General features: G+C 59.7%; 47 protein-coding genes, 1 tRNA gene and 1 pseudogene (1 of these 49 only partly in view). 22 read left to right on the top strand and 27 right to left on the bottom strand.

Annotated features, from left to right (window positions below):
- Nucleotides 1-728 precede the first annotated feature (728 nt).
- Entirely contained in the window at nt 729-1,304 is a 576-nt protein-coding gene (locus B8991_RS10125) for a sugar transferase (protein WP_412780704.1), read from the top strand.
- Nucleotides 1,305-1,362: 58 nt separating this feature from the next.
- Here the strand turns inward: B8991_RS10125 and B8991_RS10120 are convergent, their stop codons facing one another.
- Nucleotides 1,363-1,914 carry an NADPH-dependent FMN reductase gene (locus B8991_RS10120; RefSeq protein ID WP_084352871.1) on the bottom strand — a complete coding sequence of 184 codons (552 nt, stop codon included), beginning with the start codon at nt 1,912-1,914 and terminating at the stop codon, nt 1,363-1,365.
- Nucleotides 1,915-2,043: 129 nt separating this feature from the next.
- Between B8991_RS10120 and B8991_RS10115 the strand changes: the two genes are divergently transcribed.
- The gene (locus B8991_RS10115; RefSeq protein WP_084352870.1) at nt 2,044-3,702 is read left to right on the top strand and encodes a thiamine pyrophosphate-binding protein; all 1,659 of its coding nucleotides are present in this window, start codon (nt 2,044-2,046) and stop codon (nt 3,700-3,702) included.
- A gap of 29 nt (nt 3,703-3,731) precedes the next feature.
- On the opposite strand, the gene B8991_RS10110 is transcribed toward B8991_RS10115, so the two are convergent.
- The 4 genes from B8991_RS10110 to B8991_RS10095 form a co-directional block, all read right to left on the bottom strand.
- On the bottom strand, nt 3,732-4,163 hold the full coding sequence (locus tag B8991_RS10110) for a universal stress protein (protein ID WP_084352869.1): 432 nt from the start codon (nt 4,161-4,163) through the stop codon (nt 3,732-3,734).
- Nucleotides 4,160-6,772 carry a TRAP transporter permease gene (locus B8991_RS10105; protein WP_084352868.1) on the bottom strand — a complete coding sequence of 871 codons (2,613 nt, stop codon included), beginning with the start codon at nt 6,770-6,772 and terminating at the stop codon, nt 4,160-4,162. Before B8991_RS10105 ends, B8991_RS10110 begins: the two co-directional genes overlap by 4 nt.
- Before the next feature lie 78 nt (nt 6,773-6,850).
- Nucleotides 6,851-7,816, bottom strand: coding sequence for a TAXI family TRAP transporter solute-binding subunit (locus B8991_RS10100; protein WP_084352867.1), 966 nt, complete (start codon nt 7,814-7,816; stop codon nt 6,851-6,853).
- Nucleotides 7,809-8,471: a hypothetical protein gene (locus B8991_RS10095; RefSeq protein ID WP_143514548.1), complete on the bottom strand. Its 663-nt coding sequence runs from the start codon at nt 8,469-8,471 to the stop codon at nt 7,809-7,811. The genes B8991_RS10100 and B8991_RS10095 overlap by 8 nt, the downstream gene beginning before the upstream one ends.
- A 420-nt stretch (nt 8,472-8,891) precedes the next feature.
- Here B8991_RS10095 and ade point away from each other — a divergent pair, with 420 nt between their 5' ends.
- Entirely contained in the window at nt 8,892-10,589 is a 1,698-nt protein-coding gene (ade, locus tag B8991_RS10090) for an adenine deaminase (protein ID WP_084352865.1), read from the top strand.
- Nucleotides 10,590-10,713: 124 nt separating this feature from the next.
- Entirely contained in the window at nt 10,714-12,384 is a 1,671-nt protein-coding gene (locus tag B8991_RS10085; protein WP_084352864.1) for a calcium-binding protein, read from the top strand.
- Between the two features lie 65 nt (nt 12,385-12,449).
- On the opposite strand, the gene rlmN is transcribed toward B8991_RS10085, so the two are convergent.
- Together rlmN and B8991_RS10075 are read right to left on the bottom strand one after the other, a co-directional pair.
- The gene (gene rlmN, locus B8991_RS10080; protein WP_084352863.1) at nt 12,450-13,631 is read right to left on the bottom strand and encodes a dual-specificity RNA methyltransferase RlmN; all 1,182 of its coding nucleotides are present in this window, start codon (nt 13,629-13,631) and stop codon (nt 12,450-12,452) included.
- A gap of 130 nt (nt 13,632-13,761) precedes the next feature.
- Nucleotides 13,762-14,292 (bottom strand): invasion associated locus B family protein, encoded by a 531-nt coding sequence (locus B8991_RS10075; protein ID WP_412780699.1) that lies wholly within the window; start codon nt 14,290-14,292, stop codon nt 13,762-13,764.
- A gap of 190 nt (nt 14,293-14,482) precedes the next feature.
- Here B8991_RS10075 and B8991_RS10070 point away from each other — a divergent pair, with 190 nt between their 5' ends.
- Nucleotides 14,483-15,484, top strand: coding sequence for an asparaginase (locus B8991_RS10070; protein ID WP_084352862.1), 1,002 nt, complete (start codon nt 14,483-14,485; stop codon nt 15,482-15,484).
- A gap of 3 nt (nt 15,485-15,487) precedes the next feature.
- Here the strand turns inward: B8991_RS10070 and serB are convergent, their stop codons facing one another.
- Both serB and B8991_RS10060 read right to left on the bottom strand, forming a co-directional pair.
- Nucleotides 15,488-16,357, bottom strand: a complete 870-nt coding sequence (serB, locus tag B8991_RS10065; RefSeq protein WP_084352861.1) for a phosphoserine phosphatase SerB — start codon at nt 16,355-16,357, stop codon at nt 15,488-15,490.
- A gap of 303 nt (nt 16,358-16,660) precedes the next feature.
- A tRNA-Lys gene (locus B8991_RS10060) sits at nt 16,661-16,736 on the bottom strand.
- 381 nt (nt 16,737-17,117) lie between these two features.
- Here B8991_RS10060 and B8991_RS10055 point away from each other — a divergent pair.
- From B8991_RS10055 to B8991_RS10020, 8 genes are all read left to right on the top strand, one after another.
- A complete protein-coding gene (locus B8991_RS10055; protein ID WP_084352860.1) occupies nt 17,118-17,816 on the top strand; it encodes a fumarylacetoacetate hydrolase family protein in 699 nt (232 codons plus the stop codon).
- Between the two features lie 158 nt (nt 17,817-17,974).
- Nucleotides 17,975-18,730: a crotonase/enoyl-CoA hydratase family protein gene (locus tag B8991_RS10050; protein WP_084352910.1), complete on the top strand. Its 756-nt coding sequence runs from the start codon at nt 17,975-17,977 to the stop codon at nt 18,728-18,730.
- A gap of 104 nt (nt 18,731-18,834) precedes the next feature.
- Entirely contained in the window at nt 18,835-19,842 is a 1,008-nt protein-coding gene (locus B8991_RS10045) for an LLM class flavin-dependent oxidoreductase (RefSeq protein WP_084352859.1), read from the top strand.
- A 67-nt stretch (nt 19,843-19,909) separates the two neighbouring features.
- Nucleotides 19,910-21,151, top strand: a complete 1,242-nt coding sequence (locus B8991_RS10040) for an aminopeptidase (RefSeq protein ID WP_084352858.1) — start codon at nt 19,910-19,912, stop codon at nt 21,149-21,151.
- Nucleotides 21,152-21,366: 215 nt separating this feature from the next.
- A complete protein-coding gene (locus B8991_RS10035; protein WP_084352857.1) occupies nt 21,367-22,275 on the top strand; it encodes a 2-dehydro-3-deoxygalactonokinase in 909 nt (302 codons plus the stop codon).
- Nucleotides 22,272-22,883: a 2-dehydro-3-deoxy-6-phosphogalactonate aldolase gene (locus tag B8991_RS10030; protein ID WP_084352856.1), complete on the top strand. Its 612-nt coding sequence runs from the start codon at nt 22,272-22,274 to the stop codon at nt 22,881-22,883. Before B8991_RS10035 ends, B8991_RS10030 begins: the two co-directional genes overlap by 4 nt.
- Nucleotides 22,884-23,071: 188 nt before the next feature.
- On the top strand, nt 23,072-23,806 hold the full coding sequence (locus B8991_RS10025) for a sirohydrochlorin chelatase (protein ID WP_084352855.1): 735 nt from the start codon (nt 23,072-23,074) through the stop codon (nt 23,804-23,806).
- A gap of 308 nt (nt 23,807-24,114) precedes the next feature.
- Nucleotides 24,115-24,585, top strand: coding sequence for an Hsp20 family protein (locus B8991_RS10020; protein WP_084352909.1), 471 nt, complete (start codon nt 24,115-24,117; stop codon nt 24,583-24,585).
- Between the two features lie 99 nt (nt 24,586-24,684).
- Here B8991_RS10020 and B8991_RS10015 read toward each other — a convergent pair whose 3' ends face one another.
- Nucleotides 24,685-25,596 (bottom strand): NAD(P)-dependent alcohol dehydrogenase, encoded by a 912-nt coding sequence (locus B8991_RS10015; RefSeq protein ID WP_179141465.1) that lies wholly within the window; start codon nt 25,594-25,596, stop codon nt 24,685-24,687.
- A gap of 189 nt (nt 25,597-25,785) precedes the next feature.
- Between B8991_RS10015 and B8991_RS10010 the strand changes: the two genes are divergently transcribed.
- Nucleotides 25,786-26,685: a LysR family transcriptional regulator gene (locus tag B8991_RS10010; protein WP_179141464.1), complete on the top strand. Its 900-nt coding sequence runs from the start codon at nt 25,786-25,788 to the stop codon at nt 26,683-26,685.
- A 157-nt stretch (nt 26,686-26,842) separates the two neighbouring features.
- On the opposite strand, the gene B8991_RS10005 is transcribed toward B8991_RS10010, so the two are convergent.
- A complete protein-coding gene (locus B8991_RS10005; RefSeq protein ID WP_084352852.1) occupies nt 26,843-28,318 on the bottom strand; it encodes an NAD-dependent succinate-semialdehyde dehydrogenase in 1,476 nt (491 codons plus the stop codon).
- Between the two features lie 81 nt (nt 28,319-28,399).
- Here B8991_RS10005 and B8991_RS10000 point away from each other — a divergent pair, with 81 nt between their 5' ends.
- The 5 genes from B8991_RS10000 (at nt 28,400) to B8991_RS09980 (ending at nt 32,721) form a co-directional block, all read left to right on the top strand.
- On the top strand, nt 28,400-29,191 hold the full coding sequence (locus B8991_RS10000; protein WP_084352851.1) for an alpha/beta hydrolase: 792 nt from the start codon (nt 28,400-28,402) through the stop codon (nt 29,189-29,191).
- A gap of 192 nt (nt 29,192-29,383) precedes the next feature.
- Nucleotides 29,384-30,589, top strand: coding sequence for an aminopeptidase P family protein (locus B8991_RS09995; RefSeq protein WP_084352850.1), 1,206 nt, complete (start codon nt 29,384-29,386; stop codon nt 30,587-30,589).
- A 338-nt stretch (nt 30,590-30,927) separates the two neighbouring features.
- On the top strand, nt 30,928-31,722 hold the full coding sequence (locus tag B8991_RS09990; RefSeq protein ID WP_143514546.1) for a hypothetical protein: 795 nt from the start codon (nt 30,928-30,930) through the stop codon (nt 31,720-31,722).
- A 76-nt stretch (nt 31,723-31,798) separates the two neighbouring features.
- A complete protein-coding gene (locus tag B8991_RS09985; RefSeq protein WP_084352848.1) occupies nt 31,799-32,062 on the top strand; it encodes a hypothetical protein in 264 nt (87 codons plus the stop codon).
- Nucleotides 32,063-32,076: 14 nt separating this feature from the next.
- Nucleotides 32,077-32,721, top strand: coding sequence for a DUF1523 family protein (locus B8991_RS09980; protein ID WP_084352847.1), 645 nt, complete (start codon nt 32,077-32,079; stop codon nt 32,719-32,721).
- A gap of 151 nt (nt 32,722-32,872) precedes the next feature.
- Here B8991_RS09980 and B8991_RS09975 read toward each other — a convergent pair whose 3' ends face one another.
- The 16 genes and pseudogenes from B8991_RS09975 to B8991_RS09905 form a co-directional block, all read right to left on the bottom strand.
- Nucleotides 32,873-34,504, bottom strand: a complete 1,632-nt coding sequence (locus B8991_RS09975; RefSeq protein WP_084352908.1) for an alpha-D-glucose phosphate-specific phosphoglucomutase — start codon at nt 34,502-34,504, stop codon at nt 32,873-32,875.
- A gap of 66 nt (nt 34,505-34,570) precedes the next feature.
- Nucleotides 34,571-36,631: pseudogene (glgX, locus tag B8991_RS09970) on the bottom strand (glycogen debranching protein GlgX); the annotation flags it as partial.
- Nucleotides 36,632-36,663: 32 nt separating this feature from the next.
- Nucleotides 36,664-38,091 (bottom strand): glycogen synthase GlgA, encoded by a 1,428-nt coding sequence (glgA, locus tag B8991_RS09965; protein WP_084352907.1) that lies wholly within the window; start codon nt 38,089-38,091, stop codon nt 36,664-36,666.
- Between the two features lie 28 nt (nt 38,092-38,119).
- On the bottom strand, nt 38,120-39,391 hold the full coding sequence (glgC, locus tag B8991_RS09960) for a glucose-1-phosphate adenylyltransferase (protein ID WP_084352846.1): 1,272 nt from the start codon (nt 39,389-39,391) through the stop codon (nt 38,120-38,122).
- A 30-nt stretch (nt 39,392-39,421) separates the two neighbouring features.
- A complete protein-coding gene (gene glgB, locus B8991_RS09955) occupies nt 39,422-41,608 on the bottom strand; it encodes a 1,4-alpha-glucan branching protein GlgB (protein ID WP_084352845.1) in 2,187 nt (728 codons plus the stop codon).
- Entirely contained in the window at nt 41,605-44,016 is a 2,412-nt protein-coding gene (locus B8991_RS09950) for a glycogen/starch/alpha-glucan phosphorylase (RefSeq protein WP_084352844.1), read from the bottom strand. Before B8991_RS09950 ends, glgB begins: the two co-directional genes overlap by 4 nt.
- 240 nt (nt 44,017-44,256) lie before the next feature.
- Complete coding sequence (locus B8991_RS09945) at nt 44,257-45,156, bottom strand: dihydrodipicolinate synthase family protein (RefSeq protein ID WP_084352843.1); 900 nt, start codon at nt 45,154-45,156, stop codon at nt 44,257-44,259.
- A gap of 118 nt (nt 45,157-45,274) precedes the next feature.
- On the bottom strand, nt 45,275-45,421 hold the full coding sequence (locus tag B8991_RS21445; RefSeq protein WP_179141463.1) for a hypothetical protein: 147 nt from the start codon (nt 45,419-45,421) through the stop codon (nt 45,275-45,277).
- A 2-nt stretch (nt 45,422-45,423) separates the two neighbouring features.
- Complete coding sequence (locus B8991_RS09940; RefSeq protein WP_218673209.1) at nt 45,424-46,326, bottom strand: 5-dehydro-4-deoxyglucarate dehydratase; 903 nt, start codon at nt 46,324-46,326, stop codon at nt 45,424-45,426.
- A gap of 144 nt (nt 46,327-46,470) precedes the next feature.
- The gene (locus B8991_RS09935) at nt 46,471-47,505 is read right to left on the bottom strand and encodes a DUF475 domain-containing protein (protein ID WP_084352841.1); all 1,035 of its coding nucleotides are present in this window, start codon (nt 47,503-47,505) and stop codon (nt 46,471-46,473) included.
- 18 nt (nt 47,506-47,523) lie between these two features.
- A complete protein-coding gene (locus tag B8991_RS09930) occupies nt 47,524-48,465 on the bottom strand; it encodes a 2-hydroxyacid dehydrogenase (protein WP_084352840.1) in 942 nt (313 codons plus the stop codon).
- Nucleotides 48,462-50,081: an ABC transporter ATP-binding protein gene (locus tag B8991_RS09925; RefSeq protein ID WP_084352839.1), complete on the bottom strand. Its 1,620-nt coding sequence runs from the start codon at nt 50,079-50,081 to the stop codon at nt 48,462-48,464. The genes B8991_RS09930 and B8991_RS09925 overlap by 4 nt, the downstream gene beginning before the upstream one ends.
- On the bottom strand, nt 50,074-50,997 hold the full coding sequence (locus tag B8991_RS09920) for an ABC transporter permease (RefSeq protein WP_084352838.1): 924 nt from the start codon (nt 50,995-50,997) through the stop codon (nt 50,074-50,076). Before B8991_RS09920 ends, B8991_RS09925 begins: the two co-directional genes overlap by 8 nt.
- Nucleotides 50,998-51,004: 7 nt before the next feature.
- Nucleotides 51,005-51,919 carry an ABC transporter permease gene (locus B8991_RS09915; RefSeq protein WP_084352837.1) on the bottom strand — a complete coding sequence of 305 codons (915 nt, stop codon included), beginning with the start codon at nt 51,917-51,919 and terminating at the stop codon, nt 51,005-51,007.
- Between the two features lie 66 nt (nt 51,920-51,985).
- Nucleotides 51,986-53,488 carry an ABC transporter substrate-binding protein gene (locus B8991_RS09910; RefSeq protein WP_084352836.1) on the bottom strand — a complete coding sequence of 501 codons (1,503 nt, stop codon included), beginning with the start codon at nt 53,486-53,488 and terminating at the stop codon, nt 51,986-51,988.
- A 191-nt stretch (nt 53,489-53,679) separates the two neighbouring features.
- Nucleotides 53,680-54,549 carry a DMT family transporter gene (locus tag B8991_RS09905; RefSeq protein WP_084352835.1) on the bottom strand — a complete coding sequence of 290 codons (870 nt, stop codon included), beginning with the start codon at nt 54,547-54,549 and terminating at the stop codon, nt 53,680-53,682.
- 252 nt (nt 54,550-54,801) lie between these two features.
- Between B8991_RS09905 and B8991_RS09900 the strand changes: the two genes are divergently transcribed.
- The 3 genes in view from B8991_RS09900 to B8991_RS09890 are tightly spaced (each overlapping or abutting the next) and all read left to right on the top strand, a layout consistent with a single transcriptional unit that may run on beyond the window.
- Nucleotides 54,802-55,935: a sialidase family protein gene (locus B8991_RS09900; protein WP_084352834.1), complete on the top strand. Its 1,134-nt coding sequence runs from the start codon at nt 54,802-54,804 to the stop codon at nt 55,933-55,935.
- Nucleotides 55,932-56,879: a 4-hydroxythreonine-4-phosphate dehydrogenase PdxA gene (gene pdxA, locus B8991_RS09895; RefSeq protein ID WP_084352833.1), complete on the top strand. Its 948-nt coding sequence runs from the start codon at nt 55,932-55,934 to the stop codon at nt 56,877-56,879. Before B8991_RS09900 ends, pdxA begins: the two co-directional genes overlap by 4 nt.
- On the top strand, nt 56,876-57,671 hold the 5' portion of the coding sequence (locus B8991_RS09890; RefSeq protein WP_084352832.1) for a dihydrodipicolinate synthase family protein. 110 nt of this gene lie beyond the right edge of the window; 796 of the gene's 906 nt are visible here — the first part of the coding sequence; its start codon is at nt 56,876-56,878; its stop codon lies beyond the right edge, outside the window. The genes pdxA and B8991_RS09890 overlap by 4 nt, the downstream gene beginning before the upstream one ends.

Genomic DNA, 57,671 nt, shown 5'->3' with positions numbered 1-57,671 from the left:
TCAGCATGACGTGATCGTTACCACATGCGTCGTACCTACTCTCGGGACCTCCATGGCTCTGTTTTCGTCAGAGCTTTGGTAGCTAAGCGTCCACTTTACCCAAAAAATCAAAGGAAAGCGTTAGAAAACTAGACTGTTTATCCTCCTTTGGAAAAAACGGCGATTTCGCACTTGATCGGGCATTCGGAAATCCGGCTTGAAAACGAACGAAATCGTGACGCAAACCTACCGGATTTCCCCTTCAAGAAAGTGCGCCGTGCACCTAACTAATCCGTCCGGCAGTGGACGCTTCGGCAGTGAGTTTCAACCAAGAGATGTGTGATCGCTCGCCTGTTGACGGAAACAATCGTGGTCGCCATAAGTCCATCAGATGAACGAATTTAATGAGAAATTTTCTTAGTTCGTCTGAATGCACTTGGGGGCTGGTGTGTGTCGTTTGGAGTGAGGGTAAGTTTTGTAAGACCCATTGATGCCAAGATCGTCCAACATGTCGTTATACGGCGTCTTGTTGGTTCATTGTATCGCATGTTGCGATGCAATGATGTCGCTCTTGGTGGGTTCTACGGATGATTTGTTACCCATAGTTGTGTGCCTTCTGAGAGGACTTTTTTGTGACCGTGCATATGAGAAATATGTTGCCGAACGCTGAACCTGAAGTGTTCATTGATCGGCCAATCGTGATCCGTTCTGCGCGCCGACCGTTTTATGAAACTTCCGGCAAACGCTTTTTGGACATCGTTCTGGCAATTATTGCCATCCTGCCACTGCTGGCGATCATGGTGATCCTTGTGCCCTTGATCCTGCTGGATGGCGGAAGCCCGATCTATTTTCAAAAACGCATCGGCCGGAACGGCAAGACCTTCCGGATGTGGAAGCTGCGGAGCATGGTGCCGAACGCGGATCGCGCATTGTCCGCCTTTTTGGCCGAGAACCCCTCAGCCCGCGCCGAATGGGATCATAGTCAAAAGCTGGTCCATGATCCGCGCATCACTTTTGTTGGGCGCTTTATCCGCAAGACCTCCTTGGACGAGCTACCCCAGCTTTGGAACGTCCTGAAGGGCGACATGTCTTTGGTTGGTCCGCGGCCTATGATGCTGTGCCAGCGTCGCCTTTATCCTGGAACGGCCTATTACGCACTGCGTCCGGGTATCACCGGGTTCTGGCAAATTTCTGCTCGGAACAAATCGAGCTTTGCTGACCGCGCCTCCTTTGACGCGGACTACCTGAACGACCTTTCGCTGCGCACCGACCTGAAGGTCATGCTGCGCACAGTAGGTGTGGTCCTGCGCGGTACTGGCTGCTGAGCTCTACCATCCGAGCCAACAAAGAGGGTCGCTATTTCGCGGCCCTTTTTGTTTCCGGTTAAGGTTTGCGGCGCAACGCTTCGGACCGCAACTCTTTCATCAATTCCTTTAATACCTTTTGATACAGCTCGTTTGGCAATTCACCATCTTCGGTGAATTCCCTTGTCGGGCCGGCAAGGTGCATCTCCGGACCAGGCAACACATGCGGCCGGAATGGGTTCAGGCACAGACGCAGCACCCATTGAGACCTTTCGCCCCCTGCCCGACCGGCCGCAGAGGACATCACAGCAACCGGCTTGTCCCTCCAGGGGTTGCCTTCCGTGCGGCTGACCCAATCAAGAGCATTCTTCAAAACGCCTGATATCGCCTTGTTATACTCTGGAGTAGAGATCACCACAGCGTCCGCAAAGGCGATCTGATCCGCCAAAAGTTGCACCTCGGGTGGAATACCCGGTCCATCCTGAATGTCCTGATCAAAAAGCGGCAGATGTAGATCGGCCAGCATGAATTGCGCTGTCCCGAAATGGCGCGCAGCCTGATGGACAAGTTTTGTATTGGTCGATGCGGCACGCAAAGAGCCGGATATTCCCAGCAGGGCAAGTTCGGTCATATAAGTCCTCTGAACAGGTTGTCATCCGAACGTAGCTGGGGCGCGGCCCAGTGCAAGACCCTTGTCGGCTTGCACTCGCCGGATCAGTGTCCCAAGGTTTGCCAAACCTTATCAAACTCGGAGCGGCAGATGAAACGGCACGGCGGTCAAATCCTCACGGATCAGCTTGTAAAACTCGGTGTCGAGCGGGTGTTCTCTGTGCCAGGCGAAAGTTTTCTTGCCGCGCTCGACGGGCTTCATGACAGTGGTATCCAGAACGTCGTGTGCCGACACGAGGGCGGCGCCTCAATGATGGCTGAGGCGCATGGCAAGCTGACTGGTCGACCCGGTGTCGCTTTCGTGACGCGCGGGCCGGGGGCTACGAACGCCAGCGCCGGCATACATGTCGCGCGACAGGACAGCACACCGATGGTGTTGTTTGTCGGCCAGATCGCCCGCGGACACCGTGACCGAGAGGCGTTCCAGGAAGTCGATTATCGCGCCATGTTCGGATCACTGGCGAAATGGGTCGCGGAAATCGACGAGACCGCCCGCATCCCTGAGTATGTCGCGCGAGCGTTCCGTGTTGCGAACTCCGGAAGGCCCGGTCCCGTTGTGCTGGCGCTGCCAGAGGATATGCTGTCAGCCAGCGCAGAGGTGCCGGATTTCTCCGGCACGGGTGCCGCCATCGGCCGACCGGCGCACGAAGACGTACAGGCGCTGCTGGACAAGCTGCATCGCGCCGAGCGGCCTTTGGTCGTCGCAGGCGGTCCCGGCTGGAGCGCGTCCGCGGCATTGAATCTCGCGCGGTTTGCTGAAACGCAGAATATCCCGGTCGCTGTCAGTTTCCGCAGGCAGGGGCATCTTGACAATCGTCATGCCTTTTATGTCGGCGATCTGGGCGTCGGTGCAAACCCCAAGCTGTCACAGCGGGTGCGCGACTCGGACTGTTTATTGCTACTTGGTACGCGGTTCGGTGATATTGAAACGGCCGGCTATACCCTGCCCGACCCCGCCGACACGAACAAATCGCTTTTGCATGTGCTGCCTGATCCGGATGAGATCGGTGCCGTTTATGGCGTGGAAGCGTCGTTGGCCTGCGCCGCCCCTGCTGCCCTTGAGGTGCTGGCAGAACTGCCCGGCAATCAGGGCTGGCCCGAATGGACCGCCTCTGCCCGCGCCGATTATGAGGCATGGCGCGAACCTCAGGAAACCCCCGGCGCAGTGAAACTGGAACAAGTGCTGCGCTGGATGTCCGACACGCTGCCCGATGATGCGATCATCACCAACGGAGCCGGTAACTATGCGGCATTCATCCACCGCTATTACCAGTTCCGCCAATATGACGCGCAGCTGGCGCCAACATCCGGCTCTATGGGATATGGCTTTCCGGCGGCGATCGCGGCCAAATTGCAGCACCCGGACCGGGTGGTGGTATGTCTGGCGGGCGACGGCTGCTTCCAGATGACATTGAACGAGATGTCGACAGCACGGCAGCACGGCGCTGCGGTGATCACGATTGTGGTCAATAACGGGCGGTACGGGACAATCCGGATGCATCAGGAAAAGACCTATCCCGGTCGTGTTTCCGGGACAGAGATGGCCAATCCAGACTTCGCGGCGCTGGCGCGCGCCTATGGCGGGCATGGCGAGCGCGTGGAGACCACTGAAGCCTTTGGAGAAGCATTTGCGCGCGCGCGCGCATCGGGCCTGCCATCTGTGATCGAGGTGGTCACTGATCCGGAGATGCTGTCAACGACGATGACAGTCAGCCAATTCCGGGCATTGGGCGAGAAGGCAAAAGGCTGACGCCCCCGCCTTCTCATGAAATTTGCGCTTTACCGGACCACATAGACCGAGGATTTTGCAAATCGAACGACGCGCGCCGCATTTGGTCCCAAAAGGTAATCCTTGAGGTCCGGTTTATGCGCGCCCAGCACGATCAGTTCGGGCGTTGTCTCTCGGGCGACTTTGAGGATTTCCTCGTAGGCTTTGCCGGTCGACACGATGTGGCGCACGTTTTTTGCATTTTCCGCGCCCAGAATATTTTCAACGAACTTGTGCAGCTCCTGACTGACGTGCTTCACCGCTTTTTCGTGATGATGCGCCTCGAAGAAGCCAGCAACCATGCTGCTGCCGAAATCAGGCACCACGGTCACCACATCCAATGACGCGCCATCCAGAACCGCCAGCTGCGCCGCGCGCTCTAGAACCTGCACCTCCTGTCCGGTTTCGTTGATGTCCACCGCGCACAAAACAGATTTACTCATGCGATAGCTCCTTCGGTTTCGCGACCACTACGCGCATGTTGCAAATAGGCAATCAAACCCAGCAAGAGAAGTGTCGGAATGAAGATAAGCTCTTTCGGCCATTGGTCGGCGGGCACCCGAACGCGGGTGATTTCCACAGGATTATCACCGTAGAAATCGAAACTGCCAAGCACATCAAAGAAAGGCGACGTCGGGAACGGCTCTTCCATCACGGTGCGCCCCTCCTCATCCTGGACCAGGACAATGCCCTTGCCGTCCAGACGTTCGGCACCTGTGCCCTCGCTTTCGATATTAAGAACCAAGGTTGTCTCCGACGCTTCTCCGGACAGGAAGTCCGGTCCGAAGACCCGGATCCGGGCGACATCGCCGACTTCGGCCTCGTCCAGAACCTGTTCAAGCTGCGCCGCGTCGAAATCCGCGTAGGGCGGCTGGAACCTGTCCAGCACAATTCCCGGCCGGAACAGAACGAAGGCAATCAGCACCAGTGCGACGCTTTCCCAGATCCGCGACTTGGTGAGGAACCAGCCCATCGTACCCGCCGTGAAAACAAGTATGGCGATGGTCGCGACAATGAAGATGATGATGCCCTGCACCCATCCTACGTCGATCAGCAGAAGATCGGTGTTGAAGATGAACATGAAGGGCAGCGCCACGGTCCGCAGGCTGTAGAAGAAGGCGATGAACCCTGTGCGGATCGCATCCCCGCCAGACACCGCAGCAGCGGCAAAGCTGGCAAGCCCCACGGGCGGCGTCACATCCGCCATGATGCCGAAGTAGAACACGAAGAGGTGCACCGCGATAAGCGGAACGATCAGCCCCGACTGTGCCCCCAACTCCACCACAACTCCCGCCATCAGCGAACTGACGACGATGTAGTTGGCGGTCGTCGGCAGGCCCATCCCAAGGATGAGGCTGAGGATACCCACCATAACCAGCATCAGGATCAGGTTCCCGCCCGACAGGAATTCGACCAGATCGGCCATGACCTGACCCACACCGGTCAACGTCACCGTGCCGACGATCACGCCCGCGGTGGCGGTTGCCAGACCGATGCCGATCATGTTGCGCGCGCCGTCGATCATTCCGCTGATAAGATCCAGAACACCCAGCTTGAAGGCGTTGAATACTTCGCTTTCGCCGCGGAACATCGCTTTCAGCGGTCGCTGCGTCAGCAAGATGCCAAACAACAGGAAGGATGCCCAGAATGCGGACAGACCCGGCGATTTCTGCTCGATCATCAGGAAATAGACCAGCACGATGATCGGCAGCAGGTAATAGAGGCCGGATTTGTAGATTTCGCCCACCACCGGCAGGGTCACGTCTTCGGAATTGGGGTCGTCAGGTTCCAGATCCGGAACCTGTGCGGCAAGGTACAACAACACCAGATAGGCTGCAAAGGTCAGTGCTGCCAGAACCCATGCCGCGCCCTCGGGCATCATGGATGTCACAAGGGCAACCGGATATTTCGTGCCGTAGCACAGCGCCGCGAAACCCACGAAGAACGCCGCCATGCCGCCGACGGTCTTGCCCATGCTGACAACGCGATCGCCCAGCGTCGGCATGTTCAGCTTTACCGCTTCAAGATGCACGATATAGACCAGCGCGATGTAGGAAATCACCGCAGGCAGAAAGGCATGCGTGATGACCTCGACATAGGAAATGCCGACATATTCAACCATCAGGAAGGCCGCGGCCCCCATAACAGGCGGCATGATCTGACCGTTGACCGAAGAGGCAACCTCGACCGCGCCAGCCTTTTCAGACGAAAAGCCCACGCGCTTCATCAGCGGAATGGTGAATGTCCCCGTGGTGACCACGTTGGCAATGGAAGAACCCGAAATGAGGCCTGTCGCGGCAGAGCCGACAACGGCAGCTTTTGCAGGGCCCCCGCGCAGATGGCCCAGCGCGCCGAAAGCCATCTTGATGAAGTAGTTGCCCGCACCCGCCTTGTCCAACAGCGCGCCGAACAACACGAAGAGAAAGACGAATTTCGTCGAAACCCCCAGCGCGATCCCGAACACGCCTTCCGAGGTGATCCACATATGGCTCATCGCCTTTTGAAGCGAGGCACCTTTCCAGCGGATGACTTCCGGGACGGCGGCGGAAGCGCCGAAGAAAACGTAGAGCAGAAAGATCGTGGCGATGATCGCCATGGCCGGGCCAAGCGCGCGACGCGCACCCTCGAACAGGATAATCAGACCGGCCAGCGCGAACCACTTGTCGGTGTCGTCAGCCAGGCCACCGGACGAGACGATCTTTTCATAGAAGAAATAACCATAAAGCGCGAGGAACGCGCCGAAGAGGCCCATGGCCCAGTCCTGAATCGGAATATAGTGTCTTGGGCTGGATTTCAGTGCCGGATAGGCCATGAACGCCAGGAAGACTGCGAATGCCAGATGGATTTGACGCGAATTGTTGATGATATCGCCCGGAAGCAGAAGGTTTGACACTGGTGATGCCAGGAGAACCTGGAAAAGAGACCAGACCAACGCCACAACAGCCATGAACAGTGCAACGCTGCCTTGCGGACTGCGCGCGCCGGAATCTGACGATGTAACGAGATCCTGTAGCTCTTCTTCGGACAAAGCCCGGTTCTTGGTATCGGCCATCCGTCAGCCTCCTATTGGCGAAAAATATACTCTAAACGAATTCGGGGGGCGCAATCGCCCCCCGATATGGTCAGCCAATCATTCGATCAGGCCAGCCTCAGTGTAGTATTTCTCGGCACCCGGATGCAGCGGCGCGGAAAGACCGTCATTTGCCATCTCTTCCTTGGTGAGATTGGCGAAAGCCGGGTGCAGCTGCTTGAAGTCGTCAAAGTTCTCGAAGACCGCAGATGTCAGAGCATAGACCGCATCCTCGGACACATCAGCCGAAGACACCAAGGTGGCACCAACACCGAAGGTTGTGACGTCCTCATCCGATCCACGGTACATACCACCCGGGATCGTCGCGACGCGGTAGAACGGATAATCCGCGACCAGTTTATCAACGGTTTCGCCAGTTACGTTAACCAGGACGGAATCGCACGCTGTGGTGGCTTCCTGAATGGACCCGGAAGGGTGACCGACCGTGTAGACCATCGCGTCAATCTGGTTGTCGCAAAGTGCTGCGGACTGTTCTGCCGCTTTCAACTCTGTCGCCAAAGCGAAGTCTCCAGCGCTCCAACCCATTGCTTCCAACAGAACTTCCATCGTGGCGCGCTGGCCGGAACCGGGGTTACCGATATTCACGCGCTTGCCCTTGAGGTCCTCGAAAGAGGAGATGCCTGCATCGGCGCGCGCCACAACTGTGAACGGCTCTGGGTGAATCGAGAATACCGAGCGCAGACCTTCAAACGGTTCGCCGTCGAACTGCTCGACACCTTCATAGGCATTATACTGGATGTCCGACTGTGCGACGCCGAATTCAAGCTCGCCCGCGCGGATTGTGTTGACGTTGTAAACCGAACCACCCGTCGACTCTACAGAGCAACGGATGCCATGATCCTTGCGGCCCTTGTTGACCAGACGGCAGATTGCACCTCCGGTCGGGTAATAGACACCGGTCACGCCGCCGGTCCCGATGGTGATGAAATCCTGCGCCATCGCAGCAGGTGCCATCGCGACCCCCGCGACCATGACAGCAGCGCCCAGTCCCAATTTGTTAAACATAGATATACTCCTTTACGTTGGTTCCAGTTTCTTGATCAGATCGACCGAACTCTTGCAGGGTCCGGTTTTGCACTTCGATGTTTCGCGCACTCGCCAAGACATCACGGTTCATGTTGTCGTTCGACATAGTGAACATCGTCCCCTCGAACGCCAGGTTCGCGACGCATATGTGGAGGTCGTTTGGCATAACTATCCGAACGATGACCGCATGGATTGCAAAGGTCAACGCCAGAGATGCACTGTGATCCGTCGAGATGACGGCTACGGCCTCCCGGCGGTGATCCGGTATTTCAGCAAAAGCCACGCATTCGGCGAAAGAGGTTTTTGTCGCTTGCACCAGAACATTTTGCTTCTGAAAACGCCGCGCAAGCGGGCGACCAACCGCGCGCGGCCGTTCGGAAATTCGTGATGCGTGCTGGGCCGATCTGCGGCGCGGCGCGTTCTGTCGCGTCTCGCGACCCCGGCAAACCTGCTTCTTGGGCACCCGGAAAGAAGGCGACGCCATTAGAGTGCCGAACGTCGACAGCGGGCGCACGGAATTGTTGCCCACCCCGAACCGGCGGCGGTCGATACCCTCTGCATGCCTATGTCCAATGACAAAGCTCGCAGTGCATTTTAAAGTTCTTCTGCGAGTCCAACCTGTGCTTTCAGGCATGTCTTTTTTTCTCCCCCCAGACGAAATCTACGCACCCGGCTCGTCACCTGTCAACAATTAGGCCCATGCTATTTCTGCGTAAGTATGCGGGCATCCGACCCTTGATTCGTCCCCATGCCTCCGCAAGATCACCACCCGTCTTTGTCGAAAACGCTCTGGGCAGACGGGTGCCTCGGCCAGCTTTCGACTTGTTTCGACACCGTTTTCCGAAAGTTGTCGAAGACGCAGGCAACATTGACCCCGAATTGCCAGCGCGCCCATGCACCGCGCGATGAACGACGCACCCAATGTGCGATGTGTTATGCATCGGGCCCGTGCAACTGAATTTTCGTCGCACAACGGCGTAATTTGGTTGCAGGCGGCCACTGGACCTTTATGCGACTTTCCGCTCTGCTGGGGGCGACGCAACAGGAGGCCCACATGCCAGAACTGGAAACCCGCATTGCCGCAGGACGTGGCGATCAGCCCGCAGATACCGTGTTGCGTGGCGGCAGGATTCTGGACCTCATCACAGGCGAATTGCTGGACGGCGACGTGGCCATTCTTGGCGACACCATCGTCGGCACCTGTGACAATTACGAGGGCCGCGAGGTGATTGACGTCAGTGGGCTGATACTGGTGCCAGGCTTCATTGACACGCATCTGCATATTGAATCGTCCTGCATCACGCCCTTTGAATTTGATCGTTGTGTTGCGCCGCGCGGTGTGACCACCGCCATCTGTGATCCGCATGAGATCGCCAATGTCGTGGGCACCGATGGCATCCGCTATTTCCAGCAGGCCAGCGAACACACGGTCATGGATATCAAGGTTCAGCTGTCCTCTTGCGTGCCCTCCACGCATATGGAAACCGCCGGTGCTGAAATCCTGGCCGAGGATCTGGCCGGGCTGATGGGCCTCCCGTCGGGCATCGGGCTGGCCGAATTCATGAACTATCCTGGCGTCATTCACCGCGACCCGCAGGCGATGGCCAAGCTGCGCCTGTTCGAAGGTGGCCATGTGGACGGGCACTGTCCGCAACTCTCGGGGCGCGACCTCAACGCCTATATCGCTGCGGGGATCGGCACTGAACACGAGGCGACCACGGCCGAAGAGGCCCGCGAAAAGTTGCAAAAAGGCATGCGCGTGCTGATCCGCGAAGGGTCTGTTTCCAAGGATCTGCACGCGTTGCAGCCAGTGCTTACGGAGCGGACAGCGCCCTACATGTGCCTGTGTACAGACGACCGCAATCCGCTGGACATCGCTGAATATGGCCATCTTGATTACATGATCCGCACGCTGATCGCGCTTGGCACGCCGCCGCTCGCGGCCTATCGCGCTGCTTCGCTTTCAGCGGCAGAGGCGTTCGGCCTGAAGGATCGCGGGCTGATCGCCCCCGGCAAGCGTGCCGATATCGTGGCGCTGGACAGCCTGGAGCAGTGCAACGCCCAGTTGGTGTTTTGCGGCGGGGTGCGCGTCGGCACCGCCGCTTTTGACGCACGAGGTCATGTCGAACCCGTCGGCCGCGCCTCTGTCACTGCGCCAAAGCTGACAGAGGCAAGTTTCCGCAGCACCGGAAACCGCGAAGCAACCGATGTGATCGGCATTGTCGAAGGCAAGATCATCACCCAGCATCTGACCGAAGACATTGCCATCGTCGATGGTGACAAGGCCCCCGATACCACCCGCGACCTGATCCGCATTGCGGTGGTCGAACGGCACGGAAAAAACGGCAATATCGCCACCGGCTTTGTCCGTGGATTCGGGCTTCAGAAAGGGGCAATTGCCTCGACCGTCTGCCACGATCATCACAATATCGCCTGTGTCGGCGCGGATTATGCCGACATGGCGGTGGCGGCGAACCGGCTGGCAGAGATCGAAGGCGGGTTTGTTGTCGTCTGCGATGGGAATATCCTGGCAGAACTCGCCCTGCCCGTCGCGGGGCTGATGAGTCTTGCACCATTCGAAGAGGTCCGCGACCGGCTGACGGACCTGCGCGCAGCGGCCAAAGAGCTTGGTGTCGTGCTGGAAGAACCCTTCCTGCAACTGGCCTTCCTTGCCCTGCCCGTCATCCCGGCACTGAAAATCACCGATCGCGGTATGGTCGATGTGACGAAGTTCGAAATCATTCCGGGCTGACCCACGAAATGACGGAAAGCCGAACCTTCTGTCAAAAATAAACCACAATCATTATTGAAGTTGTGACGCAATTCGCGTCAGGGCATATTCCACCACGACAAACATTCTTTAACGAGGCATTAATATGACGGTAACGGTCAGCGTTTCATCCAGCAATCTCGACTACTTCGACGATTTCGACCTCAGTGCGCTGGGGGCGCTGTCTTTCGACGACTCTTTGGCGTCGTTCGATCCGGTATTCGGCGATGACCCTGACGTCTCGCTATCGTCAAACAGGCTGTCGTTCAGTGATAATGGCTATGCGATGAACATCCTTGGTCGCGGCTTTGCACCGACCTCATCGATCGAGGCGCTGAGCCGCGCGTTTGAAGATGGAACCGTCCGGGGGACAGTCTCGGGATTGACCTTCACGGATCACGGGACCGAAGTTCTGGGCATCAGCCTTACACCGTCGTCCTTACAGGTCCGGTATGACGACATCAGACTGGACATCAAAGGGGCGCTGCCGACCAGCCTGCCAGACATACTTGAAACCATGTTTGCGATCATTTCACTGTCGGATTCAGAGTACCTGACCGATGCGGAAATCGCCGAACAGACCGCGGTGCTTGCCGCCTATCAGGTCACCAGCCTGTCACTTTCGCAATCCGGCACCGAACTGATTTCGGCAAGCTTCAGCCGGAATACAGTGAGCGTTAGAATCGACGATTTCACACTGTCGGTCAACGGACGGTTCCCAACCGATCTGGGAAGTGCAGTGCCGATGCTTAGCTTGTTTGGCGACGACGTAAGCGGGGACTCGAGCGCATTGAGCGGCCTTCGGATCGACAACGTGATCCTGCGTGCGCCTGACAATACCGAAATCCTCCGCGCGACCGGCGACTTCATTTCTGACCTCGACGACCCAAATGCGGACGAAATCTATCTGGTTGACGGGTTTGTCTTTGATCATATGGAAATCGACGTGCCGCTTGGGGCGCAGATCAGCAACTATATGCAATCTGACTATGGCAGAGCCTATATCGCCGGTCTTGCCGGAGACGACACCATCGTCGGCAGGGATGGCACGGAAACTCTGAACGGCAACAAGGGCGACGACGTCCTGACGTCGACGGGCCCGTCCACAACGCTTCTGGGTGGCCTCGGCAATGACCGCCTGAACGGATCACGCTTTGCCGACATCATGCTGGGCGGCGACGGCGAGGATACGATCATAGGCGGGGATGGCAACGACTCGATCATGGGCGGTGACACAAGCGGAGACCGGCGTGACGATGTGTTTGCGGGCCGTGGCAATGACCATATCGACGGCGGATATGGCAATGACAGATTGCATGGCGACGATGGCAACGACACCATTATTGGCGGCTTCGGCGCAGATACGCTCCATGGCGGCAACGGCGATGATGTCCTGAGCGGGTCGGATTGGGGTGACAAGATCATCGGCGGCGACGGCGATGATTTCATCAATGGCGGCTTTGGTCACGATCGGCTGCACGGCGGCACTGGTGCCGACCTGTTTTTCCATGCCGGGATCAAACTTCACAACACGGATTGGGTGAAGGACTACAACGCCGCGCAGGGTGACGTTTTGCTCAGCGGCATCCGCGGATCTTCAGCCTCGGATTACGTTGTGAATTTCGCGATCACGCCAGGGGCGGACGATCCCAATGTCGCCGAAGCCTTCATCGGATACAAACCCACGGGGCAAAAACTCTGGGCATTGGTTGATGGCGGCGATCAGACCGAGATCAACATACAGATCGCCGGCCAGATCTACGACCTGCTGGCCTAAATCTGAGCGGACCATATGGCGCGGCTTGGGAACCCCTCCGGAACCGCGCCACGCTTGAATTGAATTTACAGACCGGTTTCCTTCGCGATCTGCGCGCGGGACTTGCGGGCCCGCTCTGTCGCGGATTTCAACTGGCCACAGGCGGCCATAATGTCCTCGCCCCGGGGGGTTCGGATTGGCGAGGCATATCCGGCCTTGTAGATAATATCCGCAAACGCGTGAATGCGGTTGTTTGACGACCGTTCATATGGCGCGCCCGGCCATTCGTTGAACGGGATCAGGTTGATCTTGGCGGGGATGCCCTCGATCAGCTTGATCAGCCGATGCGCGTCCTCGTCACTGTCATTCACCCCTTTCAGCATCACATATTCAAACGTTATCCGTTCAGAGTTCGAAAGACGCGGGTATTCACGCAGCGTGTTCAAAAGCGTCTCGATATTCCAGCGCTTGTTGATCGGCACCAGCTTGTCGCGCACCTCGTCCGTGGTGGCGTGAAAGCTGACGGCCAGCAGACATCCGATCTCTTCCGCCGTCTTGGCAATCTCGGGAACGACTCCGCTGGTTGACAGCGTGATGCGGCGGCGCGACAGCGAGATCCCCTCGGGGTCCATCGCAATCTTCATCCCGTCGCGGACGTTCTCAAAGTTATATAGCGGCTCTCCCATCCCCATCAGAACGATATTGGACAGAAGGCGGGGGCCAGCGTCGTTAGCACCGACACCGGGTTTCGGCCATTCGTCCAGGTCGTCTCGCGCCAACATGATCTGCCCGACAATCTCTGCTGCGGTCAGGTTGCGGACCAGCTTTTGCGTGCCGGTGTGACAGAACGAACAGGTCAGCGTGCACCCGACCTGAGAGGAAATGCACAGCGTCCCGCGATCCGTCTCGGGGATATAGACCACCTCGACCTCATGTCCGCCCGCGATCCGCACCAGATATTTGCGCGTGCCGTCATTCGACACCTGCCGTGTCACCACCTCTGGCAGTGAAATCACGAAGGTCCGGGCCAGCATCGCGCGGTAATCCTTGGACAGGTTGGTCATCTGGTCGAAATCGCGCACGCCCCAATGATAAAGCCATTGCCAGATCTGACCGGCGCGCATCTTGGCTTGCTTCTCCGGTGTGCCCGCCTCGATCAGCGCGGCGCGCAGCCCGTCCCGCGTCAACCCGACAAGATTCACCGGCCCTTCCGGCATCTTGCGTGGAATGGTGGCAACGTCTTGCGTGATCGGCGCGCTGGCGGGCATGGTCTACGTCCTTTGAAGGTGGATGCGGGTACATATAGGATTCGCGCGGCAAAGCCAAAGGGCCAAGTACGAAAAGGCCCTTCCGATGTGGAAAGGCCTGCTTCATTGTCACAGTGGCATACGGAAAGCGTTAGCTGGCGCAGCGCTTTTCGGCATCCTCGATCGCGGCAGTGAACCCCAGCAAGGAGAACGTATCCTTGGTCTGTGTCCCGCGCGAAGATTGTGCTGTCAGCACGGCATCGGCCCCGCGCTTCATCGCAGCCACGATCTTGCCATCATCCTGCGGCGATGCGGGCCAGGCCCATTCGCCATCGGTGATCAGTTCGAATTCCGTGCCGCCAATATTGACGTTAACGGTTGATCCGCCCGCGAAGGGATACCCGCCGGTAAAGGCCAGCTGTCCCTGCACCTCGGCACCCGGACGGTAAAACACCATAAGCAGAATGTCGCCTCGGGTCACGGCCACAACGCGCCCACCCTTGGTGTTGACGCTTTCCTTGTAGGTCGTGACGGCCCAGCATTCGCGGGGGTCGTTGCCCTCAAAAACGCTCCAATCGGTGATCGCGTTGACCTGATTGGTGCTTTCTTGCTGCGCGGCAACGCCAGTCGCGGCCAGTGCCATGAAAGCCGCGGCTGCCAAACGCGCAAAACGTGAAATCATATGTCCAGCCTCCAGCTGTCCTAAGCCTCAATTACGTTCGGATGTCCCAACCGTCCAGCGGCCTTTGATTATTGCGGGAAACACCCGTTTCCTTCTCGATAAAAGCATTCTAGCCTGAATCGCGATACGGACGAAAGACCCCGGCGGCATAAATTCGCCGTGACCGCGCCCAGACTGCAAAGGCCCGCCTATGACCCAACCTCAACCAATCTGCGAAGCGTGGCGCGGTGCCTTTCTGGAAAGCCAGCATCTGGGGCACATCGTGGTATGCGATGGCTCCGGTCAGGTGGTTCAGGCGATTGGCGACCCCGAAGCCGTGATTTTTCCGCGCAGTTCGTGCAAGATGATTCAGGCGCTGCCCTTGGTGACCTCCGGTGCCGCCGATGCGCAGGGTTTAAGCGAAACGCGACTGGCGCTGGCCTGTGCCTCGCATTCCGGCGCGCCGCTGCATGTGACAGAGGTCAATCGCTGGCTCGCGGACCTGGGTCTTGGCGATGACGACCTTCGCTGCGGGACCGAGCCAAGCCGCGACAAGGCCCTGCGCTTTGAGATGATTCGCGACGACCAGAAACCTTGTCAGGTACATAACAATTGCTCGGGCAAACATGCGGGGTTTCTGACGCTGTCGCAGTATCTTGGTGCAGGCGCTGACTATGTCGACCCGGTTCATCCCGTGCAATTGGCCTGCCGCGACGCATTTGAAGAGGTCACTGGAATGACCTCGCCGGGCTTTGGCATTGACGGCTGCTCGGCACCGAATTTCGCGACGTCAATGCATGCGCTGGCCCGTTCAATGGCATTTTTCGCCACCGCCCACAGCCGGAATGACCCGCTAAGCCGCGCCGCCGCCCGTCTGGCCGCCGCCATGCGCGCCTGGCCAGAGCATGTCGCGGGCAAAGGCCGCGCCTGCACTCTGCTGATGCGGGCCGCGAAAGAGCCGCTTGTGGCCAAGACCGGGGCAGAGGGTGTTTTCATCGCCATTCTGCCGGGCCGCGGCATGGGCATCGCGGTCAAGGCGGCTGACGGTGCCACCCGCGCTGCCGAATGCGCGATCGCCGCGACATTGGTTCAGATGGGCGTGCTGGACGCGGACCATCCGGATGTCACAAACTTCATGACACCGACATTGCTGAACCGGCGCGGGCTGGAGGTCGGCTTTGTTCGCCCTCCGCACACGCTTTTTCCGACCTGAAATTTACGACACAAATTCTGACTTCGCATAGCCTTGCAGGTAAAGCAGGGCTGTCAGATCTCCGTGATTGATACGGAAATTACACTGCGCCTGCACACTTGGTTTGGCATGCAACGCCACACCGGTCCCGGCACGGCCCAGCATGCCCAGATCGTTGGCCCCGTCACCCACCGCGATCACATCCGCCTCTGCAATCCCCAGCCTTGCTGTGATCTGTTCCAGCGCCTCGATCTTGGCCTCACGTCCCAGAATGGGCCGCCCAACGTCGCCGCTCAGCTTCCCATTAGCGACAATCAAAGTATTCGCGCGATTTTCGTTGAACCCCAATAGGGACGCGACCCGCTCGGTGAAAGCGGTAAACCCGCCAGAGACCAGCGCCGCATAGCCGCCCTGCGCTTTCATCGTCGCGACCAGTTGCGCGCCGCCGGGCATCAGCGTGATGCGCGCCTCCAACACCTTATCGATGACCGCAACATCCAGCCCTTGCAAAAGCGCCACACGTTCGGTCAGCGCGCCTTCGAAATCCAGTTCGCCGTTCATCGCGCGTGCGGTGATGTCCTTGACATGGGCACCGACACCAGCCTCTTCGGCCAGTTCGTCGATGCATTCCTGCTGGATCATGGTCGAGTCCATATCGGCAAGCAGCATTTTCTTGCGCCGGCCTTTTGCGGGCAAAACAACCAGATCGACACCCTGCTGTTGAAGATCCTCCCAGACCTGCCACAGGTTGCCCGGAACATGTTCCAACGCAAATTCCGCCGCCTCATCCGGTGCCAGCCAATTGACATCCGAACCGCCCCAGGCATTGCGCAACGCTTCTGCCAATGCCGGGTCCAAGCCACCCTGACGCGCGATCAAAACTGCTATATGCATGGTCGGCTCCGCTTAAACTGATGCCCCTGCTTAACCATGTGCTGACATAAACCTCCAGCCCCGAGCCTGATCCGGCTCCTGAATTTCCGTCTCCGTCACGCGGGCGCATGCAATGAACCCGCCATCTTGACGCAGAACTTCTGGTTCCGCGTCGGGACGGGGTTCTTTTCATCGCAGTTACCGCAATCCGGTCAACGGGTGCTTGACCCAAAACCCGGCAAATGGAACCCAAACTTGACGCAAAAGGAAAATCGCCCTGACTGAGAGGGGGTTCTGTCGTGATTGCTCACATAAGCATTAAAGTGGTGAGCCGTGATGGGTTCGAACCATCGACCTACTGATTAAAAGTCAGTTGCTCTACCAACTGAGCTAACGGCCCACTAGGCGGCGTATCTAGAAAGAGAGATGGGGACCGTCAACCCCGAAAATCCTCTTTTCCTTTCGAAAGGTAAATAAGTTGTCCCGAACGACGACGGACCAAGGGGGCTGTGCTCGTGACAACGCTTCACCCCAAAAGCAAACTCATTCACGCAGATCCGATAAAGGGAGACCTTGTAAGCGATGATGCGGCTTATCCAGACACATACAGGACGGATATTTCGGGTTCTCCAGTCACGCGTCCATTAAAGCGGCATGGGCCATCATATCGCCGCCCCGATGCCCGCTGTTCTTGCTCCTTGCGCAGAAAGGTGCGATTTCATGGACGCAACCCTCTGACGGCGCTTCCGATACCTTTCAGCAGACACGAGGACACGACAGAATGACTGGCTATATTTTTGACGCCCCGAAGGTAAACGCGATCCCTGTGATCGGGATGTCCGCGCGTTTTCCGATTCACCGGATCTTTTGTGTCGGTCGCAACTATGCCGCCCACGCGGCCGAAATGGGCAATGAAGTGGATCGCGACGCGCCGTGGTACTTTACCAAGACGCCTTCGGCTTATGTGGCAAGCGGCAGTACCGTTCCCTATCCGCCGGGCACCCAAGATTTCCATTACGAGATGGAACTGGCAATCGCGATCGGCGCACCGGCTTTCCGTGCCAGCCGTGACGAGGCTGCCCGCACAATCTTTGGCTACGGCTGCGCGCTCGACATGACGCGGCGCGATTTGCAGCAAGTGGGCAAGGACCACCGCCGCCCCTGGGATTTGGGCAAGGACGTGGAAAACGGCGCGGTCTTCGCGGCGCTCAGTCAGGCAGAAGATCTGGGTGCATTGGGTCCACAGCGCATTCATCTGGAAGTCAACGGCGAGACGCGCCAGGACGCCACCCTTGCCGAGATGGTCTGGTCCGTTGACGAAATCGTCGCGCACCTGTCCACCTATTATCATCTGCGTGCTGGGGATGTCATTCTGACAGGAACGCCGGCTGGCGTGGGGCCGGTGGTTGCGGGCGACCGCATCACCGGCGGCATAGACGGGCTGGAGCCAATTGCGCTGACGCTGAGCGAACCTGAATGACCATCACAGCGGGGCATACCCCACCCGCCGCCTGTCCTAACGTCCTCTAGCGCTTTGATGTTTATTCAGAAATCGTTATGATCTAAAACAGGTTGGAAAGCCCTCGGCGCGCCGGGGAATGATGTCCGACGACGCAGGAGGGTTGCTTGGCCGACGAGATGCTGAAAATCGCGCTGGATGGCGACATCGCAACGCTGACGATAGACCGCCCCGACAAACGCAACGCCATGTGCGATCAGTTGGTGAACGAGATAGACGCCTTCTTTTCCAACCCGCCAGAGCAGGCAAAGGTGGCGATCCTGACCGGGACCGGGGGGCATTTCTGCTCTGGTCTCGACCTGGAGGAACACACTGCCCGCAGTGGCGAAGATACGCTTTATCATTCACGGCACTGGCACAGCGTGATGGACAAGATCCAGTTTGGCCGCTTGCCAGTCGTTTCGGCGATGTACGGTGCTGTCATCGGCGGCGGGCTTGAGATCGCGGCCGCCACGCATGTGCGTATTGCCGAACCATCGACCATGTTCCAACTGCCAGAAGGCCGTCGCGGCATCTTTGTCGGCGGCGGTGCCACTGTGCGCGTAGGGCGCATACTCGGGGCCGATCGCATGACAGAGATGATGCTGACCGGGCGCAAATATTCCGCCGACGAAGGCCTGGCGCTTGGCCTGTGTCATTACAGCGTGGGCGAAGGCGAATCCATGGCGCTTGCACGCGAATTGGCGGGCAAGATCGCGCGCAATGCACCAATGTCCAATTATCTGATGATGAATGCGATCTCGCGGATCGACGATATGTCAAAGGCAGACGGGCTTTTTGCCGAGAGCCTTTGCGCCGCGCTGTCCGTGACCACGCCGGACGCGGCCGAAGGGCTTCGGGCCTTCCTGGACAAGCGCGCGCCACGGTTTCGCTGAACGCCCGCCTGTTCCTTAGAACACCCGCTGGGACAGAGAATTACCCGCCCCGGTCTTGGCCGGGGCCTCTGCACCCCTTACCTAAGCGACAACCGGAGGTTCTCATGCAGCAATTTTCCCTTCTCGACCTGTCGCCCATTCCCGAAGGTGGCTCCGCGGCCGATGCCCTTGCCAATACCGTCGATTTGGCGCGTGCCGCGGAACGTGCGGGCTATCATCGCTATTGGCTGGCCGAGCATCACAATATGCCCGGCATCGCCAGTGCTGCCACGTCACTGGTCATCGGCCATGTTGCCGCCGCGACCAAAACGATGCGGGTGGGCGCGGGCGGCATCATGCTGCCCAACCATGCGCCGTTGGTCATTGCCGAACAATTCGGAACGCTGGCCACGCTTTACCCCGGACGGATCGACCTTGGTCTTGGCCGCGCGCCGGGCACCGACATGGCAACCGCCCGCGCGCTGCGCCGCCACATGGCACCCGAGGACAGCTTTCCGCAGGATGTGCAGGAGCTACTGGGCTATTTCGCCGATCCGGCAGAGACCGCCCCGGTCAAGGCCATCCCCGGCGAAGGCACGCATGTGCCGGTCTGGATCCTCGGGTCCAGCCTGTATGGTGCGCAACTGGCGGCCTATCTGGGCCTGCCCTACGCGTTCGCTTCGCATTTCGCACCCGCGATGTTGGAAGAGGCGCTGGCCACCTATCGCGCCACGTTCCGGCCCTCAGCTCACCTTGACCGCCCGCATGTCATGGTCGCCGCAGGGGTCTGCGCCGCGGAGACGGACGAGGAAGCGGCATTTCTGAAATCCTCGCAGATGCTGGCCTTTGCCCGGCTGCGCACCGGCCGCCCCGGCAAGCTGCCGCGTCCGGTGACGGATGTCACGCAAGAGATCCCGCCTGCGATCATGGCGCAGGTCGGTCACGCGCTGTCTGTGTCGGCCACCGGATCGAAGGAAACCGTCGCGCGGCAGCTGTCAGCAATCATCAAGACGCATCAACCGGACGAGCTGATGGTCACGGGCATGATCCACGATCCCGCCGCGCGCATCCGGTCCTTCGAAATCGCGGCAGATGTCCTGAAAGGCCTGCGCGTCACCCCTGCGGCGGCGTGATTTTACCATCCGCTTGACCTTCCGCATCCCCTGACAGAATCTGCGCGCAACCGCGCAAGGAGATCCCATGACCAAGTCCCCCATCGATCCACAACTGCTCGACCGGCTGGCAGAGGTTGCCGTACGCACCGGGCTGAACCTGCAACCGGGTCAGGACCTTGTGCTGACCGCCCCTGTAGAGGCCCTGCCGCTGGTGCGCCGCGTCGCCGCTGCCGCATATCGCGCAGGGGCCGGGCTGGTCACGCCGATCCTTTCCGATGCCGAGGTCACGCTGGCGCGGTATCACAACGCCACGGACGACAGCTTTGATCGCGCGCCCGGTTGGCTGTACGAGGGCATGGCCGCAGCCTATGACAAGGGTGCCGCGCGGATGGCCATCTCTGCCGAAGATCCGATGATGCTGGCTGACGAGGATCCCGAAAAGGTGTCCCGCGCAGGGAAGGCCAATTCCATCGCCTACAAGCCCGCACTCAGCAAGATATCCAATTTCGAGATCAACTGGTCGATCGCCAGTTACCCCTCGGCCGGGTGGGCGCGGCGGGTATTCCCTGACCTGCCAGAGGACGAGGCGGTGGCCAGGCTGGCCGACGCGATCTTTGCAGCATCGCGGGTGAAGAATGATGACCCCGTGGCGGCATGGGCCGACCATAACGCCGCGCTGCGGACGCGCACCGAATGGCTGAACAGCCAGCGGTTTGACGCGCTGCATTTCACCGGGCCGGGCGCGGACCTGACCGTCGGTCTGGCCGATGGTCACGAATGGCATGGCGGTGCCTCCGAGTCGAAGAACGGGATTGTCTGCAACCCCAACATTCCGACCGAGGAAGTGTTCACCACACCCCACGCCGCCCGCACCGAAGGCCATGTCCGCGCCACGAAACCGCTGGCGCATCAGGGCAGCCTGATCGAGGATATCAAGGTCCGCTTTGAAGGCGGTCGGATCGTCGAGGCCAAGGCATCCCGAGGAGAGGCCGTGCTGCACAAGCTGCTGGACAGCGACGAGGGTGCGAGACGCCTGGGCGAAGTGGCGCTGGTGCCGCATAGCTCGCCGATTTCGCAATCCGGCCTGCTGTTCTACAACACGCTATTTGACGAAAACGCCGCCTGCCACATCGCGCTTGGGCAGTGCTATTCCAAATGCTTCCTGAACGGGGCAGAGCTTTCGGAAGAGCAGATCACCGCGCAGGGCGGCAATTCCAGCATGATCCATGTCGACTGGATGATCGGCGGGGCAGAGACGGATATTGACGGCATCTTGCCCGATGGCACCACCGTGCCGGTGTTCCGCCAAGGCGAATGGGCGCAGTGATCCGACGAGTTCTCCGCAGGGAACCTGCTTTGCCGGATCGCATCTTAGAGAAAAGAGGGGCGTAGAGGTGGCCCGGGCAGTTCTTTCTCCAGCGCCGGGGACTGGTCGGCACTTGCATTCGCAACAGCCTTGACCGTCCGTGAGGCCTTGATAGGTTCACGCCGTCTGCCCCGCGCGATGGGCGATGTGGCGGCCCGCCGAAGGATATACCGCAAATGACGCAAGCAGACTGGATCGCCGTCGATTGGGGCACCTCGAACGTGCGGGCCTGGATCTTTGACGAACGGGGCGAGGTGCGCGCCACGGCGTCCAGCGACAAGGGCATGGGATCGCTTGATCCGGCGGGGTTTGAACCGGCGCTGATCGAACTGGTCGGCCAGCACCTTCCCGAGACTGGCAAAGTGCCGGTGATCGCCTGCGGCATGGTCGGCGCGCGGCAAGGCTGGGTGGAGGCACCCTACGCCACATGCCCCTGCCCGCCGCCGGGTCTGGCGGATGCCGTGTCTGCAACCGCTGCGGACCCACGGCTGGACGTATCCATCCTCCCCGGCGTCAAACAGTCCGGTCCAGCGGATGTGATGCGCGGCGAAGAAACCCAGATCGGCGGCTTTCTGGCGACAGAGCCGGGTTTCGACGGCATCCTTTGCCTGCCCGGCACGCATACCAAATGGGTGCATATCAGCGCGGGCGAGATTGTCAGCTTTCGCACCTGCATGACCGGAGAGATCTTTGCCCTGCTATCGCGGCAATCGGTGCTGCGGTTCGCCGTGGCGGGCGACGGCTGGGACGCGCAGAGCTTTCAGGCCGCAGTCGGTGATGCCATATCTTCGCCGCAAAACCTGAGCGCGTGGCTTTTTGGCCTGCGCGCAGACTCCTTGTTGAACGAAACCGGCGTGGACGTTTCAAAGGCCCGCCTGTCCGGCCTGCTGCTTGGCCTCGAACTGGCGGGCACCAAACCTTATTGGCTGGGACGTGAGGTGGTGATTGTCGGTGCGCCCTCGTTAAGCGATCTTTACGTCACGGCTTTGGCGGAACAAGGCGTCTCTGCGCGGTTTATGGACGGCGGCAACCTGTCGCTTGCAGGCATCCGCGCCGCTCGCGCACAGATGGAGAGCAAAACATGAGCCGGGAAATCATTGCCATTCTGCGCGGCGTGCAGCCAGACGAGGTGTTGGAGATCGGCCGCGCGCTTGTCGATGCGGGGATCGACCGCATCGAGGTACCGTTGAACTCGCCTGACCCACTGACGTCGATTGAACGTCTTGCGTCCGGTCTGGAGGGGCAAGCCACAGTGGGCGCGGGCACCGTCTTGACGCCAGAGCAGGTAACGGCCGTTCACGACGCGGGCGGCACGATCATCGTCTCCCCCGATTGCAACCCCGCTGTCATCGACCGGACCAAGGCACTGAGCATCCTCTCCTATCCTGGGGTCGCGACGCCGACCGAATGCTTTACCGCGCTGCGCCATGGTGCGGACGGGCTAAAGTTTTTTCCGGCCTTCCTGATCGGCACCAAGGGGCTGTCGGCAATATCGGCGGTACTGCCGCAGGGCACGAAAACCTATGCGGTCGGCGGTGTGGGGCCGGATAATTTTTCGGAATGGTTCGCTGTCGGCGTAACTGGCTTTGGTCTTGGAACCGGCATCTACAAACCCGGATTCTCCGCCAGCGATGTCGCAGAGCGGGCGCGGGCCATCGTGGCAGCCTATGATCGCAATGCGCCTGCCGGGTGAACCGGCCCTGACAATCCATGACACCGCATGGGCGATCGACCTTTGCAGCTCCAACTCTGCTGCCGGGGAACTGCGTGACGGCAAACCGGGATTGGAATTATGGACTACCGACCGGATCGCTGCGATATTTGTTTCTCATAGCATTCCCTTGCGAACGCCCAGGATCTGAAACAGGAACCGCTTCACCGATGCCCTCTTCTGCTTCACCCGGCCCCACTGCGCTGATCGTGGCGCATGGAAGCCCCTCCGACCCGGACGGACAGGAACGCTTGCTGGCCGATCTGGCCGCGCGCGCCGCAGCGCATTTGCCCGGCTGGCAGGTTTCCAGCGCGACGCTTGCCTGCAAAGGGCGGTTTGAAGAGAAATGCGCGCGGCTCGGCACGCCGATGATTTATCCGTTTTTCATGGCCGAAGGCTATTTCACGCGCAATGTGCTGGCCCGAAAATCCGCAGATCTGGGCCTGACCATGCTGTCGCCCTTCGGCGTGGATCCGGCCTTGGAAGACGTTGCCGAGACTGTCTTGCGTGATCGGCTTGGCGCGCTGGGTTGGAAGGTCGCGGAAACCGATCTGCTGATCGCAGCACATGGCAGCGCAGTTTCCAAAACCAGCCGCAACAGCGCGCAACGCTTCGCCAAGAAAATGATGACGCGATGCGGTTTTCGCAGCGTCGCGACAGGCTATGTCGAAGAGCCGCCGTTTCTCGCAGACGCGGCCCGAGATCTGGGCGCACAAAGCATATGCCTTGCCCATTTTGCGCTCCGCTCCGGCCATGTCGAAATCGACCTGCCCGAAGCGTTCGAAGCCGCCAGATTTCGTGGCCCGGTATTGCCGCCGATGATCGAGTGGCCCGAAACGCCCGGACTGATCGCACAAAGCCTTCTGGCAGCGCATGCATCCTTGCCAGCGGGCCGACCGTCCTGATCGGGCAGACTTTGATGAGCGCAATTCAGGCGTCTGTGCTGCGCTCTGTCGGTGGGTGACAAGATTTCGCCTTGAAGCGGGTACCTCCGTCCCGGCACGTCATGCCTTGTGGCCGATTGTCGGCGTCTCACGTCTTGCGTCCAAGGTGACCGGACCGCAGTGAAAATCTGCGGATCCGGGACTTGAAATCGCCTATTGCCCCACCCAATTATTTCAGTGTCGGAACGCTGATGATCAGGTTCCGGCGCAACTCACGGCCTGTCCGCAAATGGAAGGCCGCTATAGGTATCGCTCAATGGAGGATGACCATGCGAAGCTTTGATCTTGCACCGCTCTATCGTGCAACTGTCGGATTCGATCAGATTGCCGACCTTATGGACCGCGCCTTGGCCAATGATGTCAGCCAGTCCAGCTATCCACCCTATAACATTGAAAAAACCGCCGATGACACCTACCGCATCTCGATCGCGGTTGCCGGCTTTAGTGACGCCGATCTGTCGGTCGAGGTAAAGGAACAGGCGCTTGTCGTGTCCGCCCGCAAAGCCGACGATGAGACTGCGCACAGTTACCTGCACCGAGGCATCGCCACCCGCGCGTTCGAGCGCCGTTTTGCGCTTGCCGATCACGTCCGGGTCATTGGGGCCAGCCATGCTGACGGTATGTTGCATATCGACTTGCAGCGCGAAATCCCCGAAGCGCTGAAACCGCGACGGATCGAGATTTCCCGTCAGAGCAAGGCGATCGACAAGGACGTCGTGGACGCCCAATCGGTGAACTGACCTTGCGCTGAAGCGGACAGGGCCAACCCTTCCCGCCTAAGCATATGCTTATTGAAGGCCCGGCGCACCGTGACGCGTCGGGCCTTTTGGTTTTTTCCATCATGCGGCGGGCGCGGCAGGTTTCGCTTCTGTGCTGGACATGCGCAGAACAACCGTGCCTTTGCGATGGCGCGTTTCGACGGCACTGTGTGCCTCGGCAAAATCAGCCATGGGATAGACCGTATCGACGACAGCGCGCAGATCGCCCGCAGACAGCCAACCTGCCAGCAGTTGCATGTCTTCACGACGATCGCCGCTAACCCCGATCCGGATGCGCCGACCTCCGTGAAACCTCGCCCAAAGCGCCTGCCATAACTCTTTCATGCCAAAGTTCAGAGGGATGAACTGGCCCTTGGGCTTCAACGCGCCGCGAATGCTCTTGAAATCTGTCGCTCCTACAGTGTCGAACACGACATCGTAGCGATTGGTCGCATCGGTGAAATCCTCGGCGCGGTAATCAATCATTTCATCGGCACCAAGGTTCCGCAGCAAGAGATGGTTCGCCGCACTGGCGACACCGGTCACATGCGCCCCCATCCGTTTGGCAATCTGCACGGCATAACTGCCCACACCGCCCGAAGCACCGACAATCAGCACGGACTGGCCCGGCGTGATCCTGGCAAAATCGCGCAGGAATACCAACGCAGACAAGGCACCGAACGGGGTGGCTGCGGCCTCTTCATCGGTGATGGTGTCAGGCGTGTGGACGACCGCCCCATCCTGCGCAATGGTCAGAAATTCTGCGTGTGCGCCCTTGCCGGACACTCCGAAAACACGATCGCCCGGCGCGAACCCGTCGACGTCTTGTCCGGCTTCGACCACCTTTCCAGCGAAAACGCCGCCAAGGATCTTGTTGCGCGGACGAAACAGCCCGAACATCAAACGGCCCGGCACCGCCAGGACCCCCGGAAATTCAGCAGCACGCATCCGCCAATCGGCTGTGGTGACGCTGCTGGCTACAACCTTGATCAATAACTCATCTTCCGTTGGCGCCGGCTGCGGCACCTCGGCCATCCTCAACACGCGCGGGGGTCCATAATGATCTTGGACAATTGCTTTCATCATATTCACCTAAGATTAATCATCGCTTGAGTATGTAGTTAGCCATGCGAAAGAACCGCGTAAATTGACCAGAAGAGCAGGGATGCTATGCATGATTGCATGGATTGGCGGAATGTAAACTTCGACTGGAATCGCGCGCGCGCTTTTCTTGTCACAGCCGAAGAAGGCTCTTTGTCGGCAGCCGCGCGTGCGCTTGGCGTGGCACAGCCGACGCTTGGCCGTCAGGTGACTGCGCTTGAGGAAGAACTGGGTGTTACTCTGTTCGAACGCGTGCCGCGCGGGCTGGAACTGACAACTGCCGGGCTTGACCTTGTCGAACATGTTCGCGCCATGGGTGATGCCGCAAACCGCGTATCGCTGGCGGCAACCGGTCAGTCGGTCACGGTCGAGGGGCAAATCACCATCACCGCGTCCGAAATTTATTCTGCCTATCTGTTGCCGCCCATCCTTGCACGGTTGCGCGAAATGGCACCGGGGATTGAAGTTGAAGTCGTGGCAAGCAACACGATCCGCGATCTCAAGAAACGCGAAGCTGACATTGCAATCCGCAACGCCCGTCCGACACAACCCGATCTGATCGGCAAATTGGTGGCAGAGGATCACGCGACGATTTATGCGACTCCCAGCTACCTTCAAAGCCTTGGCGATCCGCAAAGCCCCGAAGACCTAAAAGATGCCGATTTCATCGGGCTAGAGAATCTCGACCAGCTGATTGAGGGCCTGAATGCGCAAGGTTTCGATCTGGCGCGCCGCAACTTTCCGATACAGACCGAGAACCACCTGGTGCATTGGCAAATGGCGCGGCACGGTCTGGGCATCGGCATCGGGCCCTGCCATCTGGGCGACCGCGACCCCGGCCTTGCCCGTGTCTTGCCAGAGGCAGAGCCGATCAGATTTCCGATCTGGCTGGTCGCACACCGCGAATTGCAAACCAGCCGCCGCGTGCGACTGGTTTATGATTTGCTGGCCGAAGAGTTGCCGACGCTTTTAGGTGATTAGCATCCAAGCTTTTCGGTAGGTCAGCACATTTCCATTGAAGGCTTTGCACCAAACTCTTCCGGTTGATCGTCTTCTGTCGCCTATCGAACGGATCTTTTCCAAGTATTTCAGAAGCGCGAGAATGGGCGGCGCAAGCGCCCCGCCCGCCCAAACCCGATCAGACCGACAGACAGACATATTTCATCTCAAGGTAGTCCTCGATGCCGTGATGGCTGCCCTCACGACCCAAACCGGACTGCTTGACCCCGCCGAACGGTGCCAGCTCGGTCGAGATGATGCCCGTGTTCACGCCGACGATGCCATATTCCAGCGCTTCAGCCACCTTGTAGACCCGGCTTAGATCCTTGGCGTAGAAATACGACGCCAGCCCGAAGATCGTGTCATTGGCCATGGCGATCACCTCGTCCTCGTCGGTGAAGCGGAACAGCGGCGCCAGCGGACCGAAAGTCTCTTCCGTGGCAAAGGCCATCTCGCGCGTAGCACCCTTTACGATGGTCGGACCAAAGAAGTTGCCCTCCATCCCATTTGCCTCGCCGCCCAGGATCACCTCAGCACCCTTGGCCTTGGCGTCCGCGATATGTTCCTGAACCTTGTCGATCGCACCCGCATTGATCAGCGGTCCCAGATCGGTGCCCTCTTCCAGACCGTCACCCACCTTCATTGCCGCAACCCGTGCACGCAGCTTTTCGGCAAAGGCGTCATAAACCCCGTCCTGCACATAGATCCGGTTGGCACAGACACAGGTCTGACCGTTATTACGGAACTTGCACATAATCGCACCTTCAACGGCTGCGTCCAGATCAGCGTCGTCAAACACGATGAATGGCGCATTGCCGCCCAGCTCCATCGAGCATTTCATGACCTGATCGGCAGCCTGTTTCAGCAGAATGCGCCCCACTTCGGTCGATCCGGTGAAGGTCAGCTTGCGGATACCGGGGTTTTCGCAGAATTCCTTGCCAATTTCCGAGGAACTGGACGATGTCACGACAGAGAATACCCCGGCCGGAATGCCTGCACGTTCGGCAAGCACAGCCATGGCGATGGCCGATAGCGGAGTTTCCTTTGCCGGACGCGCAACAAAGGCGCAGCCCGCAGCCAGTGCAGGCCCGGCCTTGCGTGTGATCATCGCGTTGGGAAAGTTCCACGGCGTGATCGACGCGGCGACCCCGATGGGCTGCTTGATGACCATCAACCGCTTGTCGCGCTGGTGGCCGGGGATCATTTCGCCGTAAATCCGTTTGGCCTCTTCGCCAAAGAACTCGATGAAAGCGGCTCCGTAAGCGACCTCACCCTTTGCCTCGGCTAGTGGTTTGCCCTGCTCTGCGGTCAGAATGATGCCCAGATCGTCCTGATGCTTCATCATCAGATCGAACCATTTGCGCATCACAGCCGCGCGCTCTTTGCCGGTCCACTGCGCCCAGTCTTTCTGTGCTGTCTCGGCTTGCGCAATCGCGTCCGCCACCTGCGCGCGGCTGAGGTCGGCGACCTGTGCAATCACATCGCCTCGGGCAGGGTTGGTGACGTCAAAGGTTCCGTTATCCCCCTCGACCCATTCGCCGCCGACATATCCGCGCGTTTCCAGAAGGCCAGGGTCCTTCAGCAAGGACTTGAGGTTGGTGGTTTGGTCCGGCATGTCGCGTTCCTCTCGAAATGTTATGGAAGTCCCAGATCATCTGCTAGGCTCATTGTCCAGAACTGCCTTTCGGAGAACGATATGGACCTCGATGACGCCTTTGCCAATGCCGCTTACATACCCCAGGCAGATGATTATCCACCACGGTGGGCGAAAAAGGCCGAGGCGTTTCGTGAAACGATGGCCCAGAACCATCGCGCCCGGCTGGGCGTGGCTTATGGAAACGGGCCACGGCAAGAAATGGACATCTTCCTGCCCGAAGATTCGCCGAAGGGCCTCGTGGTGTTCGTTCATGGCGGCTACTGGTTGCGGTTCGATCGGTTCAGCTGGTCGCATCTGGCAGCAGGGCCATGTGCGCACGGCTGGGCAGTGGCGATGCCCTCGTATGATCTGTGCCCACAGGTTCATATCGGTGACATCACCGGACAGGTCGCGCATGCCGTGACGCTTGCCGCCCGTGAAGTCGCGGGTCAGGTCCGACTGGTGGGGCACTCCGCCGGGGGGCAGCAAGTCTGCCGGATGGGGGCGGATGGCGTCTTGCCTGATGCAGTCGCCCGGCGGGTTGCGCGGATCATGCCAATCTCTCCGGTGGCCGATCTCAGACCGCTGCGGCACACCCGCATGAACGAAGCATTGGCGTTGGACGCGGCCGAGGCAGAGCTGGAAAGTCCGTTGCTGGCCACGGCTCCAAGCGCGCCGGTCACCGTCTGGGTCGGTGCCGATGAACGTCCGGTCTTTGTCGAACATGCAACCGCGCTCGCCGCCGCCTGGAACGCCTCTCTGGTTGTCGAGCCGGACCGCCATCATTTCGATGTGATCGACGCGCTTGAAAACCCCGAAAGCGCGATGACAAGTGCTTTGCTTCAGGATTGAGAAATTGCTTGCCAGATGCGGCCTCGCGGCCTTATCAGGTGTCAGGCACGGCGATGGCGTCGCCAGCGTGAAAAATGCACGCGCCCCCTTGATTTTCTGTCCTGAACGCCGGGACCTTTCTTTGCTGCCCACGCGGTAAGGATGGGTGTCCCGTCCTTGTGTCCAAGCAGCATATTATCGGAGGGTCACCCCATGGAACGTCCAGAATTTTCCCGCTTTCACAATGGCGACAAGGCAGCACTGCCCTTTGCGCCTGCCGAATATGACGCCCGCCTTGCCGGTCTGCGCGAAATCATGTCGCGCGACGGCGTCGATGCCTGCGTCTTCACCTCGATGCACAACATCGCCTACTATTCGGGCTTCTTGTATTGCAGCTTTGGCCGCCCCTACGGCTTGGTCGTCACGGCGTCCGAAAGCGTGACAATCAGCGCAGGCATCGACGCAGGCCAGCCTTGGCGCCGTTGCCACGGCGACAACATCACCTATACCGACTGGAAGCGCGACAATTACTGGCGCGCAATCCTGTCCGTGACCGGGCCGGGCCAAGTGATCGGCTATGAGGCGGACCATATCAACATGGCGCAATTTGCGTCGCTTGGCGAATTTCTTACCCCGTCCAAAACAGTAAACATCGCCCCTGCAACCATGCGTCAGCGCATGCATAAATCCGCTGCTGAAATCGCCCTGATCCGTGAAGGGGCGCGCGTGGCGGATGTGGGCGGCTATGCGATCCGCGACGCGGTGCGCGAAGGCACCCGCGAGATTGACGTGGCCATGGCCGGACGCGACGCGATGGAGGCCGAAATTGCGCGGGCCTTCCCGGATGCCGAATATCGCGACACCTGGGTCTGGTTCCAGTCCGGGCTGAACACCGATGGTGCCCACAACCCCGTCACCGCACGCAAACTGGAACGCGGCGATATCCTGTCGCTCAACACCTTCCCGATGATCTCTGGCTATTACACCGCGCTGGAACGCACCATGTTCGTGGGCGAAGCGGATGCCGAAAGCCTGCGTATATGGGAGGCGAATGTCGCAGCGCATGAATATGGCATGAGCCTGCTGAAACCCGGTGCGACCTGCGCAGAAGTCACGCACGCGATCAACGATTTCTTTGCAGAGGGTGACCTGCTGCAATATCGCAGCTTTGGCTATGGCCACTCCTTCGGCGTCCTGTCGCATTACTACGGGCGCGAAGCGGGGCTGGAACTGCGCGAAGACATCGATACCGTGCTTGAACCCGGCATGGTCATCAGCATGGAACCGATGCTGACCATCCCAGAGGGCCAACCGGGGGCCGGCGGCTACCGCGAGCATGACATCCTGATCATCAAGGAAGAAGGCAACGAGAATATTACCGGATATCCTTATGGGCCCGGCTTCAACATCGTCGGCTGATCACAGAGTCACGGTGCTGTATTCAAAGCAGTTAAGCCCAGGATACAGCACCTGATCGCAAACCCTGAATCCATCGAATATGGCCACGCGTTTCACTGCATGCCATTTTCCAATTATCGGTGTGGATCATCTGTGCCTCAAACGGCTGCGCTGCTTTAATATCGACTTATGTATTCCAGCGCCTACACACGACCAATCAACATGCTAGATGAGGGGTTGAACACAAAGACCGCCCGGTTTTGCCAACGCACATACCTTCTTGATCAGCCCCGGCGGTCGGGTACTGACTTACTGACGCCTTCGGCGGTGGATAAGGAATGTAAGAAAAGGAGCGCGCCATGAGTCTCGCATCTGGCCGGATGGAACTGCGCGAGGTGGATATCCGCAAGCACTACCCTGCCGCAACAGCGATGCTCCAGAAACTTGACCACACGCCCCGGATTGCCAAGGCAACGGAAATCCCGGTGCAGGAACGCGCGGCGATGCTTGGCACGCGACGACGGTTCCGCACAAGCGCATCGGGATTGGCGATGCGTTCCGGTGCCCGCGCCGAAGACGTACACCTGCTGTCGCGGATCGAAAACGTGAATAAAGACGATCCGATCATCTCGCCCTTGCAGGCGACGGTGATGAACGGTCTGCGCCGCGCATTGGCAATTGCACTGGCGATCGGAGACGCGTTTTCCGACACATCCGATCTGGGCGATCTGAAACGCGCCAATCTGCAAGGTTCCCTGCCCGCTGCACGCAAGTCCGACTTTACGGAACTGTTGCAGGCAGAAGCGCTTGTCGTGGGGCACGTCTTTGCCAATGCGCTCGCCTTCCTGCTTGGTCCACACGAAACCGATGTTTCGGCAAAGCCCGGCGAGGTTGAAGAAGTCCTGACCGATAATGCTCGGCTGATTTTGCACGGGGCATTATGGGAAATGGATCGGGACATCGCCGCCCATGCCGATGACGATGCGCAACTGGTGGCAACCGTTGCAGGCTTTGCCGAAGAATTGATGACGAAACTGGAACTGCGGGCACAGACCTCTACCCGCATTGCCGCCTTCGCAAGCGCCTCTTGGCGAGTGGAGGCCGACGGTTTCATCATTTGTGGCCTCACGAAGCGGCCAAGGCCAAACGGGTGACCGGAATGACTTCGTGCCCGCTCCCGCGGAAGGTGTCATATGGGTTGCTTTTCGAGGCGCTGCCAGGAGATAGAACATGATGGGGTTGGCGCGGCTTATCGGGATCGGGTTTATCGTCCTGTCGGTGATCTATATCTCTCTGTCTTTCTATTCGCGATCCATCCGGCGCAAGAAGCTTGAGCAGGAATGGAACGAGGCAGACATGACCGGCGACAAGGACAGCTTTGTCGAGCAGGGGCTTAAAAGCTACGATAGCTCGCTCAGGCGGAAACTGATACTTGGGGTCTATGTCATTCCTGTGGTCATCATCGGAACGATCATCTATGTCGTGAACCACTGAAGGGAGTGCCTGGCATGGTCTATGTGAAGTGGGTTTTCTGGGGGACGTTCTGGCTGCTGATCGCGGCCTTCTTTCACTATACTCTGCCGCAGCATGACATCGTCCGCATCGTGAACACCTACGAAGAGCGGCAGGATCTGGGCGACTGGACCCGTATTTTCTGGTCCGTTCCCGATGACCAGACGGAATCGTTGGTCAACCGCGACGTGCAGTTCATTCAGGCCGTGCGTCCCAACGGCAAGGCCGTGGTGTACCGCAACGAAGATACCAGTTGGCGCTGGCCGCCCTATTTCAAGTTTGACACGGCGAACCTGTATACCGAGGCGAACGATTCCAAATCGACACGCGACAACCCGAAATGGGTATCGGTCACGCATTACGGCTGGCGCAACGAATATTGGTCGATATTTCCCAACGCCGTCGCCATCAAAGACGTCGAGGGGCCGGATGCGACGATCATCCCATGGGTCAACATCGTCATTCTGGTGATTTTCTTCGCCTTTGTCTGGGCCATCTGGGTGCGCTGGCGGCGATTCCGCCGGGCGCGGATTGATCCGGTCCTGGAAGATATGGGCGACAGTTTTGAGGCAGCAGGCGACCGCATGGCCGCGCGCCGCGGCAGGTTCCGGCGCTGGCTGGACAGCTGGAAGAAGAAGTAGTACTGCGCGGCGTGATCGCTTCCTGAGAGTTCAAAAATCTAGGGCGGCACTGGCTTTGCCGCCCCATGAGAGACCGCGCAAGGCGGCGCTGCCTGACGCTTATGGCTCGCCGTCCGGGGATTAAGCGTAACACCCTACGCAGACGCAAGTCTCAGGTGATGACGTTTGGCGTGTCACGACCTGTGCGGCTGGCGATGCCCGCCAGTTCCTCGGCGGCGGCGATCATCGGGGCCAGTGCCTCTTGTGGGCCGATTCCGTGTTTGGCCGTGTCAGGCTCGTATTTCTCAAGATAAAGCCGGATCGTCGCACCTTCTGTGCCGGTACCTGACAGACGCAGCACGATACGCGAGCCATCCTCCATCACGATCCGCAATCCCTGCTTCGTCGAGACCGAACCATCAACGGGATCGGTATAGGCAAAGTCATCCGCCGCGGCGATGGTCATGCCCTGCACCTCGCGTCCGGGCAGATCAGAAAGCTGGCCGCGCAGATCATCCATCAACGCATTGGCAACATCGCTGTCGATTGCCTCGTAATCGTGGCGGGAATAGTAGTTTCGACCGTATTCCGACCAATGCGCGTTCAGAATATCAGCGACGCTTTCCCCACGGGCGGCCAGCACGTTCAGCCATAACAGCACGGCCCAAAGCCCGTCCTTCTCGCGCACATGATCGGACCCGGTGCCAAAGCTCTCCTCGCCGCAGATCGTGGCCTTGCCCGCATCCAGCAGGTTGCCGAAGAATTTCCAGCCAGTCGGAGTCTCGAAACTGTCGATGCCCAGCTTTTCGGCGACCCGGTCAGAGGCGGCAGAGGTCGGCATGGACCGCGCGACACCAGCGACCCCCTTGGCATAACCGGGCGCAAGATGCGCGTTGGCGGCCAGCACGGCAAGGCTGTCTGACGGGCTGACATAAATGTTGCGGCCCACGACCATATTGCGGTCGCCATCGCCATCAGAGGCAGCGCCGAAATCCGGGCCGTCGACGCTGAACATCTCGTCCATCAATGCCTTTGCCCAGAAAGGGTTCGGATCGGGGTGATGCCCGCCGAAATCCGGCAGGGGCGTCCCGTTCACGACAGTGCCTTCGGGCGCGCCCAGCGCACCTTCCAGCAAGGCTTTGGCGTAAGGTCCGGTGACGGCATGCATCGCGTCGAACCGCATCCGGAAGCCACTTTCGAACATCGCGCGAATGGCGGTGAAGTCGAACAGGGTCGCCATCAGGTCCGCATAATCGGCGACCGGATCAACCACGCTGACGGTCATCTCGCCCAATGTCTGATCGCCCACCGTCCCCAGATCCACATCCGCAGCATCGAGGATGCGATATTCCGTTAATTCCTTGCTGCGCGCATGGATCGCCTCGGTCACCTGCTCAGGCGCGGGGCCGCCGTTGGGCGTGTTGAACTTGACGCCGAAATCCTCATCCTCGCCGCCGGGATTGTGGCTGGCCGACAGGATGATACCGCCATCGGTCTTGTTCAGCCGGATCAGATGCGACGCGGCGGGCGTGGACAGGATCGCATCCTGCCCCACGATCACCCGCGCAGCACCATTGGCCGCCGCCATCTTCAGAATGGTCTGGCTGGCCCCAAGATTGAAGAACCGCCCGTCACCCCCAAGGACAAGCACCTTGCCCGCAACACCGCCGATGCCGTCAAAGATCGCCTGCACGAACGCTTCCAGATAATCCGGTGCCATGAAGGCACGGGTTTTCTTGCGCAGCCCGCTTGTGCCGGGTTTCTGGTCCTGAAACGGCGTTATCTGGCAGGTCTTGATCGGCATGGGCTGTGTCCTCGTTTGAGTTTCGGTGCCACCGTAATTAGCGGGCGCTGAATGGGCAAATAGCTGAACCGATGATCCAGCAATCTCGATCTGGTGTCCGACGATTTTTTGCGCTGTCATGTCCGGGGCAGACGTGTCGAGCACATGCCACCAGTCAAATCCCTCGGTTTTTGGCAATTTCAGGCAGGTGGCATCCGACCCGTTGAACACCACATAAACGGCCTTGTCGTGATTGCCCTCGTCCGGCGACCGCGCGCTGACGCGGATTTCGGCACAGAGCGTCCGCCAGGCAGGGTCGGACCAATCCTCGGGCTCGGGGTACTTACCATCTGCACGGCGCCAGCCAATATCCAGCTTGTGGTCGCTGTCACGCTCAAGGCTGTGCAGGAACCGCGTCTGGCGCAGCACCGGATAGGCCCGGCGCAGTTCTGTCAGGCGCTGCACGAAAGCTGTCATCTCTGTGTCGCCTTCGGCCCAGTTCAGCCAGCTGATCTCGTTATCCTGCGCATAGGCGTTGTTGTTGCCGCCCTGACTATGGCCGATCTCATCGCCGGCAAGGATCATCGGTGTGCCCTGACTAAGCATCATCGTCGCCAGGAAATTGCGCCGCCGCAGCGCCCGGGCCGCGTTGATACCGGGGTCGTCTGTCGGGCCTTCGACACCGAAATTGTCCGACACGTTATGATCGTGCCCGTCAGCATTGCCTTCACCATTGGCATGGTTGTGCTTCTGGATATAGCTGACCAGATCGGCCAGCGTGTACCCGTCATGCGAGGTGACAAAATTGACCGAACTGGTGGCCGCCCGTCCGGAATGATCGAATTCTTCGGCAGACCCCAGCACGCGTTTGGCCAGTTCCGAGGTCTGCAACAAGTCACCGCGCCAAAAACGCCGCACGCCGTCGCGAAACCGGTCGTTGAGTTCCAGAAACGGATGCGAGAACGCGCCCAGTTGATAGCCGCCCAGCCCGATATCCCATGGCTCTTGCACCAGTTTCGTGTTGCGCAACACCGGATCTTGCCGGATCGCCTGCAACAGCGGTGCATCGCGGTCGAAATGTCCCGAGGCCGTCCGCCCCAGAACCGTGCCCAGATCAAAGCGGAACCCGTCCACACCCATCACCTGAACCCAGTAGCGCAGGCTATCCAGCACCATCTGCATCACCATCGGATGCGCGGTGTTCACCGTATTGCCGGTGCCGGTGTCGTTGACATAGTAGCGTAGATCGTCGGTCAGCCGGTAATAAGACCGGTTGTCTAGGCCGCGGAACGACAGGGTCGGTCCCATCTCGTTGCCCTCTGCGGTGTGGTTGTAGACCACATCCATCAACACCTCGATACCCGCAGCGTGAAAGCGGCGCACCATCGCCTGAAATTCCCAGATCTGGCCTTGAGTGAGGTATCGCTGCGAGGGCGCAAAAAACCCAAGCGTCTGGTAGCCCCAATAGTTCTTGAGGCCCTTTTCGACCAAGAAGCGGTCGTCGACGAAAACCTGCGACGGCATGATCTGGATCGTCGTCACGCCCAGCTTCTGCAAATGCTCGATGACAGGATCCGACGCCAGCCCGATGAACTTGCCGCGATGCGCTGGGTCCACCTGCGGGTGCATCGCGGTCATGCCTTTGACATGCGCCTCATAGTGTACGGCTTCGTCCCGTGGAATGTGCGGGCGGTCGTCGGGCGCATCGCTCATCGGGCCGGTCACGATACATTTCGGCATCGCGAAGGCGCTGTCGCGGCTGTCATAGCTGAGGTCTGCCTTGGGCGAGCCGCTGCGATAGCCAAGAACCGCATCCGACCAGCGCAGATTCCCCCAGAAGCGCCGTGCGTAGGGGTCCATCAGCAGTTTATTGGGGTTGAACCGGTGCCCGGCATGCGGTTCGTAAGGGCCGTGCGCGCGCAATCCGTATTTGGTGCCGGGCAGCAGCCCGCCGACATGCAAATGCCAGACATCACCGGTGCGGTGACGAAACGGCAGGCGAAAGCGTTCCTTGCGGCCATCTTCGGAAAAGATACACAATTCCAGCTTTTCGGCATGCGCAGAGAACACCGCGAAGTTGACGCCGCTGCCGTCAAACGTGGCACCCATCGGATCCGGGCGGCCTTCGGTCAATGTGTGATATTTCATATCGTGAGACGTGGTCCGAACCATTGCGACATTCAGCCGAGCAGGTCTTGGTAAATGGCTGCGTATCGTGCCGAGCTGTTCTCCCAGCCTACTGGTTGCCGCATGGCGTTGCGCATCATCTGCTGCCAAAGTTTGCGATCTGCGAACAGCGTACACAGCCTGCGCAAGCTGTGCGAGAATGCCGTGGCGTCGGTCGGATGAAAGGTCAACCCGGTGGCAACGCCTGCGTCCAACGCCGCGTCATTGGCGTGAATCACCGTATCCGCCAGCCCGCCGGTCGCCGCGACCACCGGCAACGTGCCGAACCGTAATCCGTAAAGCTGGGTCAATCCGCACGGCTCGAACCGCGAGGGGATCAGGACCGCATCCCCGCCCGCGAACATCAGCTGCGACAGATCCTCGTCATAGCCGATATGGACGCCGATCTTGCCGGGATACTCTTTGGCCAGCCCTGTATACGCCGCTTCCAACCCCGCATCGCCACTGCCAAGCAGCGCCAAGGTGCCACCATGCGCAATAAACTCTGGCAATAGCCCCGGCAGCAGATCCAAGCCTTTCTGTCCGGTCAGGCGGCTGACTACAATCGCCAGCGGCCCGTCTGTTTCGGCCAGACCGAACCGGTCGCGCAGGGCGGCGGTTGCCACGGCTTTCTTGGTCAACGTCTTGGCCGAATAGGGATGCGGGCCTGCCTGTGGGTTCCAGACCTCAAGATCAATGCCGTTCAGGATGCCGTGAAGATCACCCGCGCGCGTGGCGATCAGGCCTTCCAGACCCATGCCGAACTCTGGCCGCATCAGCTCTGCCGCGTAGGTCGGGCTGACGGTAGAGATCGCATCGGCATGCACCAACCCGGCCTTGAGCGTGCTGATCTGCCCGTAATATTCCAGATCGTCGGCGTTGAACGCCGTGAAAGGCAATCGCAAAGAGGCGAGCCGGTCTGCGGGGGCAAGACCCTGAAACGCGATGTTATGGATCGTCATCAGTGTCTTGACGCGCCTGTCGCCGATGAACCGCAAATAGGCGGGTGCAAGTCCTGCCTGCCAGTCATGCGCATGCAGGATCTCGGGCACCCAGCCATCGGACAATCCGTTCTGCGCGATCCGGGCCGCAGCCCAGGACAGTGCCGCAAAGCGTTCAGGATTGTCAGGCCAGTCATGACCTTCGGGCGTCAGATACGGCCCGCCCTTACGATCAAACAGGTGGGCCGCCTCAAGCAGAAGAAACTCTACCCCGTCGACTTTTCCGCCCAGCACCCTTGCGGGGCCGCCGAACAGCGCCTCGTCTTGCCACAGCTCGACCGGGCCCTTAAGCCGTGCAACCAGTCCGGGATAAGCAGGCATCAGCACGCGCATGCGGTGGCCCAACGGCACCATCGCCTTGGGCAGTGCACCGGCCACATCGGCCAGCCCCCCGGTCTTGATCAGCGGCACGCATTCGGACGTGACCGAAAGGATGTTCAGGGCCATTCCTACCTCTTTCAACAGGCGATCAGCCCAATTTGGCCGCGCGCTGGTCCATCATCGACTTGGTCACCAGAACAACGCCCCCTTCAGAGACGCGGAACCATTTGGCGTCTTCTTCCGGATCCTCGCCAATGACAAGACCCGCCGGAATTTCCACGCCCCGATCCAGCACCACGTTGGTCAGCCGCGCGTTGCGGTGAACCTGCGAATAAGGCAGCGCCACAACCTTTTCGAGCGCAGAATAGGAATGCGTCCGCACGCCTGTAAACAGAAGCGAATTGCGCACTTCCGACCCCGAGACGATACAACCGCCCGAAATCAGCGAGGACACTGCAAGGCCGCGCCTGTCCGCCTCGTCATGGATGAACTTCGCAGGCGGCGTGATCTCGGAATAGGTCCAGATCGGCCAGGAATTATCGTAAATGTCCAGCTTTGGCGTGAAATCCGTCAGGTCGATATTGGCCGACCAGAACGCATCAATCGTGCCTACGTCGCGCCAGTAAGGCTCTTCTTCCAGACCCGACGTGATGCAGCTGTCGCTGAACAGATGCGCCATCGCCTTGCCGTTCTTGACGATGTCGGGGATCAGATCGTGACCAAAGTCATGGCTGGAATTGCTGTCCTCGGAATCGCGGATCAGCAAATCGCGCAGGAAATCCCAATTGAAGACATAGATCCCCATCGAGGCCAGCGAATGCGCATCGTCGCCCGGAATCGTCGGCGGGTCCGCTGGCTTTTCCAGAAAGCTGGTGATGCGCTTGTCGTTGTCGATACCCATGACGCCAAAGGCCGTCGCCTCGGCCTTTGGCACCGTCAGGCAGCCCACGGTGACATCGGCGCCGGTCTCGGCGTGCTGACGCAGCATCACCTCGTAGTCCATCTTGTAGATGTGGTCGCCCGCCAGGATGATGACGTATTTGATGCCGTAGCTGTCAACGATGTCGATGTTCTGCGTTACGGCATCCGCCGTGCCCAGATACCATTTGTTCTCGGCCACACGCTGCGATGCCGGCAAAATATCGAGGTATTCGTTCCGCTCGGCGCGGAAAAAGCTCCATCCCCGCTGCATGTGCCGGATCAGGCTGTGGGCCTTGTACTGCGTGGCAATCGCCATCTTCCGGATGCCGGAATTCAACGCGTTCGACAGGGCAAAGTCGATGATCCGGGACTTGCCGCCAAAATAGACGGCCGGCTTGGCGCGGGTGTCGGTCAGTTCTTTCAGGCGGCTTCCACGCCCCCCCGCCAGGACAAAGGCCATGGCTTGCGAAGACAGCCGGCCGGACTGTGATGGTTGCATGAGTATCCTCCCCGAAAAAGTTCTGTGGAATTAGTCTGCCTGGAACATCACCACCGCCAGCGGCGGCAGCACGATTGACGCCGAATGTGGATGGTTCATCCACTCTTTTTCCTCGGCAGTGACGCCGCCCATGTTGCCTCGATCGCCGCCGCCATACATGGCACTGTCAGAATTGAAGATCTCGCGCCAACGGCCTGGCCCCGGCAAACCGATACGGTAGCCCGCGCGCTCCACCGGGGTGAAATTGCACAGCACCACCACTGGTTTGTCCTTCGGTCCGCCCTTGCGGATATAGCCCAGCACGGAATTCTCGGCATCGCCACCCTCAAGCCACTCGAACCCCTCGGCCCGCGTGTCATTGACGTACAGCGCGGGGGTTTCGCGATAGACTTTGTTAAGATCGCGCACGAGGGTTTGGATGCCGCGATGCTGCGGATAATCCAGCAGATGCCACTCCAACGCGCTGTCGTGGTTCCACTCTCCGCCCTGCGCGAACTCGCAGCCCATGAACAACAGCTTTTTGCCCGGATGCGTCCACATATAGCTGTAATAGGCGCGAAGGTTGGCGAATTTCTCATCCCCCTGCCCCGGCATTTTGGCGATCATGCTGCCCTTGCCGTGCACCACTTCGTCATGGCTGATCGGCAGGATGAAATTCTCGGTGAACGCATAGTTCAGCGAAAACGTGATCTCGTTGTGGTGGTGTTTTCGGTGGATCGGGTCTTGTTCGATGTAGCGCAGGCTGTCGTTCATCCAGCCCATGTTCCACTTGAAACCAAACCCCAGCCCGCCGGTATCCACCGGGCGGGACACGCCGGGAAAGGCGGTGCTTTCCTCGGCTGCAGTCATGATGCCCGGCACCTCGCCATAGGCGATGGTGTTCGTGCGCTGCATCAGCGAGATCGCCTCGTAATTCTCGCGGCCACCATCCTTGTTGGGCACCCATTCCCCCTGTTTGCGGGAATAGTCGCGATACAGCATCGAGGCCACGGCATCGACGCGCAGCCCATCGACGTGGTATTCCTCAAGCCAATAGAGCGCGTTGGAAATGAGGTAGTTGGCAACCTCGGTCCGGCCGTAATTGTAGATCAGTGTGTTCCAGTCCTGATGGAACCCTTCGCGCGGGTCAGCGTGTTCATACAGCGCGGTGCCGTCGAATTGGCCAAGACCGTGAACATCGGTGGGGAAATGTCCCGGAACCCAGTCCAGCAGAATGCCGATACCCTTCTTATGCGCCGCGTCCACGAAAGCGCGAAACTCGTCCGGCGTGCCATAGCGGATCGTCGGGGCAAACATACCGACGGGCTGATAGCCCCAGGATCCATCAAAAGGGTGCTCGCTGATCGGCATCAACTCGATATGAGTAAAACCCATGTCGGCGGCGTAATCGACGAGGTCCGTCGCCATCTCGATATAGGACAAGGGCCGCCCGCCATCTTCGGCGACGCGTTTCCAACTGCCCGGATGCACCTCGTAGATCGACATGGGCGCATCGACATTCTGCACTTTCGCGCGCTTGGTCATCCAAGCCTTGTCGGCCCATTTGGCACCCCGGATGTCACGCACCACAGACCCGGTGGCAGGCGGGTGTTCGGACCCAAAGCCGACCGGGTCGGCCTTGGCAGGCAGCACGGTGCCATCCGCGGCCATGATTTCGTACTTGTAAACTTCGCCATCGCCCAGACCGGGGATGAACAGCTCCCACACGCCAGTTGCCCCGCGGCGGCGCATCGGGTTGCGGCGTCCATCCCAGACGTTGAAATTGCCAATCACCGACACGCGCTGCGCATTTGGTGCCCAGACCGCGAAATGTGTGCCCGATACCTTTTCATGCGTCATCACATGGGCACCCAGCACCTGCCAGATCCGCTGATGACTGCCTTCGCCCAGGAAATATTCGTCCTGCTCGCCGATCACCGGGCTGAACCGGTAGGGATCGTCAAACTCCCATTCGGCCTCCGCATTTCGTGCCCGCAACCGGTAGTTTGCAGCCTTCCGTTTCAGCGCCCCCGTGAACAGCCCTTCGGAGCCTGCGACGGGCGACAGGGGCGTCACGCTCGCCTTGCCAGTCAACACCTCGACGGTTTCCGCGCCGGGGACGAAGGCCGTGACCGTGGGCTTGCCGTTCCGTTCGTGGGGACCAAGGATCGTGAACGGGTCCCCGTGTCGGCCCTGCGATAGCGACTTGGCCGCGTCCGAGTTTAGGGCGTCGCTCATGCTGCGTCTTCCTCCCCGTCCAGGGCCGATTCTGTGCCCCAGATATCCGCCATGTAACCACGAATTGTCCGGTCAGATGAGAAAAATCCGGAGCGGGCAACATTTAGCACCGCCTGCTCCGACCAAGCCTCGGGATCAAGATACAGCTTATCGGCAGCGCGTTGAGCGGTGTAGTAGCCCTCAAAATCCGCCGCGACGAGGTAGTGATCGTGGTTCCACGCCCTGTCGACCAACCCGTGATAGCGGTCGGGATCGGTCGGGCTGAATCGGCCTTCGACGATCAATTGCAGGACATGCTGCATGTTCTGGCTTGCCTCGATCGCGTCACGCGCGTGGCGGACATTGCGGCGGCGTTTGATGACCTCATCGGCTGTCAGGCCAAATAGAAAGAAGTTCTCCGCCCCCACATGCTCGCGGATTTCGACATTGGCGCCGTCCAGCGTGCCGATGGTCAAGGCCCCGTTCATGGTGAACTTCATATTGCCGGTGCCAGACGCTTCCTTGCCCGCGGTCGAGATCTGTTCCGACAGGTCCGCCGCCGGGATCAGCCGCTCGGCCATCGAGACGTTGTAATTGGGCGGGTAGATCACCTTCAGCATATCGCCGGTGACCGGGTCATTGTTGATGACCTGCGCCACGTCGTTGATCAGGTGGATGATCTCTTTCGCCACGGCATAGCCCGGCGCGGACTTGCCGCCAAAGACCTTCACACGCGGTGCCCAGCCCGCATCCGGATTTTCGCGCATGTTGTGCCACAGGGCGATGGTCTCGAAGATGTTGAGATGCTGGCGCTTGTATTCGTGGATGCGCTTGATCTGGACGTCGAACATGGCATTCGGGTTAATCTGCACCCCCATGGTTTCGCCGACCCAGTTCGACAGCGCCACCTTGTTGGTCCGCTTGGCGGCGCGGAAATCCTTGCGAAACGCCTTGTCATTGGCATGTGGTTCTAGCGCCTTGAGCTGATCAAGATCGCCGATCCAGCCATCGCCGATTGTGTCAGAGATCAACCCGGCCAGCGGCGGGTTCGCCAGCTTCAGCCAGCGTCGCGGGGTCACGCCGTTGGTCTGGTTGATGATGCGGCCGGGATGCAATTCGTTCAGATCGTGAAAGACCGTCTTTTTCACCAGATCGCTGTGCAGTGCCGAGACGCCGTTGACCTTATGCGACATGATAAAGGCCAGCTCGCCCATCTGCACCTCGTTGTTGCGCACGATCCCGACATGGGCAGGGCGCTTCGTGGCGCGTCGATGGTCATCGTCAATACGTTCGATGATCTGCATATGGCGTGGCAGGATGTTCCCCATCAGCCATGTCGACCACCGCTCCAGCGCTTCGGGCAGCAATGTGTGGTTGGTATAGCCCAAGGTCGCGCGGGCGATGTCCTGCGCCACGCCCCATTCCAGCCCGTGCTTGTCGGTCAGCAGCCGGATCAACTCTGGTCCGGCAATTGCCGGGTGGGTATCATTCATCTGGATCGCCACTTTCTGTGGCAGCTTTGTCAGATCATCATATTCCGACAGGTACCGGCGCAGGATGTCCTGAAGCGCGGCAGAGGTCAGGAAAAACTCTTGTTTCAGGCGCAATTCCTTGCCCTGATAGGTGGTGTCGTCCGGATACAACACCCGGCTGAGCGTGCGAGCCAGCGCCTCTGGTTCAGCCGCTGCGGCGTAGTCACCGGAATTGAAACGTTCCAGATCAAACAGCGTTGTGGGCTTGGCGCTCCACATCCGCAATGTGTTGGCCCAGCGTCCCTGCCAGCCGATCACCGGCATATCATATGCGGAGGCGATGACGCTCTCCGACGGATGCCAGTCACCATTCACGGCCTCGCCCTTAAAGCCAATTTCATAGGCAGATTCCGGGCGGGCAAATTCCCACGGATGCGCCTGCGTCAGCCAATCTTCCGGCGTCTCGACCTGCTGCCCGCCCTCAAAGCGCTGCCGGAACAAGCCGTGTTCATAACGAATTCCGTAGCCATGCGCTGGACATCCCAGCGAGGACAACGATTCCAGAAAACACGCGGCAAGACGGCCAAGGCCACCGTTTCCCAGTGCGGCGTCAGGCTCATCCTCGATAATCTGGCGCAGATCAAAACCCAGTGACTTCGCGACACTTTCAGATGCCTCAAGCAGGCCGAGATTAATCATCGCGTCTTCCAGCATCCGCCCGATCAGAAATTCCATCGACAGGTAGTAGACCCGCTTGCGCTGGCCTTCATACGTCCTGCGCGTTGCATGGAACCACGGCCCGACGATGCGGTCGCGGATGGCATAGGACAGCGCCATTCGCCAATCGTAGACCGAAGCATGCCTTGCGTCCTTGCCAAGCGTGTAAATCAAGTGCTGTTCGACGGCTTGCTTTAGCTCAGCGTCGTTCACTGGCCGGGCGTCTTTGGTCATGCTCATGTTAAGAATAATCCCTTGCATTCGCCCTTTATTAGCAAAATGTTTGCGCTAACGTAACCCTAAACCGATCCCCCAGTGGCACGAGACGATTTTGCCACTGCCCTTGCCCAAGCAATTTGCCAATGCCGTCTGTGGCAGATTTGTGCGGCGCGGCCACTGATCCGGGTTCAATTGCATTGTCCGAGCCCGTCAAAAATACCGCCGACGAGCCGTGTACCACAGGCAACCTGCCCTGTTTCGTCAGAACGTAATCGCATGTCGCGCAATGAAACTTTCCAGCATATCCTGCTGCATCTCAGTCAAAGGCCAGGCTGACGGTGGCCGCGTCGGACCACGTTCGTGGCCAATGGCGCGCAGAGCCGCCTTCACCCCCGTCACATTTGTCCCGTTCGATTCTTGCGCTCGGACATCCTCGAAGGGCTTCATCTCGGCAATCAGCGTCTTGGCGGTTGCGTAATCGCCGGAATCGAGCGCCGCGTGAATTGCCACGGACCGTTCTGGCCAGACATTGATCAGGCCAGAGGTGAACCCACGCGCGCCCACGGCGTAGAACGGCGGTGCCCACACCTCGGCCAATCCGCCGACCCAGATGATATCGGGATCGCTGGCCGCCATCGCGTCGGCGAGTTTCAGCGGGTTGGGTGTGGCCCATTTTACGCCCACAACGCCCGGAACGGCGCAAAGGTCGGCAATTGCGTGCGTTCCGATGGTGTCATTGCGCAGATAAAGCACAATCGGCAGGTCCGCCGCCTCTGACACAGCCTGCACATAGGCCACCAATCCGCGCGGCGCGGCGAAAGGATCTGGCGGCTGATGGATCATCAGCGCATCCGCGCCTGCGGCTTTGGCGCTGCGCGCCAAATGGCATGCGTCCACGACAGAGCGGCCCACCCCGGCAACAAGCGGCACGCGGCCCTGGATGTGTCGGGCAGCGGCGCGGCACATCTCTTCAGCCTCCTCAAGGGACAGGCTATAGAATTCGCCTGTGTTGCCATTGGCGGTCAGCACATGCACGCCAGCCGCAATCGCCTTGTCCACGACCGGTTTCTGACGATCCGGGTCGATTTTTCTATCCGTTGTCATCGGGGTGACCAGGATGCCGGATATCCCGGTGAGAGCTTTGGTCAGATCATGGGGCATGGCGGATCGCTTTCACGTTACTAGATTGATAGGGGCGATGGTGCGGCCTGCGCATATTTTGGGACAAATGGCCAACATGCGGATAAATTTTGCTCAGTGCGCACACCGGAACGGGCTGTCAGAACGGTGCGGGGCGCGCCCGCCGCGCCGGGTCGTTGGACAAAAGCTCTGTCTGGGATGCATCAGGATCGGCTGCCGCGATATGGCCTGAATGGCAGGCAAGCAATTCAGGCACAGAATATTCGGACAGCGTATCGCTAACCATGATCAGGAACTTGTTTCGATCAAATCCTTCATCATCTCCATTTCTTCATCGGTCAGATCGGTCAGTGGGCTACGCACGGGGCCTGCCTCGAACCCACGCAGGATAACCCCGGCCTTGACCGCCGAAACCGCGTAGCCGGACTGGCGATCACGGATCGTTGCGAACGGGTAGTAGAAGTCCGCAAGCAGTTGTTCGCAGGTCGCATCGTCGCCCGCCGTAAACGCCTTGTGGAAACGCAGCGCGATTTCGGGAACAAAGTTGAACACGGCAGAGGAATAGGTCGGCATGCCGGCCCCGCGATAGGCTTGCGCGAACAGCTCGTGCGTGGGCATCCCGCCGATATAGGATAGACGGTTGCCCAGCTTCAGCGTGACCCGGCGCACCGTATCGATGTCTCCGGTGCCGTCCTTGAAGCCGATCAGATTGGGACAATCATCCGCAAGCCGTTCCAGCGTTTCTGCCGTGACCCGCGCCTGCCCACGATTATAGACGATCACCGCCATTTTCGTTGACTTGCACACGGCACGGATGCGCGCCTCGATGCCTTCTTGTGGCGCACCGATAAGGTAATGGGGCAAAAGCAGGATACCGTCGCCGCCCGCCGCCTCGATACTTTGCGCAAGCTCGCAGGCCATGCGGGTGCCATAGCCGCAGCCTGCAATGATCGGCGCATCGGGTTGGGTCTGCTTGGCGGTTTTGACCACCTCGACAATCTCGGAAGGGGTCAGCGAGAACATCTCGCCCGTGCCACCCGCGACGATCAGGCCGGCGACGGGATAGCTCGACAGCCATTCCAGATGCGCGGCGAAGGGCTTCGGGGCAAAGTCACCGTCGCTGTTGAACGCAGTGACAGGAAAAGACAACAATCCGGTGCGGATACGTTCCTTTAGGTCGCTATTGTCAATCATGAGAAGCCTTTCTTTCGGAATGTTAAACAGCACAAGCGGTCACTGCGACGCGTCTGCGCAAATGGCGAACTGTTGTCCGGCGATGGCGACAGCGGCGGATGACGGCAGTGCCACGGTGGTTGCTTCTGGGAGCTGCATTTTTCAGCTTTCGACTTCGGATCGGCGATAAAGGACCGAAGAAATGAACGCCATCAGGATGAAACCCGCGCCCAGCGATCCGGTAATGATCTCTGAAACGTGCCAGATGGTTTGCAGGAACATGATGATCGACAGCACAAGGATGGACCAGAAAGCGCCATGTTCGAGATAGCGGAACTCTGCCAGTGTTTGTCGCTCTACGAGCATGATGGTCATTGACCGGACATACATCGCGCCGATGCCCAGCCCGATGGCGATCAGGAACAGGTTCTGCGTCAAGGCAAACGCCCCGATGACGCCGTCAAAGCTGAACGACGCGTCCAGCACCTCAAGATAGAGAAACGCGCCAAGACCACCCTTCGCCACGGTGCCCGCAGCATCGGATTTGTCCAGCACATGGCCCAGCATATCAACCGCAAGAAAGGTCAGCAGGCCCGCACTGGACGCGAACAGGAACCTGCCCGCGTCCTGATCCGGCAAGGCCGTCGCAAAGCCCAGCATCACCGCCAGAACAAAGGCAATCTCCATCCCCCGGATAGATCCGAAGCGGCGCATGTTGCGTTCCAGCGCGGCGATCCAGTCAACCTCCTTGCCCTCATCCACAAAGTAGCTGAGCGCCACCATCATCAGAAATGCCCCGCCAAAGGCCGCAATCGACAGATGCGCATCGCCGATGATGCGGGCATATTCGGCAGGTTCGCGTGCCGCGAGGCGCACGGCCTCTATCGGGCCGATGCGCGCAGCGATCACCACGATCAGAAGCGGAAAGACGATCCGCATGCCGAACACGGCGATCAGGATACCCCATGTCAGAAACCTTTGTCGCCAGATCGGCGTCATGGTCTGCAACTTGTTGGCGTTCACGATGGCATTGTCGAAGGACAGCGAAATCTCGAGGATCGCCAGCACAAGGCCGATCATAAAGAAGCTAAGCGTGCCTGCGATAGTGCCGGAATAGGTCCAGCCCAGCCAAAGCGTCAGCATCAGACCCAGCACGGTGACGGCAAAGGCCCAGCGGAAGTAGTGCAATATGGTCATTATGTTCCTGTGGCAGAGTTAGTTAACTGCTGTCAGCAAGGGCTGATCAGCATAGAATGCGGCGAGGTTATCGACGACCAGTTGCGCCATGGCATCGCGCGTTTCCTCCGTCCCCGACGCGTGATGCGGATAGAGCGTCACATTGGGCAGCGCGGTCAATTCTGGATCGGGGTTCGGTTCGTTGAGAAACACATCCAGACCGGCCCGCCCCAGCCTGCCGTCTTTCAGCGCGCGGATCATTGCAGGTTCGTCCACGACACTGCCGCGTGCGATGTTGACCAGCACACCGTAAGGGCCAAGCGCATTCAACGCGGCCTCGTCCATCAGCCCGCGCGTTGCGTCCCCGCCAGCAACGGCCAACACGATCACGTCGCTTTCAGCCGCAAGCGCCGTCAGGTCTGCAACATAAGGATAGGCGATCTCTGGCTTTTCGCGGCGACCGTAATAGGCGATCTGCATTCCCATGACCGAACACCGCGCGGCAATCGCCTGTCCGATCGTGCCCATGCCGACAATGCCCAACCGCGCGCCTTTCAACGTGTGTTGCAGCGGATACATGCCCTTGCGACCCCAGTCGCCAGCGACCGTATAGGCATGTGCATCAATCAGCCCCCGCCGCGCCGCCAACATCAACATAATAGCCGTGTCGGCCACGTCATCGCACAAAGCGACAGAGGTGTTGGTCAGCGTCACACCATGGTCGGTCAACGCGTCCACGTCGATATCTTCGTACCCGGCCGACGAACAGGCGACGACTTTCAGCTGCGGCATAGCCTCAACCATCTGCCGCGACAGTTTCGCATGTCCATTGGTGACGACACCCTGGCATTTCGGGCCGTGCGCGGCCAGGAACGCAGCCTTGTCTTCAGCCTCGTCGTAGCGGTGCAGCGTATAGGCCGCTTCCAGTTGCGCCCAGGCTTTTGGGCGCGTCGGGTACAGAACCATCACGTCAGGTTTCATTGAGCCATCTCCAGTCGTTTTACGCGTCGCGCGGCCTGCACCTCGGGGTCGGGGTTCAGACTCGCAGCCAGAAGTTCTTGGGTGTAGCGCATCCTAGGTGCCTCGAATATCTGCCGAACGCTGCCCTGTTCGACGATCTCGCCGCCCTGCATGACAATCACCCGGTCGGCAAAATCGCGGACCACCGGCAGGTCATGCGCGATGAATATGTAGCTCAGGCCAAGCTCTTGGCGCAAACTGTCAAGCAATTCGATCACCTGCGCCTGGATCGACACGTCCAGCGCCGAAACCGCCTCGTCGCAGACAATGATCCGCGGCTCCAACGCAAGCGCCCGCGCAATGGCAATCCGCTGGCGCTGCCCGCCCGAGAACTGATGCGGGTAGCGGTGCATATGTTCGGCCTGCAACCCGACCTGTTCCAGCAGTTCCGCAACGCGGGCCTTCCATTTGTCTTTAGACAGGATTTCACGGTGGATCACCCACGCCTCGGAGATCAGATCGTAGACCGACATGCCGGGGTTCAGGCTTTGTGTCGGATCCTGAAACACCATCTGGATGTCGCGGCGCATTTCAAACAATTCAGCCGGGCTGAGCGCGAAGAGATCTCGTCCCTCGTACTCGGCCTTGCCGCCAGACGCCTCTTCGAGCCGCAACAGAACCTTCGCCATGGTCGATTTGCCCGATCCGCTTTCACCCACAACGGCGAGGGTTTCCCCAGCCAGCAGATCAAAGCTGATGCCCTTCAGGGCCGCAAAATCGCCATAGTTCTTTTTCACATCCGTCAGCCGCAAAAGCGGCTCCTGCTCGGCCACGCCAAGCGACATGTCCCCCTGACCGGGCGCTGCCGCGATCAGCTTTTGCGTATAGGGGTGCTGCGGAGTGTGATAGACTTGCGCAGCACTGCCCGTTTCGACGATCTGGCCGCCATTCATCACCACAACGCGGTGCGCCATCTCTGCGACCACACCCAGATCGTGGGTGATGATCAGAAGGCCCATCCCGGTTTCCGTCTGCAATTCTTCCAGCAAAGCCAGAATCTGCGCCTGCACGGTGACATCCAGCGCCGTGGTCGGCTCATCCGCGATCAGCACGTCAGGCCGCAGGGCAAGCGCCATGGCAATCATCAACCGTTGCCGCTGACCGCCGGAAAACTGATGCGGATATTTTTTCGCGGCACCTTCGGGGTCGGGGATGCCGACCTTGCGCAGCAACCTGACCGTCTCGGCCCTGGCCTCGCTACGCGACGTGCCGTGGATGACCATCGTTTCCTCGATCTGCCAGCCGACGCTGTAGACCGGGTTTAGGTGACTAAGCGGATCCTGAAAGATCATCGCGATCCGCTTGCCGTTGATCATGCGTCGCTCGTCACGGCTCATCGTCAACAAATCGCGCCCTTCGAACAGGATGCGCCCGCTGGAGATTTCGCCCGGCGGGATGTCGATCAGATCCATGACGGCCGAAGCGGAGACCGATTTTCCGGACCCGCTTTCACCCAGGATCGCCAGCACTTCGCCGCGATCCAGATGCCAGCTGACATCGCGCACCGCATGCACCGGGCCGCGCACCGTGTGGAAAGTAACCGACAGATCCTGCACTTCGAGTAGGTGGTCACCCATTCTTCTTGTCTCCGATTTCCAGACGCCAGCGTTGCTGCGGGTCCAGCGCTGTGCGCATCCAGTTCGACAGCAAGTTGAGGCTGAGTGTCGTCAAAACGATTGCCAGACCCGGCCAGAAAGACAGCCACCATGCGGTGGTCAGATAAGGCCGCCCCTGACTGACCATCAGGCCCCAGGTAATTTCTGGCGGTTGAATGCCGATGCCAAGAAAGGACAAGGCGCTTTCCGCCAGCATGACGAAGGCAAAATCCAGCGTCGCGATGGTCAGAAGCGTCGGGAAAATCACCGGCAGCATATGACGGAAGATGATCCGCATCTCCGACGCACCCATCACCTTGGCCGCCTGCACGAACATGCGTTCGCGGACCTCCAGAATTTCGGCGCGCGTGGTACGCAGGTAGATCGGGATGCGGGTGATCGCCAGAACGATGATGATGTTCCCCACCGACGGCTCCAGCATGTACAATACGATCACCGCCAGCAGCAGCGATGGAAACGACATGATCACATCCGCCAAACGCGGTATGATCTGCCCCGCGCGACCGCGCGAATTTCCCGCGATCAGGCCCAGAGTGGCCCCGACCGCCATGGCGGTCACGACAGAGCCGCCCGCCACCATCATGGTGTTATGCGCCGCAACGATGATCCGCGCCAGAAGCGGGCGGCCCAACTGGTCGCCGCCAAGGAAAAATTGCCAGCCGCGCGAGAGATCAAACGGCGGCGCGTTACGACCACGCAGGTTTTGTCGTCCTGCGTCATATTCCAGAAAGAACGGGCCGATGAAGGCGCAGGTGATGACGATCAGCAGAAAGATCACAGCGGCCAGCGCAAGCTTGTCGGCCAGCAGCATCGACCAGAACGCAGCAAGCTTGCTTTTTTCCTTGACCGCGGCGCTTTTTGGGGGGGTATGGGTCATCGGCACCTCAATACCGGATGCGCGGATCGAGCACGGAATACGCCAGATCGATCAGCAGGTTCATAACGAAGATCGCAAGAGCCGTCACCATGATGGCCGCCAGAACGACCGCGAAGTCACGTTGCAGGATGCTGTCGATCATCAGTTTGCCGACACCGGGAAAGCCGAAGATCGTCTCGACCACGACGGCACCATTCAGAATGGCGGCGGCCTGATCGCCGATAACAGTGATCACCGGCAGCATCGCATTGCGCAACGCATGCACGAAGATGATCGGACGCGAGGCGACCCCCTTGGCGCGTGCGGTTTTGACATAGGCCGACCCGAGCGCGGTTATCATCGACCCGCGCACAACTTGCAGGATCAGCCCGAAGGGGCGGATGAAAAGCACTCCGATGGGCATGATCCAATGCCAGACCGTGCCGGTGCCAGAGGTCGGCAACCATCCCAGATTGACCGAAAACAGCACGATAGCCACGATGGCGATCCAGAAGTCCGGGGCGCTGGCACCGATCAGGGAAAAGAACGTTGCCGTGCGGTCAAACAATCCGCCGACCCGAAAAGCAGCCAGAGAGCCGATCACGATGGCTGAAATGGTAACGATAGCCATCGTGATGGCGGCAAGTATCAGCGTCCACTCGAACGCTTCCAGCACCACGTCCAACGCGGGGCGCGAGCGGCGGATCGACTCGCCGAAATCAAGCATTGCGAGATCCGCCAGATACCGCCCGAACTGGACGATTAGCGGATCGTTCAGCCCATGCAGGGCTCGGAAATTCTCGCGCGCTTCCAGGCTGGCATCGACCGGCAGATACAAGTTCGTCGGGTCGCCCGTCAGCCGTGACAGAAAGAACACTGCGACGACCAGAAACAGCAGCGATATCAAGCTGGCATAGGCACGCTTGGTCAGAAACGACTTCATGACACGAGGCTCCGTGGTGTTGGGTCCGGAAGGCGGGCGGATGCGCCTTCCGGTAATCTCAAGGCGTTACTTGAAATTGATCTGCGCCAACTGAAGCTCGGAGTTGGTGGCGATGGTCGGGGTGAAGTCCAGACGCTCGGCCACGCGGCTGAAACCGACCATGTGGAACAGGAACACATCCGCCACGATATCGTTGTGGATCATCGCGAAGGCCTCCTTCCAGGCAGCGGCGCGGTCGTCACCGGTGGCGGCGGTCGCGTCGGCCATGATCTGATCGAGCTCTGGCGAGCAGAAGCCCGACTGAAGCCCTTCACAGGCGTATTTGAAGAACATCGAGAATACCGGATCGCCCCGGCTGTTGTCATGCATCGCCAGCAATACGGACGGTCCCCGGCCCTCGGCGAATGGTTTGGAGTAGAAATCGATCCATTCCGCCACCTCGTACATCCGAAGATCGACGTTGAAACCGACATCCCCGAACATCTGGGTCAGCGCCTCGGCCACTTCCGTCACGTTGGGGAAATTGCCGATCCGTGCGATCATGGTGATTTCGGCATCTACCGGAACACCGTCGGCCTTGGCCTCTTCCAGAAGCGCGCGGGCCTGATCGGGGTCGTAGGGCCAGGGCGACAGGTCGCTGTTGAAGCCGAGGGTCGAGGGCGGCACCATATGGGTCGCGGGGACGGCGTCCTGCGGCAGCAGCGTGCCCAGGAAGGCATCTCGGTCCACGGCCATGTTCATGGCCTTGCGCACCCGGATGTCATCGAGCGGTGCAACCCCGTGATCGACCCGCAGGTAGGTGGTTTCCGAATTCGGATATGCGAAGTCCGTTGCGGGGTTTGTCGCCTGCTCCTGACCGATCAGCGGCACGATGTCGGCCTCGCCGGTCGCGACCATCGCGGCACGCACCGCATCGTCGGACCGGAACTTATAGGTGGCCTTTGTCACTGCCGGGGTCTCGCCCCAGTAATCGTCGCGACGCTCCAGCGTGATGTTCTGGCCGACATTGCGCTCGGTCATCTCATAGGGTCCGGTGCCTACGGGCTGCTGCACGAACTCGAACGGCGTTTCAGACGGAACGATGGTCAGGGTCGACATCAGCAACGGCAGGATCGGCTGCGCCGGGTCCGATGTGATTTCAAGCGTGTGGTCGTCAACGACATTCATGTCCAGCGTCATGCCGCCGAAATACTTTGCCCCGATCTCGCAGGCGATCTTGTCGGATACGGCACGTTCATAGCTTTGGACCACATCGGCCGCATCAAATGCCGACCCGTCCGAAAAGCTGACGCCCTGCCGAAGCGCGAAACGCCATGTGCCTTCATCAACCGCCTCCCAGCTTTCTGCGAGCCGGGGCATCAGGCTGCCATCCGAGGTGTTCAGCTCGACCAGCGTTTCCGAGATGTTCTGCTGGATCACACGACCGATATTGGACTGCGAGGTCATGCAAGGCTCGACCGTTTCCAGATCCTCGTTGAGGACGATGGTCACGTCACTGTCCTGTGCAAACGCCGGAACGGCCGTGGCGAGCGCTATGGCGCTTCCGTAGAGATAGGATCGAATGTTCATTCAGGTCTCCTCCGTGTCATGCAGCGTATTTTTCGTACCGGGTATCGCTGCCTGACCCGGCCGTTTCTCGGGTGCGCCGTTCTTTTCTGACGCGCTTTCCTTCAAAAACTCTACTACAGTGCGAAGCCCCCGTGAAACATACTTTGATGCACGGTGATGCTAATCTTATATCATTCTAACCCCGAACAACATCACTCCGGCGACAACTTGCTGCGCGCGGTCGATGCCATCAGCGCGATGGAAACAAAGATGAGTGACGCCCCGACCCATGTGGCCAGCCCGGCCACCTCTCCAAACAGCATGTAGGCAAGCGCCGCGACAAGCGGCAGCCGCAGAAAATCCATCGGGGCCACCAGTGATGCTTCGCCAAGCTGGAAGGCCCGCGTGACCGCCACCTGATTGATCGCCCCAAGCGAGCCTTGCAGCGCCAGCAAACCCCACTGCAACAGCGTCGGTGTGGTCCAGAAATAAATCGCAGGCAATACCGCCAGCGGCACCATGGTGATTAGGTTCCACGCAACCAAAGTCTCGGCGCCTTCGGTGCGGCCCATGACCTTCAAGATCAACTGAATGGTCGCCACCAACAATGCAGACAGCAGCGCCAGCCACAGCGCAGTTGCCGTTGCACCGCCCACCATCGCGGGCTTGAGGATCACCACGACACCGACAAAGCCAAGTGCCGCCGAAAATATCCGAAGCGGCCTTGGCTGCTCTGCCAACAGGAACCACGCGCCAACGGTCACGAATACAGGCGCAGCAAAGCCGATCGCCGTCACAGAGGCCAGCGGCGCACCGGCCAGGGCCGCGAACAGTGCCACCAGCGACAACAGCTTCAATCCCGCGCGCAATGCGTGAAGCCCGTAGCGCTTGGTTTTCAGGATATGCGGACGCTTCATCATCCATGGCAGCATCGCCAAAAGACCAAATCCCGCGCGCGTGAAACCGATCACGAATGGGTGGATCTCACCCGCAAGCAGCCGGACAATCACGGCATCCGTTGCGCTGATAATCGCAACGAACAACATGAGAACAATTGCCGTCATGGCAGGCTTGTCGCGCATTACCAGACCTTTCCACGGGAGGACAATCCGCCCACCATACTGCTGCCAGACAGATGAAACGACAAGTAAAGTTATTTGTCAACTGTTGTATTAACTTCATTTCTTCGAAAACAATGATGCATAATTTATCCTTTATTTACAATATATAATGACTACACACCTACATTCATCTTACGCCGAAATGAACTTTTCAACTTGACAACTGTTTATTTTCTGCCGCAATTGTTGCGTCCCAATCAACGCGGAGTCCTCATGTTGTCCTTCCCCAAAGCCCCCGCAGATATTGCGCGCGCCATGACCGGGCGCATCGCGGACAGGCATGCAGTGCTGGGCTCGCCCCGTGTACAAAATCATGCAGCTTTCCTGACGCGTTCGCCGCAAGGACAATTGAGCTGTGTCTGGTTCGGCGGCAGTCTGGAAGGCAAGGCGGACATCTGCATTTTTCGCAGTCGGCTGGCAGGCGACACCTGGTCGGCCGCAGAACAACTGACGGATGATCCGGACCGGTCGGAACAGAATCCGGTCCTTTTTTACGCTCCGGATGGGCGCACTCTGCTGTTTCATACCGCCCAGCCCGGAGGCGATCAGGATCGCTGCGTCGTGCGGATGCGCGAAATCGGGCAAACGCCACAGGATCTTCCGTTGCCCGGTGGCAGCTTTGTCCGCGCGAGGCCAATGATCCGCGACGACGGGGCCTGGCTTTTGCCGCTATTTCACTGCACGCCCAAAGACGGGGCGCGCTGGACCGGGCGTCATGATACAGCCTCTGTCGCGATCAGCGAGGATGCGGGCAAATCGTGGCGGCGCGTAGAGGTTCCCGGCTCTACCGGATGTGTTCACATGACGATTGTGCCGGGGAACGGCAAGCTGCTGGCCTTTTTCCGCCGCCGGCAATCCGACTTCGTGCATCGTACTGTCAGCTTGGATGGCGGCGAAACGTGGTCAGAGCCTTCGGCCACCTCGATGCCCAACAACAACTCCTCCATCGCCGCGATCCGATTGTCCGACGGGCGCGTCGCGCTGTGTTGCAATCCGGTGAACGCCGACATGTCCCCGGATAGACGCGTGTCACTTTATGACGAATTGGGCGACGACGACCGTCCCGAAGCGACTGGCGGCTGCACCCCGATCTGGGGCGTCCCTCGCGCGCCGCTTATCGTCGCTTTCTCGGAAGATGATGGACAGACCTTCCCACGCAGCATTACCGTCGCCGAAAGCACCGGAACGTGCCTCAGCAACAACAGTGAGGATGGCCGGAATCAGGAACTTTCTTACCCGGCACTGCTGGAATCGCCCGATGGCGGGCTGGACGTGGCCTTTACATTGCACCGCCGAGCCATCGCCTACCGGCATCTGACACCATTTGAAATCGCGGAGGCCACATGATCGGCATTACCATGGGCGACCCTGCTGGGGTTGGCCCGGAAATCACGCTTAGGTCTATCGAGAGCATGTCGCGCGATGACCGCGCGCAAACCCGCGTTTTCGGCAATACAGAAACGCTTCGCCATGTGGCGGGGCTGATCGGCAGCCCGCTGAAACCGGGCGAGGATTTTGCTGTGACCGACCTGCCCGTTGAGGGCGGGCCACTGCCGATGGGAAAGCTGGACAAGCGCGCCGGGGAGGCAGTGTTTCGGTTCATCGAAGCCGCCGTGCGGGCGGCCGAGGCTGGACGGATTGGCTGCATCGTCACTGGCCCGATCAACAAGGAAGCACTGAATGCCGCCGGGCATCATTATGACGGGCATACCGGGATGCTGTCGTCTCTGACCGGCCAAAAAGGCGCGTTCATGCTGCTCGCCTCGGAACGGCTGAAGGTGATCCACGCCTCCACGCATGTATCGCTGAAAACCGCGATCGAGCGGACCAGCCCCGAGCGGATCCGTGACACCATCCGCGCCGGGCATTCCCATCTGCAACGCATTGGCATCAAAGCCCCCCGGATCGCCGTCGCCGGGTTGAACCCGCATTGTGGCGAAGGTGGGCTTTTCGGCGACGAAGACGATCGCCTGATCGCGCCCGGCGTGCAGATGGCGCGCGGCGAAGGCATTGACGCGCAAGGCCCGATTTCCGCCGATACGCTATTTCATCGCGCGTATAGCGGTGCCTTCGATCTGGTCGTCGCCAATTACCACGATCAGGGCCATATCCCGATCAAACTGGTGGCCTTCGATACCGCCGTGAATGTCTCTGTCGGGCTGCCGATTGACCGCACGTCCGTTGACCACGGCACCGCCTTTGACATCGCGGGCAAGGGCATCGCCAAACACGAAAACATGCTTGAGGCCATCGCCTATGCACGGCGTCTGGTCGCTGGGAGGTCCGCATGATCGCAGAAAATTTCGGCGTCAACTGCGCCGCTGCAACCCCTGTCGGTGCGGATGGTGCCCCTCGGCTGGATCTGTTCGCGGCGCATTGCAAGGCGCTGCTGAACGAGGGCTGCCACGGCGTCGCCCTGCTGGGCACCACGGGCGAAGCCAACAATTTTGCCGTTTCAGAGCGCAAGGCCCTGTTGGAAGCGGCCCTGAAGGCTGGCGTGCGTGGCGACCAACTGCTGCCCGGCACGTCAAGCTGCAACGTGCCCGAAACCATCGAACTGACCCGGCACGCGGTGGACCATGGCGCCAGGGCTTGCGTCCTGCTGCCGCCCTTTTACTACAAAGGGGTCAGCGACGAAGGGCTGTTCCACTTTTACGCCAGCGTGATCGAAGTCGTGGCCGATGACCGGCTGCGCGTGATCCTTTATCACATCCCGCAGGTCACGCAGGTGCCGATCAGCCATGAACTGATCGCGCGTTTGCGCGACGCGTTTCCCGGTATCGTCGCGGGCATCAAAGACAGTGCCGGCGACATCGCCAACATGACCGCAATGATCGAACGTTTTCCCGGCTTCGCGGTTCTCGCCGGGGCCGATCCGCTGCTGCTGCCGCTGCTTCAAGCAGGCGGTGCCGGATGCATCACTGCGACCTCGAACCTTCGCTCTGACGCGCTGCGGGTGATTTGGGACAACTGGTCCGATCCAGAGGCTGCTGACAAAGTGACTGCGGCGCAAGATCGGATTAACGGCTGGCGCACGCTGACCAATGCATACGTCCAGCTGCCCACGGTCAAGGCCATGCTGG

The organism is Primorskyibacter flagellatus (assembly GCF_900176485.1).
In the GTDB taxonomy this organism is placed as follows: Bacteria; Pseudomonadota; Alphaproteobacteria; order Rhodobacterales; family Rhodobacteraceae; genus Primorskyibacter; species Primorskyibacter flagellatus.
This window is presented reverse-complemented; position numbering and strand designations above follow the sequence as displayed.

What these genes read in the sequence shown, in the direction of transcription:
- B8991_RS09985 (WP_084352848.1), top strand. Translation starts at nt 31,799, where the DNA reads ATGATGGGGTTGGCGCGGCTTATCGGGATCGGGTTTATCGTCCTGTCG.
- glgB (WP_084352845.1), bottom strand. Translation starts at nt 41,608, where the DNA reads ATGAGCGACGCCCTAAACTCGGACGCGGCCAAGTCGCTATCGCAGGGC.
- B8991_RS10075 (WP_412780699.1), bottom strand. Translation starts at nt 14,292, where the DNA reads ATGATTTCACGTTTTGCGCGTTTGGCAGCCGCGGCTTTCATGGCACTG.
- B8991_RS09905 (WP_084352835.1), bottom strand. Translation starts at nt 54,549, where the DNA reads ATGCGCGACAAGCCTGCCATGACGGCAATTGTTCTCATGTTGTTCGTT.
- B8991_RS10000 (WP_084352851.1), top strand. Translation starts at nt 28,400, where the DNA reads ATGGACCTCGATGACGCCTTTGCCAATGCCGCTTACATACCCCAGGCA.
- B8991_RS09900 (WP_084352834.1), top strand. Translation starts at nt 54,802, where the DNA reads ATGTTGTCCTTCCCCAAAGCCCCCGCAGATATTGCGCGCGCCATGACC.
- B8991_RS10005 (WP_084352852.1), bottom strand. Translation starts at nt 28,318, where the DNA reads ATGCCGGACCAAACCACCAACCTCAAGTCCTTGCTGAAGGACCCTGGC.
- B8991_RS10045 (WP_084352859.1), top strand. Translation starts at nt 18,835, where the DNA reads ATGCAGCAATTTTCCCTTCTCGACCTGTCGCCCATTCCCGAAGGTGGC.
- B8991_RS10050 (WP_084352910.1), top strand. Translation starts at nt 17,975, where the DNA reads ATGCTGAAAATCGCGCTGGATGGCGACATCGCAACGCTGACGATAGAC.
- B8991_RS10100 (WP_084352867.1), bottom strand. Translation starts at nt 7,816, where the DNA reads ATGTTTAACAAATTGGGACTGGGCGCTGCTGTCATGGTCGCGGGGGTC.
- B8991_RS10115 (WP_084352870.1), top strand. Translation starts at nt 2,044, where the DNA reads ATGAAACGGCACGGCGGTCAAATCCTCACGGATCAGCTTGTAAAACTC.
- B8991_RS10020 (WP_084352909.1), top strand. Translation starts at nt 24,115, where the DNA reads ATGCGAAGCTTTGATCTTGCACCGCTCTATCGTGCAACTGTCGGATTC.
- B8991_RS10070 (WP_084352862.1), top strand. Translation starts at nt 14,483, where the DNA reads ATGACCCAACCTCAACCAATCTGCGAAGCGTGGCGCGGTGCCTTTCTG.
- serB (WP_084352861.1), bottom strand. Translation starts at nt 16,357, where the DNA reads ATGCATATAGCAGTTTTGATCGCGCGTCAGGGTGGCTTGGACCCGGCA.
- B8991_RS10105 (WP_084352868.1), bottom strand. Translation starts at nt 6,772, where the DNA reads ATGGCCGATACCAAGAACCGGGCTTTGTCCGAAGAAGAGCTACAGGAT.
- B8991_RS10025 (WP_084352855.1), top strand. Translation starts at nt 23,072, where the DNA reads ATGCCCTCTTCTGCTTCACCCGGCCCCACTGCGCTGATCGTGGCGCAT.
- B8991_RS10030 (WP_084352856.1), top strand. Translation starts at nt 22,272, where the DNA reads ATGAGCCGGGAAATCATTGCCATTCTGCGCGGCGTGCAGCCAGACGAG.
- B8991_RS09950 (WP_084352844.1), bottom strand. Translation starts at nt 44,016, where the DNA reads ATGAGCATGACCAAAGACGCCCGGCCAGTGAACGACGCTGAGCTAAAG.
- B8991_RS09945 (WP_084352843.1), bottom strand. Translation starts at nt 45,156, where the DNA reads ATGCCCCATGATCTGACCAAAGCTCTCACCGGGATATCCGGCATCCTG.
- B8991_RS10040 (WP_084352858.1), top strand. Translation starts at nt 19,910, where the DNA reads ATGACCAAGTCCCCCATCGATCCACAACTGCTCGACCGGCTGGCAGAG.
- B8991_RS10085 (WP_084352864.1), top strand. Translation starts at nt 10,714, where the DNA reads ATGACGGTAACGGTCAGCGTTTCATCCAGCAATCTCGACTACTTCGAC.
- B8991_RS10110 (WP_084352869.1), bottom strand. Translation starts at nt 4,163, where the DNA reads ATGAGTAAATCTGTTTTGTGCGCGGTGGACATCAACGAAACCGGACAG.
- B8991_RS09995 (WP_084352850.1), top strand. Translation starts at nt 29,384, where the DNA reads ATGGAACGTCCAGAATTTTCCCGCTTTCACAATGGCGACAAGGCAGCA.
- B8991_RS09915 (WP_084352837.1), bottom strand. Translation starts at nt 51,919, where the DNA reads ATGAAGTCGTTTCTGACCAAGCGTGCCTATGCCAGCTTGATATCGCTG.
- B8991_RS09935 (WP_084352841.1), bottom strand. Translation starts at nt 47,505, where the DNA reads ATGACCATATTGCACTACTTCCGCTGGGCCTTTGCCGTCACCGTGCTG.
- B8991_RS10035 (WP_084352857.1), top strand. Translation starts at nt 21,367, where the DNA reads ATGACGCAAGCAGACTGGATCGCCGTCGATTGGGGCACCTCGAACGTG.
- B8991_RS09990 (WP_143514546.1), top strand. Translation starts at nt 30,928, where the DNA reads ATGAGTCTCGCATCTGGCCGGATGGAACTGCGCGAGGTGGATATCCGC.
- B8991_RS10010 (WP_179141464.1), top strand. Translation starts at nt 25,786, where the DNA reads ATGGATTGGCGGAATGTAAACTTCGACTGGAATCGCGCGCGCGCTTTT.
- B8991_RS10120 (WP_084352871.1), bottom strand. Translation starts at nt 1,914, where the DNA reads ATGACCGAACTTGCCCTGCTGGGAATATCCGGCTCTTTGCGTGCCGCA.
- B8991_RS10095 (WP_143514548.1), bottom strand. Translation starts at nt 8,471, where the DNA reads ATGCCTGAAAGCACAGGTTGGACTCGCAGAAGAACTTTAAAATGCACT.
- B8991_RS09975 (WP_084352908.1), bottom strand. Translation starts at nt 34,504, where the DNA reads ATGCCGATCAAGACCTGCCAGATAACGCCGTTTCAGGACCAGAAACCC.
- glgC (WP_084352846.1), bottom strand. Translation starts at nt 39,391, where the DNA reads ATGCAACCATCACAGTCCGGCCGGCTGTCTTCGCAAGCCATGGCCTTT.
- pdxA (WP_084352833.1), top strand. Translation starts at nt 55,932, where the DNA reads ATGATCGGCATTACCATGGGCGACCCTGCTGGGGTTGGCCCGGAAATC.
- B8991_RS09930 (WP_084352840.1), bottom strand. Translation starts at nt 48,465, where the DNA reads ATGAAACCTGACGTGATGGTTCTGTACCCGACGCGCCCAAAAGCCTGG.
- B8991_RS10055 (WP_084352860.1), top strand. Translation starts at nt 17,118, where the DNA reads ATGACTGGCTATATTTTTGACGCCCCGAAGGTAAACGCGATCCCTGTG.
- B8991_RS09910 (WP_084352836.1), bottom strand. Translation starts at nt 53,488, where the DNA reads ATGAACATTCGATCCTATCTCTACGGAAGCGCCATAGCGCTCGCCACG.
- B8991_RS09925 (WP_084352839.1), bottom strand. Translation starts at nt 50,081, where the DNA reads ATGGGTGACCACCTACTCGAAGTGCAGGATCTGTCGGTTACTTTCCAC.
- B8991_RS09920 (WP_084352838.1), bottom strand. Translation starts at nt 50,997, where the DNA reads ATGACCCATACCCCCCCAAAAAGCGCCGCGGTCAAGGAAAAAAGCAAG.
- ade (WP_084352865.1), top strand. Translation starts at nt 8,892, where the DNA reads ATGCCAGAACTGGAAACCCGCATTGCCGCAGGACGTGGCGATCAGCCC.
- B8991_RS09980 (WP_084352847.1), top strand. Translation starts at nt 32,077, where the DNA reads ATGGTCTATGTGAAGTGGGTTTTCTGGGGGACGTTCTGGCTGCTGATC.
- B8991_RS21445 (WP_179141463.1), bottom strand. Translation starts at nt 45,421, where the DNA reads ATGGTTAGCGATACGCTGTCCGAATATTCTGTGCCTGAATTGCTTGCC.
- rlmN (WP_084352863.1), bottom strand. Translation starts at nt 13,631, where the DNA reads ATGCCCGCCAGCGCGCCGATCACGCAAGACGTTGCCACCATTCCACGC.